Annotated in this window: 53 protein-coding genes (2 of these 53 running past the window's edge); 34 read left to right on the forward strand and 19 right to left on the reverse strand. The window is 67.8% G+C overall.

The features are described from left to right. Positions 1-168, reverse strand: the start of a protein-coding gene (locus AC3WLE_RS16860; protein WP_492318994.1) for a GGDEF domain-containing protein. Its footprint begins 1,005 nt before the window's first position; only the first 168 of its 1,173 coding nucleotides appear in the window; its start codon is at positions 166-168; its stop codon lies beyond the left edge, outside the window. Positions 169-539: 371 nt separating this feature from the next. Here AC3WLE_RS16860 and AC3WLE_RS16865 point away from each other — a divergent pair, with 371 nt between their 5' ends. Beyond that, a complete protein-coding gene (locus AC3WLE_RS16865) occupies positions 540-878 on the forward strand; it encodes an RcnB family protein (RefSeq protein ID WP_011614497.1) in 339 nt (112 codons plus the stop codon). An 85-nt stretch (positions 879-963) separates the two neighbouring features. On the opposite strand, the gene AC3WLE_RS16870 is transcribed toward AC3WLE_RS16865, so the two are convergent. Beyond that, the gene (locus AC3WLE_RS16870; protein WP_492318996.1) at positions 964-1,212 is read right to left on the reverse strand and encodes a PA2433 domain-containing protein; all 249 of its coding nucleotides are present in this window, start codon (positions 1,210-1,212) and stop codon (positions 964-966) included. A gap of 487 nt (positions 1,213-1,699) precedes the next feature. On the opposite strand from AC3WLE_RS16870, the gene AC3WLE_RS16875 reads away from it, so the two are divergent. From AC3WLE_RS16875 to AC3WLE_RS16890, 4 genes are all read left to right on the forward strand, one after another. Next, entirely contained in the window at positions 1,700-2,722 is a 1,023-nt protein-coding gene (locus tag AC3WLE_RS16875) for a collagen-like protein (protein ID WP_492355849.1), read from the forward strand. 179 nt (positions 2,723-2,901) lie between these two features. Continuing rightward, entirely contained in the window at positions 2,902-3,402 is a 501-nt protein-coding gene (locus AC3WLE_RS16880) for a potassium transporter Kef (protein WP_010814410.1), read from the forward strand. 101 nt (positions 3,403-3,503) lie between these two features. Further along, entirely contained in the window at positions 3,504-4,952 is a 1,449-nt protein-coding gene (locus tag AC3WLE_RS16885) for an HdeD family acid-resistance protein (RefSeq protein ID WP_492355848.1), read from the forward strand. Between the two features lie 45 nt (positions 4,953-4,997). Next, complete coding sequence (locus AC3WLE_RS16890; protein WP_492355847.1) at positions 4,998-5,348, forward strand: hypothetical protein; 351 nt, start codon at positions 4,998-5,000, stop codon at positions 5,346-5,348. A gap of 23 nt (positions 5,349-5,371) precedes the next feature. On the opposite strand, the gene AC3WLE_RS16895 is transcribed toward AC3WLE_RS16890, so the two are convergent. Beyond that, a complete protein-coding gene (locus tag AC3WLE_RS16895) occupies positions 5,372-6,280 on the reverse strand; it encodes a MurR/RpiR family transcriptional regulator (protein WP_492355846.1) in 909 nt (302 codons plus the stop codon). Between the two features lie 291 nt (positions 6,281-6,571). Between AC3WLE_RS16895 and AC3WLE_RS16900 the strand changes: the two genes are divergently transcribed. From AC3WLE_RS16900 to AC3WLE_RS16925, 6 genes are read left to right on the forward strand one after another with little or no spacing between them, the layout of a single operon-like run. After that, positions 6,572-7,093: a type IV pilin protein gene (locus AC3WLE_RS16900; protein WP_492319000.1), complete on the forward strand. Its 522-nt coding sequence runs from the start codon at positions 6,572-6,574 to the stop codon at positions 7,091-7,093. Between the two features lie 2 nt (positions 7,094-7,095). After that, the gene (locus AC3WLE_RS16905) at positions 7,096-7,590 is read left to right on the forward strand and encodes a GspH/FimT family pseudopilin (protein ID WP_492319001.1); all 495 of its coding nucleotides are present in this window, start codon (positions 7,096-7,098) and stop codon (positions 7,588-7,590) included. After that, entirely contained in the window at positions 7,587-8,210 is a 624-nt protein-coding gene (pilV, locus tag AC3WLE_RS16910; RefSeq protein WP_492319002.1) for a type IV pilus modification protein PilV, read from the forward strand. The genes AC3WLE_RS16905 and pilV overlap by 4 nt, the downstream gene beginning before the upstream one ends. Then, positions 8,207-9,250, forward strand: coding sequence for a PilW family protein (locus AC3WLE_RS16915; RefSeq protein WP_492319003.1), 1,044 nt, complete (start codon positions 8,207-8,209; stop codon positions 9,248-9,250). Before pilV ends, AC3WLE_RS16915 begins: the two co-directional genes overlap by 4 nt. 34 nt (positions 9,251-9,284) lie before the next feature. After that, complete coding sequence (locus AC3WLE_RS16920; protein WP_492319004.1) at positions 9,285-9,842, forward strand: pilus assembly protein; 558 nt, start codon at positions 9,285-9,287, stop codon at positions 9,840-9,842. Positions 9,843-9,882: 40 nt separating this feature from the next. After that, the gene (locus tag AC3WLE_RS16925; protein ID WP_492355845.1) at positions 9,883-13,155 is read left to right on the forward strand and encodes a pilus assembly protein; all 3,273 of its coding nucleotides are present in this window, start codon (positions 9,883-9,885) and stop codon (positions 13,153-13,155) included. 10 nt (positions 13,156-13,165) lie between these two features. Here the strand turns inward: AC3WLE_RS16925 and AC3WLE_RS16930 are convergent, their stop codons facing one another. From AC3WLE_RS16930 to AC3WLE_RS16950, 5 genes are read right to left on the reverse strand one after another with little or no spacing between them, the layout of a single operon-like run. Continuing rightward, entirely contained in the window at positions 13,166-14,656 is a 1,491-nt protein-coding gene (locus tag AC3WLE_RS16930) for an efflux transporter outer membrane subunit (RefSeq protein ID WP_492355844.1), read from the reverse strand. An 11-nt stretch (positions 14,657-14,667) separates the two neighbouring features. Further along, the gene (locus AC3WLE_RS16935) at positions 14,668-15,828 is read right to left on the reverse strand and encodes an ABC transporter permease (RefSeq protein ID WP_492355843.1); all 1,161 of its coding nucleotides are present in this window, start codon (positions 15,826-15,828) and stop codon (positions 14,668-14,670) included. Then, complete coding sequence (locus tag AC3WLE_RS16940) at positions 15,825-16,793, reverse strand: ABC transporter ATP-binding protein (RefSeq protein WP_492355842.1); 969 nt, start codon at positions 16,791-16,793, stop codon at positions 15,825-15,827. Before AC3WLE_RS16940 ends, AC3WLE_RS16935 begins: the two co-directional genes overlap by 4 nt. Further along, on the reverse strand, positions 16,790-17,770 hold the full coding sequence (locus tag AC3WLE_RS16945; RefSeq protein ID WP_492355841.1) for an HlyD family secretion protein: 981 nt from the start codon (positions 17,768-17,770) through the stop codon (positions 16,790-16,792). The genes AC3WLE_RS16940 and AC3WLE_RS16945 overlap by 4 nt, the downstream gene beginning before the upstream one ends. Next, positions 17,767-18,462: a TetR/AcrR family transcriptional regulator gene (locus AC3WLE_RS16950; RefSeq protein ID WP_492355840.1), complete on the reverse strand. Its 696-nt coding sequence runs from the start codon at positions 18,460-18,462 to the stop codon at positions 17,767-17,769. Before AC3WLE_RS16950 ends, AC3WLE_RS16945 begins: the two co-directional genes overlap by 4 nt. 183 nt (positions 18,463-18,645) lie before the next feature. Between AC3WLE_RS16950 and AC3WLE_RS16955 the strand changes: the two genes are divergently transcribed. Then, positions 18,646-20,016, forward strand: a complete 1,371-nt coding sequence (locus AC3WLE_RS16955) for a carbohydrate porin (RefSeq protein ID WP_492355839.1) — start codon at positions 18,646-18,648, stop codon at positions 20,014-20,016. 15 nt (positions 20,017-20,031) lie between these two features. Here the strand turns inward: AC3WLE_RS16955 and queF are convergent, their stop codons facing one another. Next, positions 20,032-20,865: an NADPH-dependent 7-cyano-7-deazaguanine reductase QueF gene (queF, locus tag AC3WLE_RS16960; RefSeq protein WP_010814426.1), complete on the reverse strand. Its 834-nt coding sequence runs from the start codon at positions 20,863-20,865 to the stop codon at positions 20,032-20,034. A 17-nt stretch (positions 20,866-20,882) separates the two neighbouring features. Beyond that, entirely contained in the window at positions 20,883-22,421 is a 1,539-nt protein-coding gene (gene ilvA / locus AC3WLE_RS16965; protein WP_492319012.1) for a threonine ammonia-lyase, biosynthetic, read from the reverse strand. A gap of 311 nt (positions 22,422-22,732) precedes the next feature. Here ilvA and otsB point away from each other — a divergent pair, with 311 nt between their 5' ends. Genes otsB through AC3WLE_RS16985 form a run of 4 tightly spaced genes read left to right on the forward strand, consistent with a single transcriptional unit; the run spans position 22,733 to position 27,232 of the window. Further along, a complete protein-coding gene (otsB, locus tag AC3WLE_RS16970) occupies positions 22,733-23,533 on the forward strand; it encodes a trehalose-phosphatase (protein WP_492319013.1) in 801 nt (266 codons plus the stop codon). A 13-nt stretch (positions 23,534-23,546) separates the two neighbouring features. Further along, positions 23,547-25,412, forward strand: coding sequence for a glycoside hydrolase family 15 protein (locus tag AC3WLE_RS16975; RefSeq protein WP_010814429.1), 1,866 nt, complete (start codon positions 23,547-23,549; stop codon positions 25,410-25,412). Positions 25,413-25,460: 48 nt separating this feature from the next. After that, positions 25,461-26,852: an alpha,alpha-trehalose-phosphate synthase (UDP-forming) gene (otsA, locus tag AC3WLE_RS16980; RefSeq protein WP_492319014.1), complete on the forward strand. Its 1,392-nt coding sequence runs from the start codon at positions 25,461-25,463 to the stop codon at positions 26,850-26,852. Positions 26,853-26,887: 35 nt separating this feature from the next. Further along, positions 26,888-27,232: a 4a-hydroxytetrahydrobiopterin dehydratase gene (locus AC3WLE_RS16985; RefSeq protein WP_492319015.1), complete on the forward strand. Its 345-nt coding sequence runs from the start codon at positions 26,888-26,890 to the stop codon at positions 27,230-27,232. A gap of 11 nt (positions 27,233-27,243) precedes the next feature. On the opposite strand, the gene AC3WLE_RS16990 is transcribed toward AC3WLE_RS16985, so the two are convergent. The 8 genes from AC3WLE_RS16990 to AC3WLE_RS17025 form a co-directional block, all read right to left on the reverse strand. Further along, the gene (locus AC3WLE_RS16990; protein WP_492319016.1) at positions 27,244-27,849 is read right to left on the reverse strand and encodes a nucleotidyltransferase family protein; all 606 of its coding nucleotides are present in this window, start codon (positions 27,847-27,849) and stop codon (positions 27,244-27,246) included. A gap of 19 nt (positions 27,850-27,868) precedes the next feature. Further along, positions 27,869-28,906 (reverse strand): XdhC family protein, encoded by a 1,038-nt coding sequence (locus AC3WLE_RS16995; RefSeq protein WP_492319017.1) that lies wholly within the window; start codon positions 28,904-28,906, stop codon positions 27,869-27,871. Continuing rightward, entirely contained in the window at positions 28,879-29,436 is a 558-nt protein-coding gene (locus AC3WLE_RS17000) for an SRPBCC family protein (RefSeq protein WP_492319018.1), read from the reverse strand. The genes AC3WLE_RS16995 and AC3WLE_RS17000 overlap by 28 nt, the downstream gene beginning before the upstream one ends. After that, positions 29,427-30,683 carry a vWA domain-containing protein gene (locus tag AC3WLE_RS17005; RefSeq protein WP_492355838.1) on the reverse strand — a complete coding sequence of 419 codons (1,257 nt, stop codon included), beginning with the start codon at positions 30,681-30,683 and terminating at the stop codon, positions 29,427-29,429. Before AC3WLE_RS17005 ends, AC3WLE_RS17000 begins: the two co-directional genes overlap by 10 nt. A 2-nt stretch (positions 30,684-30,685) precedes the next feature. Further along, positions 30,686-31,582: an AAA family ATPase gene (locus AC3WLE_RS17010; RefSeq protein ID WP_492355837.1), complete on the reverse strand. Its 897-nt coding sequence runs from the start codon at positions 31,580-31,582 to the stop codon at positions 30,686-30,688. Positions 31,583-31,676: 94 nt separating this feature from the next. After that, entirely contained in the window at positions 31,677-32,477 is an 801-nt protein-coding gene (locus AC3WLE_RS17015) for an FAD binding domain-containing protein (RefSeq protein WP_492319021.1), read from the reverse strand. A 27-nt stretch (positions 32,478-32,504) separates the two neighbouring features. Further along, positions 32,505-34,880 (reverse strand): xanthine dehydrogenase family protein molybdopterin-binding subunit, encoded by a 2,376-nt coding sequence (locus AC3WLE_RS17020; RefSeq protein WP_492355836.1) that lies wholly within the window; start codon positions 34,878-34,880, stop codon positions 32,505-32,507. A gap of 12 nt (positions 34,881-34,892) precedes the next feature. After that, complete coding sequence (locus tag AC3WLE_RS17025; protein ID WP_492319023.1) at positions 34,893-35,390, reverse strand: (2Fe-2S)-binding protein; 498 nt, start codon at positions 35,388-35,390, stop codon at positions 34,893-34,895. 336 nt (positions 35,391-35,726) lie between these two features. Between AC3WLE_RS17025 and AC3WLE_RS17030 the strand changes: the two genes are divergently transcribed. The 17 genes from AC3WLE_RS17030 to AC3WLE_RS17110 all read left to right on the forward strand — a co-directional run bounded on the left by AC3WLE_RS17030 (position 35,727) and on the right by AC3WLE_RS17110 (position 55,678). Continuing rightward, complete coding sequence (locus tag AC3WLE_RS17030) at positions 35,727-36,305, forward strand: YqaA family protein (protein ID WP_011614517.1); 579 nt, start codon at positions 35,727-35,729, stop codon at positions 36,303-36,305. Positions 36,306-36,485: 180 nt separating this feature from the next. After that, positions 36,486-40,460, forward strand: coding sequence for a DUF3683 domain-containing protein (locus AC3WLE_RS17035; protein ID WP_492355835.1), 3,975 nt, complete (start codon positions 36,486-36,488; stop codon positions 40,458-40,460). Between the two features lie 9 nt (positions 40,461-40,469). Continuing rightward, the gene (locus tag AC3WLE_RS17040; protein WP_492319026.1) at positions 40,470-40,907 is read left to right on the forward strand and encodes an HIT family protein; all 438 of its coding nucleotides are present in this window, start codon (positions 40,470-40,472) and stop codon (positions 40,905-40,907) included. 123 nt (positions 40,908-41,030) lie between these two features. Beyond that, positions 41,031-42,896 (forward strand): ABC transporter ATP-binding protein/permease, encoded by a 1,866-nt coding sequence (locus AC3WLE_RS17045; RefSeq protein ID WP_492319027.1) that lies wholly within the window; start codon positions 41,031-41,033, stop codon positions 42,894-42,896. Positions 42,897-42,968: 72 nt separating this feature from the next. Continuing rightward, the gene (locus tag AC3WLE_RS17050; RefSeq protein WP_010814444.1) at positions 42,969-43,391 is read left to right on the forward strand and encodes a gamma-butyrobetaine hydroxylase family protein; all 423 of its coding nucleotides are present in this window, start codon (positions 42,969-42,971) and stop codon (positions 43,389-43,391) included. Positions 43,392-43,425: 34 nt separating this feature from the next. Next, complete coding sequence (gene ubiE, locus AC3WLE_RS17055) at positions 43,426-44,157, forward strand: bifunctional demethylmenaquinone methyltransferase/2-methoxy-6-polyprenyl-1,4-benzoquinol methylase UbiE (RefSeq protein ID WP_010814445.1); 732 nt, start codon at positions 43,426-43,428, stop codon at positions 44,155-44,157. 63 nt (positions 44,158-44,220) lie between these two features. After that, positions 44,221-45,210, forward strand: a complete 990-nt coding sequence (locus tag AC3WLE_RS17060) for a Tim44 domain-containing protein (protein ID WP_492319029.1) — start codon at positions 44,221-44,223, stop codon at positions 45,208-45,210. Positions 45,211-45,339: 129 nt separating this feature from the next. Continuing rightward, positions 45,340-46,038, forward strand: a complete 699-nt coding sequence (locus tag AC3WLE_RS17065; RefSeq protein WP_492355834.1) for a ubiquinone biosynthesis accessory factor UbiJ — start codon at positions 45,340-45,342, stop codon at positions 46,036-46,038. Between the two features lie 67 nt (positions 46,039-46,105). Continuing rightward, positions 46,106-47,683, forward strand: coding sequence for a ubiquinone biosynthesis regulatory protein kinase UbiB (ubiB, locus tag AC3WLE_RS17070; protein ID WP_492319031.1), 1,578 nt, complete (start codon positions 46,106-46,108; stop codon positions 47,681-47,683). 33 nt (positions 47,684-47,716) lie between these two features. Then, complete coding sequence (locus AC3WLE_RS17075; RefSeq protein ID WP_492319032.1) at positions 47,717-48,337, forward strand: methyltransferase domain-containing protein; 621 nt, start codon at positions 47,717-47,719, stop codon at positions 48,335-48,337. 293 nt (positions 48,338-48,630) lie between these two features. Next, the gene (locus tag AC3WLE_RS17080) at positions 48,631-50,067 is read left to right on the forward strand and encodes a high affinity choline transporter 1 (protein ID WP_492319033.1); all 1,437 of its coding nucleotides are present in this window, start codon (positions 48,631-48,633) and stop codon (positions 50,065-50,067) included. A gap of 164 nt (positions 50,068-50,231) precedes the next feature. Then, positions 50,232-50,576: an FmdB family zinc ribbon protein gene (locus AC3WLE_RS17085; protein ID WP_492355833.1), complete on the forward strand. Its 345-nt coding sequence runs from the start codon at positions 50,232-50,234 to the stop codon at positions 50,574-50,576. 14 nt (positions 50,577-50,590) lie between these two features. Beyond that, complete coding sequence (locus tag AC3WLE_RS17090; protein ID WP_035822762.1) at positions 50,591-51,313, forward strand: DUF502 domain-containing protein; 723 nt, start codon at positions 50,591-50,593, stop codon at positions 51,311-51,313. A gap of 66 nt (positions 51,314-51,379) precedes the next feature. After that, positions 51,380-53,188: an aspartate--tRNA ligase gene (gene aspS, locus AC3WLE_RS17095; RefSeq protein ID WP_011614526.1), complete on the forward strand. Its 1,809-nt coding sequence runs from the start codon at positions 51,380-51,382 to the stop codon at positions 53,186-53,188. A gap of 212 nt (positions 53,189-53,400) precedes the next feature. Then, complete coding sequence (locus AC3WLE_RS17100; RefSeq protein ID WP_492297330.1) at positions 53,401-54,312, forward strand: hypothetical protein; 912 nt, start codon at positions 53,401-53,403, stop codon at positions 54,310-54,312. A gap of 98 nt (positions 54,313-54,410) precedes the next feature. Next, on the forward strand, positions 54,411-54,899 hold the full coding sequence (gene nudB / locus AC3WLE_RS17105; RefSeq protein WP_010813934.1) for a dihydroneopterin triphosphate diphosphatase: 489 nt from the start codon (positions 54,411-54,413) through the stop codon (positions 54,897-54,899). Next, complete coding sequence (locus AC3WLE_RS17110) at positions 54,896-55,678, forward strand: endonuclease/exonuclease/phosphatase family protein (RefSeq protein ID WP_492355832.1); 783 nt, start codon at positions 54,896-54,898, stop codon at positions 55,676-55,678. Before nudB ends, AC3WLE_RS17110 begins: the two co-directional genes overlap by 4 nt. A 2-nt stretch (positions 55,679-55,680) precedes the next feature. On the opposite strand, the gene mobB is transcribed toward AC3WLE_RS17110, so the two are convergent. Beyond that, positions 55,681-56,196, reverse strand: coding sequence for a molybdopterin-guanine dinucleotide biosynthesis protein B (mobB, locus tag AC3WLE_RS17115; RefSeq protein ID WP_010813932.1), 516 nt, complete (start codon positions 56,194-56,196; stop codon positions 55,681-55,683). Positions 56,197-56,288: 92 nt separating this feature from the next. On the opposite strand from mobB, the gene clsB reads away from it, so the two are divergent. Next, positions 56,289-56,527, forward strand: the start of a protein-coding gene (clsB, locus tag AC3WLE_RS17120; protein WP_492355865.1) for a cardiolipin synthase ClsB. Its footprint extends 1,105 nt past the window's final position; only the first 239 of its 1,344 coding nucleotides appear in the window; it begins with the start codon at positions 56,289-56,291; the stop codon falls past the right edge of the window.

The raw sequence follows: 56,527 nt of genomic DNA on the forward strand, positions 1-56,527 counted from the left end.
GATGATCTGCACGGTGATGGCAACCGCGTACAGCAAATAGCAGGCACCTAGCTCCAGCAGGTAGTGCCGCGTGCGCTCATGGTTCCAGGCCAGCAGGAAGCAGAGCGAAAGCAGGATGGCCATGGCGGGATTGACCAGGGCCAGGAATTGACCAGTATCGTGCAACACGGAGAGTCCCCAGTTTTTATGGTTCTCTGGCAGGGACGGGTGCCGGCGTGCGAAGCGCCGTGAACAGGGCGTAAGCCAGGGAACATCGAGGGCGGTACGCGCCCGCTGACAGACTGAGTAGCGGCCGCCCGTAACAAATTGTTTCTGTCAGGACCCATTCTAGTCACGGGTGGCGTCGGCGGCTCCCCCCCAATGGGTGCGAACCGGCAAACAATTGTGAACAATCTGTCAGGGCGCGAATGCCCCGTCGGTCATATCGAGTGCCGGCGCATGGACGGCGGATGCCGCAGTTGTCCGCATTTGTGACTAATCTGGTAGATGCTGTCCGGATCCTCCGGCAGTTCGGTTTTCCCGTACGCAAGGAGATCACGATGAAGACCAAGAAAGCGATGCCGGCACTGTTGCTGGCGGCAAGCGTGCTGGCGGCGCCGTTTGCGATGGCGCAGGGTGGTGCCAAGTCCAAGCCGATGGCAGATCCCATGGCCGCCTCCGCGCCGGCGGCGCAGAACTCGCCTTATATGCAGGTGCAGCAGTGGAAGAAGGGTGACCGGCTGCCCACCGAGTTCAGGGACCGCCAGTATGTGATCGACGACTACAAGCAATACAACCTGCCCGCGCCGCGCAAGGGCACGCGCTGGGTCGGGATTGGCGCCGAATACTACCTGGTGGCGCCCAACGGTGTGGTCCAGCAGGTCGGATCGGGGTCCTGACCCGTCCTGCAGCGGCGACGACCGCGGGAAAAATAAACAAAGCCGCCACGCCTGGGCGCGTGGCGGCTCTTCTTTGCGATGGGTCTCAGATACCCAGGATCTTTTTCGCTTCGAGCAGCGATTTCATCGATTCGTCATGCTTGCCGGCCTTGTGATAGGCCTCGCCGTCGGCGCGCAGCTTGGCAACCTTGGCGGAATTTTCCGGCGACAGCGCCGGCTTGGTCGACAGTTTGGCGTCGATCGCCTTCATCTCGTTGGGGCAGTTATGGGCCAGCGCCAGGCCGGGGGCGCCGGCCAGCAGCAGTGCCGTAAGGACAAGGACAGGTTTGCGCACGATGGCCTCCGCGAGGACGCTGTTGGGATTTCCAGCATAGTCCATCGCCGCGCCATGCTGCGCCTGGCCGTTTGCCGGTGCCGCGCATATCCCCCCACGAAGGGGTAAATGGCGATTATTCGTTTCTCCTTTGAACAGCCCGGAGCCATGCTATCCCATCCGCAAATCAACCGTTTGGGCGAGATATTGCCGGTATTTCCTGGCCGCACCGGCGCGCACGGATGCGGTTGTGTGGTGCTTGAATTCGCCCGCTCTGAATCGGGCCAGGTGCCCGCCGTGTTACCGCCAGGCGCGGCAACCCGGGTACTTTCATAATCATTATCCCGAGTCATCCGGGATTTCAAACGGGCGTTGACGCTATTAGGGCGGTGGCAGCTTTTCGCTGCTCCGGGAAACGCGCTTCATTAATGAAACAGCCCGTGCAAATGCACGATTTATCGGAATCGCCGCGATCTCTAGATTGAACTCACCCGGCACGGATCCGGGCATGCCATTCATGAGAAACCGGGGGGCTTCCATCGTGCAACACATCGACCTGAAACTCGCGGCGATCCCGCTCGCCTGCCTCGCCATCCTGCTCGCAGGATGCGGTGGCGGCGGCGGCGATTCCGCGCCAGCCAGCGCCGCGCCATCCGCCAGCGCGGCCGGCCCGGCCGGCGCGAACGGCAAGACCATCCTGTCCGGCGCCAATGCGCCCGCGGCGGACGCTGGCACGGACGGCGACTTCTACCTCAATGCCTCGACCTCGACGCTCTACGGACCCAAGGCTGACGGGGCCTGGCCTGCCGGCGTGTCGCTGGTCGGCCCGCAAGGCGTGGCCGGGGCGCCCGGCGCCGTGCTGCTGCACGGCGCGGCAGATCCCACCGCTGCCGATGGCAGCGAAGGCAGCTTCTACCTCAATACGGCCACCAATACGCTGTTCGGCCCGAAGACGGGCGAGGGCTGGCCGGCCGGGGTCTCCGTGGTTGGCCTGACTGGTCCGGTCGGGGCGCAAGGTCCGCAGGGCGAGAAGGGCGAAAAGGGCGACACCGGCGAAACTGGCGCCACCGGCCCCCAGGGCCAGCAAGGAGAGACAGGCGCCGGAGCGACGATCTACACCGCCAACTTCGCTGTGTACGACTCGCCGGATGGCAATGGCACCTATGTCATGACCGGCACCGCGCTGGACCGGCAAAGCAACGATCCGAATTTCGGCGCGGTGATGCCGGTGGGCTGCAGCGGCGGCCTGACCCTGAACGCGAGCCTGGCGGGCCCGGTGCCCGATGACGAGGTCAAGTACGCCCTGGTGGCATACCGTGTCGCCAGCGGCGCGGCGCTGGAAACGATCGCCCCGCTTGCCATCACCGACGCGTCCGCCTGCTCGCTCGGCGCCACCGTGCGGACCTGCTCGGCGCCGGCCACGACGGCGGTGGCGGCCAACGACATTGTCCAGGTGCAGGTCAGTGGCAACCGCAACTTCAAATGGGGCGGCGGGTTGTACGTCAACCTCTCCTGCAAGAGCAGCAGCTGATCCATGCGGCGGCCACCCGGCCGCCACCGACCCTCTGCCAGGGCTACGAGCACGGCCGCGCGCCAGCCGCACCCGCTCCCTGGTTTTCCTGCACGCCTTCCAGTGTTATTTTGGAGGGCGGCTTTTTTTTCCGCGTTGTTCCCGATCGTCACGGACACCGACCAGGCCTGCCGCTGCGCATGGAAACCTCCGCCGAACACTATTCGCTTGCCCTGCTGTGCGCCGCCGTCCTGACCGTGACCGTGGTCGGCATCCACTACGAGGCGCTGCGGCTGCTGTCAGCGATACACCCCCGGCGCTGGAGCGGGCGCATGAACATCGGCGTGCTGATCGTCTGCATCATCGTGGTCCATTGCCTGGAAGCGCTGGTGTTCGCGCTGGGTTTCTGGTTCGCCGACCAGGTGCTGGGCCTGGGCGGACTGACCGCGATGGGCGTTGCCGGCGTGTCCGGCGTCCACACGCAGCCAGGCGCGCTGGTCTACGCCTACTTTGCGCTGGAGACCTTCACCACGCAGAGCCTGGGCGACATCGTCCCGGTGGGCGCCAGCCGCCTGATCGCCAGCATCGAGCCGCTGGTCGGCCTGATCCTGATCGGCTGGTCCACCTCGTTCACCTATGTCATGATGCGCCGCGACTGGGAGCTCGAGCGCGACGAGGGCGGCGGGCGCCGCGCGCCCTAGCGGAATCTCCGCGCCACAGCTTGCTGTTGGCCGTATTGTCCTGTGGCCCAACCACGGGCCGCCCTCGGCGGCGGCCGGCAACGGAAGGAGGAAGACCGGACATGGCAAGACTGGTGATGATCCTGCTGGGCGTAGACTACCTGCGCACGCGCTGGCGCGGCCTGCTGCGGCTGGGCTGCCTGAGCGTGCTGCTGGGGCTGGCCATGTTTGTCGATGCGCTGGACAACGCCATCTATTTCCCGATGACGCCGTTCGCGGTGGTGTTGCTGCTGGAAGGGCTGGCAACGCTGGTGGTGGCGCGCACCGGCATCGGCGGGCAGCGCACGCTGCGGCAGGTCAAGGGCGTGTCGTTCTGCTTTGCCGCGGTGCTGATCGTGGCCGGCCATCATCACGGCAACTTCGTGCTGTCGATGATCTTCGGCACGCTGTTCCTGGCGGACGGGCTGCTGCAGGTCGTATCCGCCCGGGTGATACGGTTCCGCACCTGGCGCCTGGCGGTAGCCGTCGGCGTGTTCGAGATCGCGCTGGCCATCTTCTTCTACCAGCTGTACCCGACCCACTATGTCGGCACCGTGCCCTATTGCCTGGCCCTGGGGCTGATCTTCGGCGGCTGGAACATGCTGCTGCTGGCCTCACGCCTGCGCCGGCTGGACCGCAACCCCGGCATGGACGATGCCGACGCCGCACCGGCCGCTTCCGCCGCCGGCCCGGCAACCGATACGGCTGCTGCCGCAGATGCGCCCGACATGACCATCTGGGACGGTCCGCCCGGACCCGGCGAACACGCGCTGACCGTCCATGTCTGGACCCCGGTCGGGTCCGCCCGCGGCGAAGCGCGCCGCCAGCCGCTGGTCGACCGCTATATCGCCGCGGTGGACCGCGACGGCGTGATCTCCACCGGCCATGCCGCGCTGGAATCGCCCGAGGGCATCTATATCAGCCTGTACCCGGCCGAGGAGATCGACCGCTCGCCCGACGAATTCACCCGCATCCTGCGCGCCACCCGCGAAAACGACGTGGGCGGCAAGTTCCAGCCGGATTACCAGACCGAATCGCGCGCCTGGTGCCCGTCGACCGTGCAGGTGCGCATCCGCAACTATGACCCCGGGCGCCTGGACCGCTTCTGGAACGCCTACCGCCGGAACACCACCTACAACCTGACCCACCGCAACTGTTCCAGCACCGTCTCGCACGCGCTGGAAGCGGCGCTGGAAGGCGCGTCGGCCCGGGTCTGGCGCGAGGCCAGGGGCTGGCGGCCGCTCTGGCGCCTGCTGACCACGCCGGAATTGTGGGTGGCGGCACAGATCCGCAAGCGCGCCAAGACCATGGCCTGGACGCCTGGCCTGACGCTGGACTACGCGCGCGCGCTCAGCATGCTGGCCGATCCGCGGCCGTCCGGCTGGGCCAGCATGACCCGGCTGGCGCTGGGGCAGATGCGGCGCCGGCGCCAGGACTGGCGCGAGGCGGCGCGTACCCAGGCGGGCGCAGGTGGCATCGACGCCGCAAATGCCGGAAATGCCGGTAGTGTCAGACAGGCCGCGAACGATTAAGCTGGCAGCCTTTGCATAAATTCATCGAGCCACAGGAGAGAAGTCATGCCGAGCCAGCGAACCCTGACCCGCATTGCCGCCATCGCTGCCCTGGCGATGGCCTGCAGCGCGCATGCGCAGAGGCCGGACGGGGACAGCGCTGCCGCCGCCGCCATCAACGAAGCGGTGCAGCAGGGCACCACGCCCTACCGTCCCGACCCGGCCGCGACGCCGAGCAGCATCCAGTCGGACGAATGCCGCGCCCTGGCCGCGCAGATCGCCGAAGCGCCCAAGCGCGAATACCGTGCCACCCAGCCGGCCATCGAGACCGCGCAGGGCCGCATGATTCCGGAACTGGAGCGTGACCGGCCGAAGAAGTCGCTGCAGCAGGCGTACCGGGAGAAGTGCACGCAGTAGCGATGAGTGACTGGGGGCCACCTTCACTCGCGCCCCGCCACCACATACGCCCCGGTCCGGTGCAGCTCGCCCTCGGCCTGCTCCAGCGCACGGATCGCGCCCTTGCCCTTGCGCGCCAGCAGCTGCTCGACCAGGGCCTCGACCACGGCCACGCCGGCGGTGACTGACGGAAAGAACGACGGGCTTTCCACCGAGAACAGCAACGTGCAGTCCGCCGCCAGCGCGATCGGCGCGACCGTGCTGTCGGTCAGCGCGATCACCTTGCAGCCGCACTCGCGCGCGGCGGCGGCGACGCGGATGCTTTCCTGCGAGTAGGGGGCGAAGCTGACCACCAGCACCGCATCCCTGGGCGCCAGGCCGCGCAGCTCCATTTCCAGCGTGCCGGCATCGGCGCGGATCAGGTGCACCGTGCTGCGGAACAGCCGGTAGACATAATGGAAGGTGAACGCGATCGGAAAGCACGAGCGGAAACCCGCCACATGCACGCACGCCGCATGCGACAGCAGTTCCGCCGCTTGCTGCAGCGTCTTCTCGTTGTTGGCGGCAATCATGTCCAGGTTGTGGTGCTGCGCGTCCAGCATCTCGCCCAGCATGCGGCTGGAGCTGCTTTCACGCACCACCTTGCGCGCGCGGCGCGCGTACGGCTGGCTGCCGCCGCGCAGCGCATCGACGAACAATTCACGCAGCCCCTGCCAGCCCTCGAAGCCCAGATGCTGCGACAGCCGCACCAGGGTGGCAGGCTGCACCCCGGCACTGGCCGCGATCTTGCGCATCGACAGCACCGGCACGTCCTGCGGATGGTCGAGCAGGTAGCGCGCGCCGCCCTGGAACTGCGTGCTGAGCGTGGGGAAGTTGCTGCGCAGCAGCGCCAGCAGGGCGTCCAGGTCCTGCGGCGGCGCTTGCGGCGATGGGGTGGGGCTGTCGGGCGGCATGGGCATTCCAGATTCAGAGTTTGTAACGATTGTTGCACAGGTGCGCCCGGGCACGCATCGGGCCGGGTCGAACAGGGCGGGTCAGGGTTCCCCCTCACTGACGGATAACGTCTGCCATATGCCTTGGCTGTATGTCCTGAGCAGATCTCGTAACGCCACTGTCTGTTCGCTACAACGCCGGCCAGCCGGCATCATATTTTCCTTACCCACTTAACAGATCGTGACTTACACTCCGCGCCATAACCACCGGAATTCGGTCATCCGGAACATAATTGGTATCGGAGCGCGAGCATGGGACATAGAAGCCCGGCAGTGCGACACGGCGGGAGGGTCAACCCGTCGTTTCGGGTCATTGGGGAAGTTGGGGCAACCGGCAATCCGTGCCGGGGCTGGCGCCTGCGCGGCGCCAGGGCAGCGCATGGCTTCACGCTGATCGAGGTGATGATCACCGTGGCAGTCATTGCCATTCTTGCCGCCGTCGCCATTCCAAATTACAGCCGTCACGTCGTGCGCTCGCACCGGGCCGCAATCGAGTCCTTCATGCTGGAGGTCTCGGGCGCCCAGGAGCGCTACCTGGTCGACAACCGCGCCTACGCCGCCAATCTGGGCGCGCTGGGCATGTCGGTGCCGGCCGCGCAGGCAACGCGCTACGACGTCGCCGTGACGCCGAACGCGGCGCTGCCGCCCGGCTACAGCATCGTGGCCACGCCCAAGGGCAGCCAGCTCGCCGCCGACGCCGACTGCGGCTCGCTGACGCTGACCAGTGCCGGCGCAAAATCCGCGTCTGGTGCAGGCACCGACTGCTGGAACTGACCATGCGGCGCGCCACATTCCCGCCGTCTTTGCCCGGCCGGCCCAGCCGCCGCGGCTTCACCCTGGTCGAACTGCTGTGCGCCATGTCGGTGCTGGCGATCCTCGCGGTCGCGGCGGCGCCGTCGTTCTCGTCACTGATCGCCAACCAGCGCGTGCGCGGTGCCTCGCTTGACCTGACCTCGGCGCTGCTGCTGGCGCGCAGCGAGGCGGTCAAGCGCAATGCCACGGTCACGCTGGCAGCCACCGGTGCCGCCTGGACTGCCGGCTGGGCGGTCACCGCGGGCGCCGAGACGGTGCGCAGCTTCGGGCCCTATGGCGGCCTGACCATCACGCCCAGCGCTGCAGGGGCCCTGGTGCTTGGCAACGACGGCCGGCTCACGGGCGCGGCCATGACTTTCGAAGTGGCGCCCAACGGCGATACGGCAGCGACGTCGCGCGTCTGCGTGCAGGTCAGCGAGACTGGCCGCGTCGCCTCCGCCACGGGAGCCTGCTCATGAAGCAAAGAATTCCGCGGCCGCGGCCGCGCATGACTGGCCGCCGCACACAGGGCGGCTTCCTGCTGATCGAGGTGCTGGTGGCGGTGGTGATCCTGCTGGTCGCGCTGCTTGGCACCGCCGGGCTGGTGGCGCGCTCGGGGCAGACCGAGATGGAGTCCTACCAGCGCGTGCAGGCGCTGGCGCTGCTGCAGGACATGGTTGCGCGCCTCAACGCCAACCGCCAGGTGGCATCGTGCTATGCCAACGGCGCGACCGGCATGCAGCTGGGCAGCGCGGCCGCGCCGCCGGCGGCGTGCACGCAGGGCACCGCCGCGCAGAAGGCTACCGCCGATGCGGACCTGCAGGCCTGGAACACGGCGCTGCTGGGTAGTGCCGAGATGCGCCTGGGAGCCAGCGCCGCTGATGCCGCCCAGGCCGTCGGCGCCATGATCGGTGCGCGCGGCTGCATCGAGACCGTCGACGCCGTCAACAATATCTACCGCATCACCGTGGCCTGGCAGGGCCTGGCCACCACCGGCGCGCCCGCGCTGGGCTGCGGCAAGGGCCAGTACGGCAACGATGCCAATCGCCGCGCGGTCAGCACGCAGATCCGCATCGGCACCCTGGGAACCGTGTCATGAGCCCCCTGCGCCTGTCCGCGCGCCGCCTGCGCCGCCAGCGCGGCATCTCGCTGGTCGAGCTGATGATCGGCATCACCATCGGCCTGGTGCTGCTGACCGCGCTGGCGAGCCTGTACCTGGCCAACAGCCTGTCGCGCACCGAATTCACCAAGTCTGCCGAGCAGGTCGAGAACGGCCGCTACGCGCTGGAGCAGATCCGGCGCGAGGTGGAGCTGGCCGGGTTCTTCGGCGTCGGCAACATTGCACGCAGCACCAAGGCCGCGGATCCGGCGCTGTGCGCGACGGATTCCGCCGCCCTTGGCTTCTCGCCTACTGCCGAAACCGTGCCGGTGGCGCTGACCGGCTATGCGCCGGGCGTCGCGGCACCATGCCTGCCGGATCTGGCGCCGACTTCCGAGGTGCTGGTGATCCGGCGCGTGTCGACCACGGCGGTTGCCGCCCCGGCGCCGGGCGTGCCCTACCTGCAGGTATCGGCCTGTTCGCAGGACACGCAGACCTTTGTCTTCGATGCCAGCGGCGCGGCGGCCTTCGGGCTGCGCACCAAGGCCTGCGATCCGGCCCAGCCGGCCGAACTGCGCCGCGCCATGGTGCGCATCTTCTACCTGGCCGGCTGCGACCGCTGCAGCAACGGCGGCGACGGCATCCCCACGCTGAAGATGGCCGAACTGGTCAACGGTGCGTTCCAGTCGCGCTCGGTCGCGCAGGGGGTGCAGGACATGCATGTGCTGTACGGCGTCGACCAGGACAGCAACGGCTCGGCCGACTGCTACGTGTCCGACCCCCGCGCGAACAACAGCGCCGTCTGCACCGCCGTTCCCGGCTATGACTGGGGCGTGGTGCTCAACAACCTGGCCAATGTCACCACGGTGCGCGTGCACCTGCTGGCGCGCACGCTGAAGCCCTCGGGCGGGCATTCAGACAACCGCACCTATGACCTCGGCCGCGCGGCGGCCGCAGGCCCGTTCAATGACGGCTACAAGCGCCACGTATACGCGCAGGTGGCGCGGCTGGTCAATGTGGCCGGGCTGCGCGAGCAATAACGCCATACCGATTCAACACAGCGAAGAGCGAGCAATGATGAAGTCAACGGGCAGGCCGCTGCGCCGCAGGCAATCCGGGGTCACGCTGGTGGTGACGCTGGTGTTCATGGTGCTGTTCCTGCTGATCGCCGTGGCCATGGTCAATTCCGGGCTGGTCAACGTCAAGGTGGCTGCCAACCAGCAGCACAGCGCCGAAGCGCGCGACGTGGCGCAGCAGGCGATCGAGCAGGTGATCAGCGACGACTTCACCAAGGCGCCGGTTGCGGTGGATGTGCCGGTGGACGTGACGGGTGACGGCAAGGCGGATTACATCGCGCAGGTGGCGGCACCGACCTGCGTGACCAGCAAGCCAGTGGCCAAGGTGATCGATCCGGAAAAGCACCCGGAGGATGCCGAATGCACGCTGGGCAGCAGCACCGGCAATGGCAACCTGGTCATGGGCGCAAGCGGTGTCAGTGCGATCAGTTCGCTTTGCAACGATACGCAGTGGGATGTGGCAGCCACCGTCAATGACGTCAATACAACCGGCGCCGTCGCGACGGTGCACCAGGGCGTGGCGGTGCGCACGCTCTATGGCTCCACTTGCCCCTGAAGTCTCGGGCCAGATCCGGATCTTGAAAGGAAGAACCAGCATGTCCATGCCCGCTCGCCGGCTTCGCGCTTCCGCCGCCTGTGCCACAGCCCTGCTCGGGCTGGCTGCCGCGCCCGCGGCGATAGCCGAAGACATCGACCTGTTCACCGGCCTGCAGGCCAACTCCGGGTCGCGTCCCAACGTGCTGCTGATACTCGACAACGCATCGGCGTGGAATGCCAATGCCCAGGTCGATTGCGAAACGCAGAACGTGGTGAGCGCCAACAACGATAACACCAACGTTGGCGCCGAGCAGTGCGCGCTGTACAAGGCGGTGTCGGACCTGATCAATGATGACAAGACGAACGGCAAGATCAACCTTGGCGTGATGATGTTCGGGCAGGGCACCAATACGGGTGGCCAGTTCCGCTTCCCGAAGGTGACGCCGCCCACCGCGCCGTCCGGGCTGGTGCTGATGGAGAAAGGTGCGGGCGGACAGGACATGCTCGACTACATCAAGACCATCGACCGTACCAAGGACAGTGCCAACAACTCGCAGGTCGGTGGCGCCATGCAGGAGGCATGGGCCTTCTTCTCCGGCAAGACGGGATTGTCCGGCACCACATACAGGTCGCCGATCACCAACCCGTGCCAGAAGAACTTCATCATCTACATCGCCAACGCGCTCAACAACGGCAAGCCGCAGGACTCCGGCCAGGATGCCTACAACAAGCTCAAGGAGGCGGGCGCCACCACCGCGCAGCTCACTCCGATCCCGCTGCCCAGGGGCAACAACATCGACAACTGGGGCGATGAGTGGGCGCGCTTCCTGAACGACCTGGACCTGAACGCCGCCAACAACGCGGGCTCGACCACGGCGACGCGCCAGAACATCATTACCTACACCATCGGCGTCACTGACGGTAGCCAGCAAAGCCAGGACTACCTGCAGTTCGTCACCAGCATGGCCCAGAAGGGCGGGGGCGGCAACTTTACAGTCCGGGCCGGAGATGACGACGCGCTTTCGAAGGCGCTGAAGGACATCTTCAACGAGATGCAGGCGGTCAACAACGTGTTTGCCTCGGTCAGCCTGCCGGTCAGCGTGAACGGGCAGGGTTCGTACCTGAACCAGGTCTATATCGGCATGTTCCGCCCGGACGGCAAGGCCCGTCCGCGCTGGGTGGGCAACCTCAAACAGTACAAGCTGGGCTATGACAGCAACGGCAATCTGGTGATGCTCGACGCCGGGGTGCAAGGCGCGATCGACCAGCCCCCGAAGAATGCGGTTAGCAACGCGGGGACCGGGTTTATATCGCCCAATGCCCGCAGCTACTGGACCGAGGATCCGCCGAAGGCGGTGGGCAGCTCCAGCATCGTGACGGACTGGCCCTCGGACGGGTTCTGGAAGAATGCCTCGTCGCTGCTGCGCAATGCCAAGGATTCACCCGACGGCGAGGTCGTCGAGAAGGGCGGCGCCGGAGAAATGCTGCGCGCAGACTACCTGACCAGTCAGGCCGGGCGCCGGCTGCTGACCTGCGCCGACGCGAAATGCAGCAAGGGGACCGCGCTGGCGAATTTCGATACCGCCAACAAGGCCCTCACCGAGGGCAACGGTCCGTCGCTGCTGAAGACCACTGCCGCGGATGTGGCCAATATGATCAACTGGGTGCGCGGCAAGGACGTCTTCGCCACGCTGACCGGCACCGACCCCAAGAAAGAGGCGGAGCCCGGCCCCGGCGGCAACGTCACGGTGCGCGGCTCGATCCACGGCGACGTGCTGCATTCGCGCCCGGTGGTGGTCGACTACGGCGGCACCACTGGCGTAGTGGTCTTCTACGGTGCCAATGACGGTGTGTTCCATGCCGTCAACGGTAACCGCACTGCAGCCATTTCCACCACCGCGGGCACGGTGCGCGCGGGCGGTGAACTGTGGGGCTTCATCGCTCCCGAGTTCTACGGCAAGCTGGCGCGGATCTATAGCAACGCGCCCGAGGTGCGGCTGACGGGCAGCCCGCAGGACACCGCCGAGGTCCAGTTTGCTCCACGCGACTATTTCTTCGACGGCACCACCACGGTCTACCAGGACCTGAGCACCCCGGCCACGCCGCAGGTAAAGATCTACCTGACCGCACGGCGCGGCGGTCGCCTGATTTATGCATTGGACGTCAAGGATCCGGCAAAGCCGGAGTACCTTTGGAGCAAGACCAACGCCGACATCCCTGAACTGGGGCAGACCTGGTCGCAGCCGCGGGTGATGCGCGTGCGCGGCTACCCGACGCCTGTGCTGATCATGGGTGCGGGCTACGACCCCGACGGCGAGGATACCGACCCCGCGCTCAATGGCATCGCCACGGCGACGAACAAGCAAGGCCGCGGCGTGATCGTGCTCGACGCCGGGACGGGCAATGTGGTCTGGGCAGCCCTGGCCAATTGCGCTGGCATCAGCACGGGCACCTGCGTCACCATCAACAGCCGCGCGATTCCTTCCGACGTTGCCGTGGTGGACCGCAATGGTGATGGCTATGCCGAAAAGGCTTATGTCGGCGACGTCGGCGGCAATGTCTGGCGTATCGACTTCGGATCGACGGATACGGATACTCCGTCGACGTGGACGGTCGGCAAGCTCGCGCAATTGGGCGGCGCAGTGGACACCAACGATGCGCGCAAGTTTCTCTATCCGCCCGATGTCGTCGCCACCGGCAAGTACGACGCTGTGATGATCGCCTCGGGCGACCGCGAAAAGCCGCTGTACTCGCTGAGCCAGACCCCTGGCGCGGCGCAGAACGTGCAGAACCGCTTCTTCATGGTCAAGGACCCGAACGTCGACGGGAAGCTGCCTTCGACCTGGACGGCGGTCAAGGCGGCCGATCTTGTCGACGCGACCAACGTGGCCTACCGCGATTCGGCGGTGGCGAGCGGCTTCTACTTGTCGCTGGAATTCGGCGAGAAGGCGGTCAATGCGCCGCTGACCGTGGCGGGCTATACGTACTTCGGCACCAACACGCCTTCCAAGGTCGAGCCCGGAGCCTGCTATCCCGACCTGGGCGTTGCGCGGGGCTACGCGGTGTCATTCCTGACCGGGCTTGGCATGAACAACGGGCCGCGGTTCGTCAGGTTCGACAACGGCGGGCTGCCGCCGTCGCCGGTGTTCGGCATGGTGTCGGTCACGCAGACCGACGGATCGACCCGGCTGGTCCCGGTGCTGATCGGGGGCGGCAAGGCTGGTGCCTCGGGCGGCGACGACAAGTCATCGCTGGGCGGCCAGGAGGTGAAGCCCGCCAGCACCGGCAAGCGCAAGCGCACCTACTGGCACACGCAGAGCGACAAGACCTAGCCAGCCGCCATCACCGCGGCGCTGCCGCCACAGCGCCGCCTTCCTCCTCCCACCACCCACCCCCCAACGCCTGCAGCAGCGCCGCCGAATCCGCCAGCCGGTCGGCGCGCGCCTGCGCCAGTTCCAGCGACGCCTGGCGCGACTGCCGTTCGGCATCCAGCACCGTCAGCTGGCTGACGCCGCCGAGCCGGTACTGCTCCGACACCACCGCCAGCGTATCGCGCGCCTGCCGCGCGCTGTCGGCGCGTTCGCGCAGCGCGGCGGCATCGGTTTCGAGTGCGCGCAGCGAATCGGCCACGTTCTGCAGGCCCTGCAGCACGGCTTGCCGATACGCGGCCAGCGACTGCTCATAAGCCGCCTCCGCCGCGCGTTTGCGTGCCTGCAGCTCGCCGCCGCGGAATACGGGCTGCACCAGCCCCGCGGCCAGGCTCCATACGTTCAGGCTGCTGAACAGGTCGCGCGCCGCGGTGGCTTGCGTGCCGCCGCTGGCGCTCAGCGTGATCTGCGGATAGAGGTTGGCGGTGGCCACGCCGATATTGGCCGAGGCCTGGTGCAGCAGGGCCTCGGCCGCGCGGATATCGGGACGGCGGCGTGCCAGCGTGGCCGGCAGGCTGACCGGCAGCGTGTCGGGCAGGTGCAGGTCGTCGAGGCGGAACTCGGGCAGTGTGGCCGAGGCCGGGGTCTGGCCCGTGTACACCGCGAGCTGGTGCCGCGTGGCATCGAGCTGGCGTTGCAGGGCCGGAACCAGGGCCTGGGTTTGCGCAAGCTCCGCGCGCTGGCGCTGCACGTCGACGCGCGCGACGCCGCCCGCGCGCAGGCGTTCCTCGGTGATGCCAAGCTGGCGCTGCTGGGCCGCCGCCACGGCGGCGGTATCGGCCAGTTGCGCGCGCAGGCCGGCTTCGCGGATGGCCGCGGTGGCCACGTTGGCGGCCAGCGCCAGGCGCGCGGCTTCCAGTTCATAGCGCTGGTAGTCCACCGCTGCCTGCAGTCCTTCCAGTTCGCGCCGCTGGCCGCCGAACAGGTCGAGCACGTACGACACCTGCACCGTGGCGCCGTAAAGCGTGAACGGGCCCGGGCTGGGGATCGCGGTGATGCCCAGGGACTGGAAGTCGACCTGCTGGCGCGTGGTGTTCAGTTTTGCGTCGACGGCGGGCCAGCGCGTCGCGCCGGTGCGCGCGGCCAGGTTCTCCTGCGCCTCGCGCAGCCGGGCGCGCGCCTGCGCCAGCGTCGGGCTGGCATCCAGCGCGCCGCGGATGGTGGCGTCCAGTGCCGGGCTGCGGAACAGTGTCCACCACTGCGCGGGCACGTCGGCGCCGGCGGCCAGGGTTTGCGCGTGGGATTGCCTGCCCGCGTCCGCGGCGTCGGCCGCGACGGTTGCCACCGGCTGCGGGCCCGGCACGTAGCCGGCGTCGTCCGGCGGTGCGGGCGCGCGGAAGTCGGGGCCTACGGCGCAGCCGCACAACAGTGCCGCGGCGGCAAACAGAGGCGTGAGTCGTTGCATGGCCAACCCCTTCAGTCCAGCGTGCGGCGGTAGAAGCGCACCGCAATCGCCATCACCACCACGATGAACAGCGCCATCGGCCACACATTGGGCCATAGCTCGACCCAGCCGTTGCCCTTGAGCAGGATGCCGCGCACCATGCGGTGGAAATACGTCATCGGCAGGATGTTGCCAATGGCCTGCGCCCAGCCCGGCATGCCGGCGAACGGGAACATGAAGCCGGACAGCAGGATGTTGGGCAGGAAGTAGAAGAACGTCAGCTGCATCGCCTGCAGCTGGTTCTGCGCCAGCGACGACAGCGTGATGCCCACCGTCAGGTTGGCCGCGATAAACAGCAGCGCCGCCAGGTACACCGCCAGCACCGAGCCGACGAACGGCACGCTGAAGATCCAGCGCGCGGCCAGCAGCACGATGGTCGACTGGATCAGGCCGATGAAGATATAGGGCACGATCTTGCCGGTCATCACCTCGAGCGGCCGCACCGGCGTGGCCAGCAGGTTCTCCATGGTGCCGCGCTCGCGTTCGCGCGTCATGGCCAGGCCGGTCATCATCACCATGGTCATCGTCAGGATCACGCCCATCAGGCCGGGAATGATGTTGTATTGCGTGATGCCTTCCGGGTTGTAGAGCCGCTGCACCTGCACGTCGAAGGGCGGCTTGCCGCCGGCCAGCGGCGCCAGCGATCCGTTCAGGTCATGCGCGGCTACGCGGTAGGGCAGCTGCGGCAGCGCGGCGATGGCCTGGCCGGTGGCGGAGGGATCGGTGGCATCGGCCTCGACCAGCAGCGCGGGCCGTTCGCCGCGCAGCAGACGGCGCGTGAAGTCGGGCGGGATGGTCAGCACGAACTGCACCTCGCCCTTCATCAGCGCCTCGCGCCCGGCCTGTTCGTCCGGCAGCGTGCCGACCAGCTTGAAGTAGGTGGACTGCTCCATGCTGGCGATGAACGAGCGCGTGAATTCGCTCTGGTCGGCGGCAATCACCGCGGTCGGCAGGTGGCGCGGATCGGTGTTGATGGCAAAGCCGAACAGCAGCAGCTGCATGATGGGCAGCCCGATGATCATGCCGAAGGTGACGCGGTCGCGCCGCAGTTGCAGGAATTCCTTGAGCACGATGCTCCACCACCGTTGCAGCGAGAAGCGCTGCCGCGCGGCCGGCTTGCGGGCGGCTGTCATGGCGTGTCCTTGGCCTTGCGGGCCGCCATATTGTCCTCGGCTCCGCTCATCATGTGGATGAACACGTCTTCCAGGCTGGTCTGGGTCTGCTCGACGCGCCGGCCCGGTCCCGCCAGCCGCGCAAGCGTATCGGCCAGCGCCTGCGCATCGCGCCCGGTCACATGCAGCGCGGTGCCGAAGGCCACGGTCTGCCCCACGCCCGGCGCACCCTGCAACTGCTCGGACAGCGCGGCGAGGTCGTCGCCTTCCACGCTCCAGGTCGACAGCTTCTGGCTGGCCACCACTTCATCGGCGGTGCCCTGCGCCAGCAGCTTGCCGTAGGCGATATAGGCCAGCTTGTGGCAGCGCTCGGCCTCGTCCATGTAGTGCGTGCTGACCAGCACCGAGATGCCGCGCGCGGCCAGCTGGTGCAGCTGCTCCCAGAAGTCGCGCCGGGCCTTGGGGTCCACGCCCGCGGTGGGTTCGTCGAGCAGCAGCAGCTCGGGCTCGTGCAGCAGGCACGCCGCCAGCGCCAGCCGCTGCTTCCAGCCGCCAGACAGCGCGCCGGCCAGCTGCGCCGAGCGCGTGGCCAGGCCCAGGTCTTCCAGCGCGCGGTCGACTGCCTCGCGCCGGTTCGGCATGCCGTAGACGCGCGCGACAAAGTCCAGGTTCTCGCGGATCGACAGGTCGTCCCAGTAGGAGAACTTTTGCGTCATATAGCCGACGCGGCGCTTGATCTCGTCGGACTCGCTGCGGATGTCGTAGCCCAGGCAGGTGCCCTCGCCGGAATCGGGCGTCAGCAGCCCGCACATCATGCGGATCGAGGTGGTCTTGCCGCTGCCGTTGGGGCCGAGGAAGCCGAAGATCTCGCCGCGCGCGACCTGCATGCTGAGGTCGTTGACCACGTGCTTGTCGCCGAAGTGCTTGTTCAGGCCGCGCACGTCGATGGCGAGTTCGCTTGCGCTGCCGTTGATTGTCGTGTTCATTGCCGCACCACTTCAACGGGCTGGCCCGGCCGCAGCCTGGGCGCATCGGCCGCCGCCGGGCGCGCTTCGACCAGGAACACCAGCTTGCGCCGCGTCTCGTTGCTGTAAATCACCGGCGGCGTGTATTCGGCCTCGTTGGCGACGTAGCTGATGGTGGCCGCCACCGGCGCGGCGCAGCCGTCGCAGCGCACCTGCACCGCCTGGCCGTTGCGCAGCGCGCCCACCACGGTCTCCGGCACATAGAAGCGCACCTTGACGTTGCCCGGCGGCAGCATGCGCACCACCGGGCTGCCCGCCGGCACCCATTCGCCGAGGCGGTAGGGCGTGTCGTAGACCAGCCCCGCCTGGGTCGCGGCAACGGTCTTGCGCGACAGCTTCCACTCGGCCTGCGCCAGCGCCGCGCGCGCGGCGGCCACCTGCGCGGCCTGCGCGGCTTGCTGCGCATCCCGGCCCGGCAGCCGGGCCACGTCGATATCGCGCTGCAGTTCGCGCACACGTGCGGCGTCGCTGCTGGCTTGCGCGCGCGATTCGTCCAGCTGCGCCTGCGCGATGCCGCCGATCTCATACTGGCGCTGGTCGCGCCGCAAGGCCGCGGCACTGCGCTGCGCCTGGGCCTGTGCCTGCGCCAGCTGGGCGCGGCTGACCTCGACTTCGACCGGGCGCTTGCCGGTCTTCAGGTCTTGCAGCTGTGCCTCGGCCGCGCGCAGCTGGTCTTCGGCCTGCTGGCGCGCGGCGCGCTCGTCGTCGGATTCGAGGGCAAACAGCGCGGCGCCCTGGCCGACCTGCTGGCCGCGCTGCACCGACAGCGTGTCGAGGCGCCCGGCGAACGGCGAGGCCACGCTGACGAATTCGCCTTCGACATAGCCTTGCCAGGTGTCGGCGCGCTCACGGCTGCAAGCGGCGACCAGCAGCACCGCCGCGAGCACGGCAAGCACCGCTGCCGGCAGTTGCGGGCTGGTGGGGAGGGCGTGGTTCATGATGGCTCCGGAGAAGGCCTGGACTTGCCGGCGTCGGGCGCCGGCGCCAGCCCGTGCGTCAGCAGCGCGGATACGTGGCGCACCAGCGTGTCGGTATCGACCGCTTCGCCGCCGGGCAGCCGGCGCCAGATATGGGTGGTGGCCAGCGGCAGCAGCGTCAGGCCGATCAGCGACGGCATCACCAGCGCCGGCTCCAGTCCGCTATTGAGCTGCCCGCGCGCGATCGCGGCCGCCAGCGGCGCGCTCAGTGCACCGGCGCGCTGCAGCGCGAAGCGGTCCAGCACGCGCTCGCGCAGGGCGCCGTCGGCACTGGCGACTTCGCGGATCCACAGCCCGGGAAACCAGGGCGTGGCGGCCGCGGTGCGGATCAGCTGGCCGGCGATGCCGATCAGCATGGCCATCGGCTCGGCATCCCCGGCGGCAGCGAAGACGCTGGCCACCAGCGGCTGCAGCTTTTCCTCGACCACGGCGTCCAGCAGCAATTCGCGGTCGCTGAAGTAGTAATGGACCAGCGCCGGCGTTACGCCGGCCTGGGTGGCAATCGCCTTGACCGGGGTGCCGGCCACGCCCTGGCGCGAGAACAGGTCGGTGGCCGCATCGAGGATGCGTTCGCGCTGGCCGGGCTGGCCGGCCGCAGGACGACCGGGGCTGCGGCGGGCGGAGGGTTTCGGTTTGGCGGGCGGGCGCGGCATGGGCAAACGGATGCAAGCGGTCTCCAGTGAATATTAATTTTTGCGTTAATTAATTCAAGAGCGGTTACAACGTCGGCCTTCCGGCACATCCTTTGGCAGGTAGACATGTCATGGGCGCTTGGCTATGCTGCGGGCGCCGGAGCACGCCGTCTCGGGCACTTCCCTTGCCGATCGCCTCTGCCGATGCCGTTTCCGCCACTTGCCACCGCTCCCGTTCGTCTCCGTTTTCGTCGTGTGCTGGCCGCGCTGGCCTGTTGTGCGTGCCTGCCAGCGATGGCGCAGCAAGCGGAGCCGGTGCAAGGCCCGGCTGAAGCGGAGAGCCCGTTCGCCTTTCACGGCCAGAGCACCTACATCTGGCAGCGCAAGCCATCATTCGGCGCGGCCTACTCCGGCCCCAACAGCCTGGGTACCGAACGAGCCAAGAGCTACTCGTTCAGCGCGACGCTGGATCTGGGACTGAAGCTGTGGCAAGGCGCGGAGTTCCACTTCAACCCGGAGGCCACGCAAGGCGTGCCGTTTTCCGGCCTGCACGGCCTGGGCGGCTTGTCCAACGGTGAACTGGGCAAGGCCGCCAGCACCAATCCGGTGTTCTACCGCGCGCGCGCGTTCGTGCGGCAGACCTGGGGCCTGGGCGGCGGCAGCGAGGCACTGGAAGCGGATTTCAACCAGTTTGCGCGCACGGTCGACCGGCAGCGCGTGGTGCTGACGGCGGGCAACTTTGGCGTGCTGGATGTCTTCGACCAGAACGAGTTCGGCTCGGACCCGCGCACGCAATTCATGAATTGGTCGTTCATGACGCATGGCGCCTTCGACTATCCGGCCGATGCACGCGGCTATAGCTGGGGCCTGTCGCTGGAATACATCGGCGACGGCTGGTCGGCGCGCATCGGGCGCTTCCTGCAGCCGCTGGAATCCAACGGGCTGCGGCTCGACACCCGCATGTTCGAGCACTACGGCGACATCATCGAAGTGGAGAAGCGCTACCAGCTCGCCGGCCGGCCCGGCACCGCGCGGCTGCTGTGGTTCCGCAACAAGGCGCGCATGGGCGCGTTCAGCGATGCCATCGGCTTCGGCATGGCCAACAACACCACCCCGGACGTCGCCGACGTGCGCCGCGAGCACGCCAAGAGCGGCGTGGGCGTGACACTGCTGCAGCAGGTCACCGATTCACTGGGGATGTTCGCGCGCGCCAGCCTGTCCGACGACAAGACCGAGACCTACGCCTTCACGGAAATCGGCCGCCAGGTGTCGGCCGGCGGCGTGCTGAAGGGCGATGCGTGGGGACGGGCGCGCGATGCGCTGGGCGTGGCGGTGGCCATCAACATGCTGGGCCCAAACCACCGCAACTACCTGGCCGCGGGCGGGCAGGGCGCGTTCCTGGGCGACGGTGCGCTGCGCTACGGGCCCGAGCAGATCCTGGAGATCTACTACAGCTTCCAGCCGGTGAAGTACCTGAGCATCAGCCCCGACTTCCAGTACGTGCGCAACCCGGGCTACAACCGCGACCGCGGGCCGGTGAAGTTCTACGGGGTGCGGTTTCACGGGGAGTTCTGATCCTCCCCGCCTGCCTCACTGCCGCGCGTTGCGCTTGTTATCCGGCCACGCCGTATTGAAGTTGGTCCGGAACGGATTGATATCCAACCCGCCCCTACGCGTATAGCGCGCATACACCGCCAGCTTGACCGGCTTGCACTCGCGCATCACGTCCATGAAGATCCGCTCCACGCACTGCTCGTGGAACTCGTTGTGGTTGCGGAACGAGATCAGGTACTTGAGCAACCCTTCCTGGTTGATCGGCGCACCCACGTAGCGGATCTGCACGCTGCCCCAGTCCGGCTGGCCGGTGACCAGGCAGTTGGACTTCAGCAAATGCGACACCAGCGTTTCCTCCACCGGCGATTCTTGCTGGTCGGCAGAGAGCAGCTCGGGCGCGGGCTCATAGCGGTCCACCTCGATATCGAGCCGGTCCAGCAGCAGGCCGTCGAGCTCCCCCATCTTCTGCTTGCCCAGGTCCGCTTCAGTCACCAGCCGCACCTGCACGGTGCCGCCGGTGGCTTCGGACAGGTCGTGGTGCAGCAGCTGCTGCAGCGCCTCGGGTGAAGCAATCCTGGTCTGGTTGAACGAGTTCAGGTACAGCTTGAACGACTTGGACTCGATGATATTGGGCGTGTCCGACGGGATGATGAAGCTGGCCAGCGCCACCTGCGGCTTGCCCTTCAGGTTCAGCCACGACAGCTCGTACGCGTTCCAGATATCGACGCCGAAGAACGGCACCGGCTTGCCTTCGGGCAGGCCGATCTCGGTGCGCTTGGGCTGGCGCGGGATCGGGAACAGCAGCGAGGCGTCGTATTCGGTCTTGTAGGCCGAGGGCTTGCCCAGCGGCGAGTGTTCAGGGAGGCTCATGGGGCGCTCAGCAGGTGTCAGGACAGGAACAGCTTGTACACCGGGTTGTCGGTCTCGTCCCAGTGTACGTAACCCAGCGTCGAAAGGAAGGCGCGGAAGGCGCGCTTCTCGTTCTTCGGCACCTGGATGCCGACCAGGATGTTGGAGGTATCCGCACCCTGGTTGCGGTAGTGGAACAAGCTGATATTCCAGTTCGGGCTCATGCTGGACAGGAACCGCATCAGCGCGCCCGGCCGCTCGGGGAACTCGAAGCGGTACAGCAGCTCGTCATGCGCCAGCGCCGAGCGCCCGCCCACCATGTATCGGATATGCTGCTTGGCCAGCTCGTCGTTGGACAGGTCCAGCGTGTCGAAGCCGTGCTTGCGGAAGCTGGCCGCGATCTTGTCGTTCTCGGCGCGGCTGGCGATCTGCACGCCGACGAAGATATGCGCCATGCTGGTATCGGCGATGCGGTAGTTGAACTCGGTCACGCTGCGCGTGCCCACCAGCTCGCAGAAGCGCTTGAAGCTGCCGCGCTCCTCGGGGATGGTCACGGCGAACACGGCTTCGCGCGCCTCGCCCACCTCGGCGCGCTCGGCGACAAAGCGCAGGCGGTCGAAGTTCATGTTGGCGCCGCAGGCGATCGCCACCAGGTGCTGGCCCTTGAGCTTCTCGCGCTCGGCATAGGCCTTCAGGCCTGCCACGGCCAGCGCGCCGGCCGGCTCCAGGATGCTGCGGGTGTCCTGGAACACGTCCTTCAGGCCAGCGCAGATGGCGTCGGTATCCACCAGGATGATGTCGTCGACCAGCTCGCGCGTGATGCGAAAGGTCTCCTTGCCGACCAGCTTGACCGCGGTGCCGTCCGAGAACAGCCCCACTTCCTTCAGCTCGATGCGCTTGCCGGCGTCGACCGAGCGCTTCATCGCGTCAGAGTCCACCGTCTGCACGCCGATCACCTTGATCTCGGGGCGCACCGCCTTGATGTACGAGGCGATGCCAGAGATCAGCCCGCCGCCGCCAATGGCGACGAACACGGCATGGATCGGGCCCGGGTGCTGGCGCAGGATCTCCATGGCGATGGTGCCCTGGCCGGCGATGACCTCGGGATCGTCGAACGGATGGATGAAGGTCAGCTTGTGCTTCTTCTCCAGCTCCGCAGCGTGGTTGTAGGCGTCGCTGTAGGACTCGCCGTGCAGCACGATTTCCACCCACTGGCCGCCGCGTTCGCGCACCGCGTCGATCTTCACCTGCGGCGTGGTGACCGGCATGGCGATGATGGCCTTGCACTGCAGGCGCGCCGCGGACAGCGCCACGCCCTGCGCGTGGTTGCCGGCCGAGGCGGCGATCACGCCGCGCTTGAGCTCTTCCTGCGTCAGCGAGGCCATCTTGTTGTATGCGCCGCGCAGCTTGAAGGAGAAGACCGGCTGGGTGTCCTCGCGCTTGAACCAGACCGCATTGCCGGTGCGCGCCGACAATTGGTGCGCGTAGGTCAGTTCGGTCTCCTGCGCCACGTCGTAGACCTTGGCGGTCAGGATCTTCTTCAGGTAATCGGGTCGGGCGGCGGACGTGCGGGTCATGGTCTCGGGGCGGGCCGTGGGGCGGCGCAAAAAAAGGCGGAAATTCTGGCGGAAACCGTCAATGATAAAGGATGGCGGCGACTTCCACCCGGCCCGGGCGACGCTCCCGCCGCCCGCGGCGGGCGGCCCGGGCCGCGCGGAGGTCGCTCTTCGTGTGGATGACGGTGCACTCATGCGGGGCGCGGCGAGCCACGCGGGGCGGGGCCGCAGACGCTTGGCCCTGGACTTGCGTCGAGGCCAGGTTGCGTGCGCGCCATGTAGGACGGCGTCCGGTGGACGCCGGTCAAAACGACGTGTTACGGTGTAACGCGATGCCACAACTACCGCTAATCGAACCCAATACCGCCCTGTTTCTCGACTTCGACGGCACCCTGGCCGACCTGGCCCCGCGCCCGGAACTGGTGCAGGTCGAACCGGAACTGGTCGGCACGCTGCACACGCTATTCGAGCGTCTGGACGGCGCGCTGGCCGTCATCTCCGGGCGGCCGATCTCTGAACTCGACCACTTCCTGCAGCCCCTGCGGCTGCCGGCCGCCGGCGTGCATGGTGCTGAATTCCGCACCGACGGCGGCATGGTGTCAAAGACTTCCGCCCCCGGCCTGGAACCGCTGATCCCCCACCTGGAAGCGCTGGTGCGCGCCTATCCCGCCCTGCGGCTGGAGCGCAAGTCCGTTGCCGTCGCCATCCACTACCGCCAGGCGCCTGAACTGGCCGGCGTGGTCGATGCCGCGGTCACCGAGGTGCTGCGCCATGCCGTCGGACTGGAGGCGCTGCCCGGCAAGATGGTGGTCGAGATCAAGCCGGCCGGCGTCGACAAGGGCGACGCCATTGCCGCATTCATGAAATCCGCGCCCTTCGCCGAGCGCGTGCCGCTTTTTGCCGGCGACGACCTGACCGACGAGCCGGGCTTTGCCGCTGTGCGCAAGCTCGGCGGGCTGGGCGTGCTGGTGGGCCAGCGCGAGACCGTGGCCAGCGTCAGCGTGCCCGGACCGGCCGCGCTGCGCAGCTGGCTGCACCGCTCGGCCCGCGCGCTGGAAGGCGCCGGCGGCGAGCCGCGCGCCGTGCCGAATGAGGCCGAGCCAGGCCCGGCCCGGCGCACAACGACATCCTGAGGGAGGTATCGCTGTGACCAATCCGAGCAGCCCGAGCGAACCGGGCCAGCCGCCGACCGAAGGCGTGCACAAGACCGTGGACGGCGGCAGCCGCTTTGCCAATCCGTCGTTGTCGCTTGGCATGATCGGCAACTGCGCCATTTCTGCGCTGGTGGACTGCCGCGCGCGCATTGTCTGGTCGTGCCTGCCGCGCTTCGATGGCGATCCGGTGTTCAACGCCCTGCTGGACCCGAGCGAGAACGCCGGCCATTTCTCGATCGAGATCGAAGACTTCCAGTCGTCGCGGCAATGGTACGAGCCCAATACCGCGGTGCTGCGCACGCGGCTGACGGACATCCACGGCAACTGCCTGGAGATCACCGACTTTGCGCCGCGCTTCTTCCGGCTCGGGCGCTATTTCCGCCCGACCACGCTGGTCCGGCGCATCCGCCCGGTGCGCGGCGCGCCGCGCGTGCGCGTGGTGGTGGCGCCGCGCTTCGAGTGGGGCCGCAAGGCGCCGCAGACGACGCGCGGCAGCAGCCACGTGCGCTATATCGGCGACGACATGACCCTGCGCATGACCACCGACGCGCCGATGGCCTATGTGCTGTCGCATACGCCGTTCCTGGTCACGCGCGGGTACAACTTCATCCTCGGCCCGGACGAGACCCTCGCGCACGGCGTGGAAGAAACCGCGCGTGACTTCGAGCAGGAGACCACCGCCTACTGGCGCCTGTGGAGCCGCCGCCTGGCGGTGCCGCGCGAATGGCAGGACGCGGTGATCCGCGCGGCCATCACGCTGAAGATGTCGCTGTTCGAAGAGACCGGCGCCATCGTCGCGGCGATGACCACCAGCATCCCCGAGGCGCCGGGCAGCGGCCGCAACTGGGACTACCGCTTCTGCTGGCTGCGCGACGCCTTCTTCGTGGTGCGCGCGCTCAACAGCCTGTCCGAGGTCGGCACCATGGAGGACTACCTGCGCTGGCTGTCCAACGTGGTGATGCAGTCGCAGGACGGGCATATCCAGCCGCTGTACGGCATCGGCCTTGAGCGCGAGCTGCCTGAAAGCATGCTCGACCATCTGCCCGGCTACCGCGGCATGGGCCCGGTGCGCGTGGGCAACCAGGCGCAGGAGCACTTCCAGCACGACGTCTACGGCAACGTGGTGCTGGGCGCGGCCCAGGCCTTCCATGACCACCGGCTGCTGCACCGCGGCGGCCCCGCTGAATTCCGCCGGCTGGAAGAGGTCGGCGAACAGGCAGTGAAAGTGTTCGGCACGCCCGATGCCGGCATGTGGGAGCTGCGCACGCGGGCGCGCGTGCATACGTCGTCGGCGCTGATGAGCTGGGCCGCCTGCGACCGCCTAGCCAAGGTTGCCGACAAGCTCCAGTTGCAGGCGCGTGCCGCCTACTGGCACGACCATGCCGAGCGCATGAAGGAGCGCATCCTGGCCGAATCCTGGAGCGAGGAGCGCCAGGCCTTTGCCGAGAGCTTCGGCGGGCGCGAGCTGGATGCCAGCGTGCTGCTGATGGCCGAAGTCAATTTCATCGAGCCGCGCGATCCGCGCTTCATCGCCACCGTCAAGGCGCTGGAGGCATCGCTGTGCGACGGACCCTATATGCGCCGCTACGAGGCGCCCGACGATTTCGGCAAGCCCGAGACCGCGTTCAACATCTGCACGTTCTGGCGCATCGATGCCCTCGCGCGCATCGGCCGGCGCGAGGAAGCGCGCGAGATCTTCGAGTCGATGCTGGCCTCGCGCAATCCGCTGGGGCTGCTGTCCGAGGATACCCATCCGGTGACCGGCGAGATGTGGGGCAATTTCCCGCAGACGTATTCGATGGTCGGACTGATCAATGGCGCGATGCGGCTGTCGGCGCCGTGGGACACGGTGATCTGAACCGCCTGCGCCCACGGCAACCAGAACAGAGGACTCCAAGAACAACATATGCCAAGACTTGTAGCGGTATCCAACCGGGTCGCCGACCCCCGCAACGTGGCGGCGGGCGGCCTCGCCGTCGCGCTTTCCGAAGCCCTGCGCCAGACCGGCGGCATGTGGTTCGGCTGGAGCGGCAAGGCACTGGAAACCGCCCAGGGCGGCACGCCCGGTGAAGGCGACCTGCACCTGCAGCAGGCCGGCAACGTGACGCTGGCCACCGTCGACCTGAGCCGCGAGGACCACGACGCCTACTACCTGGGCTACAGCAACGGCGTGCTGTGGCCGGTGTTCCACTACCGGCTGGACCTGGCGGACTTCGACTCCAATTTCCTGAACGGATACCGGCGCGTGAACCAGCTGTTCGCGCGCAAGCTGGCGCCGCTGCTGCAGCCCGATGACATCATCTGGATCCATGACTACCACCTGATCCCGCTGGCGTCAGAGCTGCGCGCCATCGGCTGCGGGCAGAAGATCGGCTTTTTCCTGCATGTGCCGCTGCCGCCGCCGCTGATCCTGGCCGCCATCCCGCAGCACGAGTGGCTGATGCGCGCGCTGTTCGCCTACGACCTGCTCGGCTTCCAGAGCCATGCGGATGTCGAGCACTTCTCGCGCTATGTGCAGGCCGAAGCGCAGGCCGAGCCGATGGGCGAGCACCGCTACCGCGCCTTCCACCGCACGGTGCGGGCGCAGGCCTTTCCGATCGGTATCGACGTGGACGAGTTCATGGAGCTGGGCCGCGGCGCGGACGCGCAGGAAACCTACGAGATGATGTGCGCGCAGTACGCGCGCCGCAGGCTGCTGCTTGGCATCGACCGGCTCGACTATTCCAAGGGCCTGCCGCATCGGCTCAAGGCGTTCTACCGGTTGCTGGCCGAGTACCCGGAGAACCGCTCGAGCGCAACGCTGGTGCAGATCGCCGCGCCCTCGCGCGAGTCGGTCGATGCCTACGTTGACCTGCGCCGCGAGATGGAGCAGTTGAGCGGCTCCATCAACGGCGAGTTCGGCGAGCTGGACTGGATGCCGGTGCGCTATATCCACCGCACCACCGCGCGCAAGCGGCTGCCCGGCCTGTGCCGCGCCAGCCGCGTGGCGCTGGTGACGCCGCTGCGCGACGGCATGAACCTGGTGGCCAAGGAGTTCATCGCCGCGCAGGACCCGGAGGACCCGGGGGTGCTGGTGCTGTCGCGCTTTGCCGGCGCCGCCGAGCAACTGCGCGAGGCGCTGCTGGTCAATCCGTACGACACCCGTGCCACCGCGCAGGCGATCCAGCAGGCGCTGCACATGCCGCTGGCCGAGCGCCAGCAGCGGCACCGGAAATTGCTGGAGCGCATCCGCGCGCAGGATGTGCACTGGTGGAGCAGCGAGTTCCTGCGCGCACTGACTGAGACCGAAGGGGCCTGAGGCGCGGGCTGTTCTTCCGGTCGGGGAGCATGACCATGAGCGAAGACCTGGCAGCGCAATCGTGCACGCCTTGCCGTGGCGGGGTGCCGCCGCTGGCGCCGGCTGAAGCCGAGGCGTTATTGCAGCAGGCGCCGGGGTGGGAGCTGGTCGATAGCGCGACGCGGCTCGAACGGCGTTTCACCTTCGGCAATTTCGCGCAGGCGCTGGCGTTCGTGAACGGCGTCGGGCAACTGGCCGAGGCGCAGGGGCATCATCCCGAGATCAGCTTTGGCTGGGGGCATGCCACAGTGTCGTGGCGGACCAAGAAGATCAAGGGCTTGCACCGGAATGATTTCATCATGGCGGTGAAGACGAGCGAGTTGGCGGAGGGGATCGGGTGAGGTTGGTGGGGTCACTTCAGATCCCCGGGCGTATCAATATCCCGAAACGCCCCTTCATCCTCGGTCAGGATCCGCGTCACAGGCTTGTCCTTCAGCAACGCCCGCGCCCCCTCATCCCCATCCAGCTTCAGCAATTCCTCGCGCCAGGCCGCGCCAAAACCCACCGGATGCCCACGTTGCCCGTTGCGCCAAGGGGCGGCGATGGTGTCCGGCGTGGTGATCGTCAACGCCACCGCCCGGATCAGCTCCATCGGCAGCCAGGGCATGTCCGCCAGCGCCACCACCCAGCCGCGCGCTTCGGGCGTGGCGGCCACGGCAGCTCGCAGGGCTGCGCCCATGCCGGCCTCGGCGTCGGGCGACTCCAGCACGCGGCAGCCGCCGCGGCGCAGTTCCTCCGCCAGTGCCGGGTTGCCCGGACGAATGACGGCGATCGATTCCGGCAGCGCCGCGGCCAGCGTGCGCGCGCTGCGCCAGGCCACGGAGCGGCCGCCGGGCAGCACCTCCAGCAGCTTGTTGCGTTTGCCGGCGGCGTCGAAGCGGCGGCCGTAGCCTGCGGCCAGCAGGATGCCGGTGGGCAGGTCGGTGCGGAGCAGGGGAGCGTTGGGGGCGGCAGTCATGGCGGCACTCGCGAGGTCGTCAGGTGGGATCGGGCGCGACGTCGCAGCTGCTGCCGGTGCCGGCAGCCATCTCGCGTGCGGCCTTGGCGCCTTCCACCTGCAGGATGTCGGGCAGCGATACGTGGTTCCTGGCCGCGATCACCTCGGCCAGGATCGAGATGGCGATCTCGGGGGGCGTGCGGCTGCCGATGTAGATGCCCACGGGGCCATGCAGCCGCGCCAGCTGCAGCCCGGTCAGGTCGAATTCCTTGAGCCGTTCGCGGCGCGCCTGGTTGTTGCGGCGCGAACCCAGCGCGCCTACGTAGAAGGCCCGGGTGCGCAGCGCTTCCATCAGCGCCAGGTCGTCCAGCTTGGGGTCGTGCGTGAGCGCGATCACGGCGCAGCGCTCGTCCAGCTTCATGTCGGTGACGGTGTCGTCCGGCATGGTGCGCACCATGGTCACGCCGGGGATGTCCCAGGTCTCGGTGTATTCCTCGCGCGGGTCGCACACGGTGACCTGGAAGCCCAGGCCCACGGCGATCTGGCACAGGTACTTGGACAGCTGCCCGGCGCCGATCACCAGCATGCGGTAGCGCGGGCCGTGGATGGTCAGCAGGGTCTTGCCGTCGAACACCAGGCCGTCGGTGGCGTTGGCCGGGCCCAGCGTGGCGGTGCCGGTGGCCATGTCGAGGGTGCGCGCGACCAGGCGGCCGTTCTCAACGGCATCGAGCAGCTCGGCGATGCCGCTGGCCGGGGTCAGCGGTTCGGTCACCAGCTCGATGGTGCCGCCGCACGGCAGCCCGAAGCGGTGGGCTTCCTCGGCGCTGATGCCGTACTTGATCGCTTCCGGGTGGTCGGCGGTGATGCCCTGCCGGCGCACGCGGTCGATGATGTCGTCCTCGATGCAGCCGCCCGAGACCGAGCCCACCACCAGGCCGTCGTCGCGCACGGCCAGCATCGCGCCTTCGGGCCGGGGCGACGAGCCCCAGGTCCGCACTACCGTGACCAGCAGCACGCGATGGCCTTGCTGCTGCCACTGCACACTGTTCTTCAGGACTTCGAGATCCACGCTGTCCATGATCGTTTCCGCTTCGGTTCCTCTGTTGGTTCATTGTCGCCGGCGGCTGCGGCGGGGGCGCCCTCGGCCGCTGGCGTGTCGTCGGTGGCGTCAGGGGTGACGGCCTCGGTGAAGCGCGCAAAGAAGGTGTCTGCCATCTTGCGCGCCGCGGCGTCCACCAGCCGCGAGCCGATCTGTGCGATCTTGCCCCCCACGTGGGCGTTGACGGTGTAGGTCAGCACGGTCTCGTCACCGTCTGCTTCCAGCCGGACCCGGGCGCTGCCCTTGCCGAATCCCGCCGCGCCACCCTGGCCATCGAAACGGATGGTGTAGCTGTCGGGGGCCTGGATGTCTTCCAGTGCCATGCGGCCCTTGAAGCGCGCCTTGACCGGGCCCACCGCGGCCGTCAGGGCCAGCTGGTAGGCGTTGTCGCCGTCGGGCTCGATACTCTCACATCCCGGGATGCAGTGCTTGAGCAGCTCGGTGTCGTTGAGCGCTTCCCATGCCACCTGCTGCGGGACCGGCAGGCGCTGGCTCTGGTTCATTTCCATGGCGGGGCTTCCTTGTTGTGCCTGGCGAGGGCAGGGGTGGCGGCCCGGGGCGGGCCGCCATGGTCGGACAGCAGCGTCTCGAGCGCCAGCAGGCTGTCCAGGTTATGGGCCGGGCGCAGCGCGTCCACGTGCGGCAGGATGGCTTGCACGCCACGCGCCTGCGGGGTGAAGCCGGGGTAGCGCAGCAGCGGGTTGAGCCAGACGATGCGGTGCGCAAAGCGGCGCAGCCGTGCCATTTCGTCGCCGAGCAGGTCGATATGCTCATGGTCCAGGCCGTCGGTGACCAGCAGTACGGTGGCGCGCCCGGACAGCGTGCGCCGCGCCCAATGGCGGTTGAAGCTGGCCAGCGCCGCGCCGATGCGGGTGCCGCCGGCCCAGTCGCGCACCTGGCCGGTGATCAGCGCGACGGCCTCGTCGGGGTCGCGTTCGCGCAGCGAGCGCGTGATGTTGGTCAGCCGCGTGCCGAACAGGAATACCGACAGCCGCTCGCGCGACTGCATCAGCGCATGGCAGAAGTACAGCACCGCGCGCGAGTACTGGCTCATCGAGCCGGAGATGTCGAGCAGCAGCACCACCGGCGGCTTGCGCTCGGCGTGCTTGCGGAATTTCCAGCGCAGCCACTCGCCATGCTGGCGCACCGCCAGGCGCGCGCTGGCGCGCAGGTCGGCATGGGTGCCGCAAGTGGCGGCGCGCAGGCGGCGGGTGCGCTGCAAGGCCAGGTGGGCGCGGCGCGTGCGCACCAGGTGCTGCAGCGCGCGCCATTCCTGCGCGGTCAGGGTTTCAAAGTCGCGCTGCGCCAGGCGTTCCTGGTCGGAGAAGGTCAGCGGCACATGGATGCGCTCGGCTTCGGCCTGTGCCGGGCGTGACTGCGCTTCGGGCTGGCGCGCGGCCAGGGCATCGGCAAGGCGGTTGCTGCGTTTCGGTGGCGGCGCGCCGCTGTCGACGCGCGGCAGCAGCAGCGCCCGCAGCTTGCCTTCCCAGTCGGGATCGCGCCAGAACAGGTCGAAGGCGGCATCGAACAGCGGGCGCTGGTCGGGGCCGGACAGCACCAGCGCCGCCAGCGCGGCGCGTACCTCGTCGCGCTGGCCGATATCGACATGGCGCAGCGCCTGCAAGGCATCGACCGCATGGGCCGGCGACAGCGCGAAGCCGCCGTCGCGCAACAGCCGCATGAAGTGCGTGACGTTGCGCGCCAGCACCGGCAGGGCCGGTGCGGCGGGCCGTGCGGCGGCATGCAGCGTGGCCACGGTCAGCCTCCCGGCGTGGCACCCGCCAGCAGCTCGGCCACGGTGGGGCCGTCCACGCGCGCCAGGTCGTCCTGGTACTTGAGCAGCACGCCCAGCGTGTCGCGCACGGACTGCGGATCGAGCTCGGTCGCGCCCAGCGCGGACAGCGCGCGGCACCAGTCGATGGCCTCGGCGATGCCCGGCGCCTTGAACAGGTCGATGCCGCGCAGCCGGTGGATAAAGTCGATGGCCTGGGCCTGCAGCGCCGCGGCGGCCTCGGGGGCGCGCGCGGCCACGATCTGCAGTTCGCGGTCGCGCTCGGGGTAGCCCATCCACTGGTACAGGCAGCGGCGCTTGAGGGCGTCGTGGACTTCGCGGGTGCGGTTGGAGGTGATCACGATCAGCGGCGGACGCTCGGCGCGGATCACCCCGATTTCGGGGATCGACACCTGGAATTCGGACAGCACCTCCAGCAGGAATGCTTCGAAGGGCTCGTCGGCGCGGTCGATCTCGTCGATCAGCAGCACGCGCGGCACGTCCGGCGCGGCGGGGTCGGGCAGCAGGGATTCCAGCAGCGGGCGCTTGAGCAGGTAGTCATCGTGGTACAGCGACTGCGCCTCGGGCCGCTCGCCGCGCGCCTCGGCCAGGCGCAGCGCCATGATCTGGCGCGGGTAGTCCCATTCGTACAGCGCGCTGGCGGCGTCCAGCCCTTCATAGCATTGCAGCCGCAGCAGCCGCGTGCCGAGCACGCCCGCCATCGCATGCGCCATGGCGGTCTTGCCGACGCCGGGCTCGCCTTCCAGGAACAGCGGGCGCTGCATGCGCAGGGCGAGATAGAGCACCGTGGCGGTCTCGCGGTCGGCGAAGTATTGCTGGCGTTCCAGCTGGGCGATGGTGTCGTCGATGGAGGTGGGAAGCATGAGCAATCTTGTGTGCCGATGCGGAAATACGCCGGCGGTTTGCGCCCCTCTCCCGCCGTGCGGGAGAGGGGAGACAACATGCGGCGGCGAAGCGCTACCCCTTCGCCGCCGCCTCCACTGCCCTTGCCGCCAGCACCGGGATCAAATGCGCCCGGTACTCCGCCGACGCATGCAGGTCGGCATTCAGCGTCGACGCATCGACCTTCACCCCACGCGCCGCCTGCGCGGTGAAGCCGGCCGACAGCGCCTGCTCCAGCGGCTGGCAGCGGAACACGCTGTCGGCCGCGCCTGTTACCGCCACGCGCACCGTGTTGCCGGTGCGCGCCACCATCACGCCCACCAGCGCGAAGCGCGAGGCCGGGTTGCGGAACTTGGCGTAGGCCGCCTGCTCCGGGATCGGGAAGCGCACCGCGGTGATCAGCTCGTCCGGTTCCAGCGCGGTTTCATAGAGACCCTTGAAGAAGTCGTCGGCGGCGATGGTGCGGCGGTCGGTGACCACGGTCGCCCCCAGCCCCAGCACAGCGGCGGGATAGTCGGCGGCGGGATCGTCATTGGCGAGCGCGCCGCCGATGGTGCCCATGGCGCGCACCTGGCGGTCGCCGATGCCGCCGGCCAGTGCCGCCAGCGCCGGGATGCGCCGGCGCACCTCGGCATGCTCGGCGACGTCGGCATGGCGCGCGGCGGCGCCGACCACGATCTCATTGCCTTCGACGCGGATCTCGGCCATGCCGGGAATACGCGCCACGTCGACCAGCACGGAGGGCGCGGCCAGCCGCAGCTTCATCGCGGCCAGCAGGCTCTGGCCGCCGCCGAGGAACTTGGCGTCGGGATCGGCCTTGAGCGTGGCCACGGCCGCCTTGGCATCCGCGGCGCGTTCAAAATTGAATGCGTACATGTCGGTTTCCTTTGCGGTGTGCGTGGATCACGGCCGGGCGGCCTGGATGGCCTGCCAGACCCGGTGCGGCGTGGCGGGCATCTGGATGTCCTTCACGCCCAGCGGGCTGAGCGCATCCACCAGCGCGTTGATGAACGCCGGCGGCGAGCCGATCGCGCCGGCCTCGCCGCAGCCCTTCACGCCCAGCGGGTTGTGGGTGCAGGGCGTGCCGGTGGCGGTCTCGACGGTGAAGTCGGGCAGGTCGCCGGCGCGCGGCATGGCGTAGTCCATGTATGAGCCGGTCAGCAACTGGCCGCTGTCGTTGTCGTAGACGCACTGCTCCAGCATGGCCTGGCCCAGCCCCTGGCCGATGCCGCCATGGACCTGGCCTTCGACGATCATCGGGTTGATGATGTTGCCGAAGTCGTCCACCGCGGTGAACTTGACCACCTGCGACTCGCCGGTATCGGGATCGACCTCCACCTCGCACACATAGGCGCCGGACGGGTAGGTGAAGTTGGTGGGGTCGTAGAACGCGTTTTCGTTCAGGCCCGGCTCCAGCTTGTCGAGCGGATAGTTGTGCGGCACGTAGGCGGAAAGCGCGACTTCGCCGAAAGTCTTGGTGCGGTCGGTGCCGGCCACGCGGAACACGCCGTCGCTGAATTCGATGTCGGTGTCGGCGGCTTCCAGCAGGTGCGCGGCGATCTTCTTGGCCTTGGCCTCGATCTTGTCGAGCGCCTTGACGATGGCCGAGCCGCCCACCGCCAGCGAGCGCGAGCCATAGGTGCCCATGCCGAACGGCACCCGGCCGGTGTCGCCGTGCACGATCTCGACCTGGTCCAGCTGCAGCCCGAGCCGGTCGGCGACCACCTGCGCAAAGGTGGTCTCGTGTCCCTGGCCATGGCTGTGCGAGCCGGTGAACACGGTCACGGTGCCGGTCGGGTGCACGCGGATCTCGCCCGCTTCGAACAGCCCCGCACGCGCGCCCAGCGCGCCGGCGATGTTGGACGGCGCCAGCCCGCAGGCCTCGATGTAGCAGGAGTAGCCCAAGCCGCGCAGCTTGCCGCGCTGCTTCGCTTCATCACGCCGGGCCGGGAAGCCCTTGACGTCGGCCAGCTCCTGCGCGCGTGCCAGGCAGGGCTCGTAGTCGCCGGTGTCGTAGGTCAGGCCGACTGGCGTGGCGTGCGGGAACTGGCGGATAAAGTTCTTGCGGCGCAGCTCGGCCGGGTCGATCTTCATCTCGTGCGCGGCGGTTTCGACCAGGCGCTCGACCACATAGGTGGCCTCGGGCCGTCCGGCGCCGCGGTAGGCATCCACCGGCGCGGTGTTGGTGAACACCGCCTGCACCTCGGCGTAGATCGCGGGCGTCGCGTACTGGCCCGCCAGCAGCGTCGCATACAGGATGGTCGGCACGCAGCTGGCGAAGGTCGACAGGTAGGCGCCCATGTTGGCGGTGGTATGCACGCGCATCGCCAGGAACTCGCCGTCGGCGTCGAGCGCCAGCTCGGCCCTGGTCACATGGTCGCGCCCGTGCGCATCGGTGAGGAAGGATTCGGAACGGTCCGCGGTCCACTTGACCGGCCGCCCGATCTTCCTGGAAGCCCAGGTCAGCGCCACATCTTCCGGGTACAGGAAGATCTTGGAGCCGAAGCCGCCACCCACGTCGGGCGCGATGATGCGCAGGCGCGATTCGGGCAGCCCCAGCACGAACGCGCCCATCAGCAGCCGTTCGACGTGCGGGTTCTGGCTGGCCACGTAGACGGTGTAGCTGTCGTCGTGGCGCGTGTAGCTGGCGTTGACCGCGCGCGGCTCGATCGCGTTGGGGATCAGCCGGTTGTTGACGATGTCCAGCGTGGTCACGTGCGCGGCCTTGGCAAAGGCGGCGTCGGTGGCGGCCTTGTCGCCGTGGCCCCAGGTGTAGCAGGTGTTGGCGGGAACGTCGTCATGCACCAGGGTGGACGCCTTGGCGGCATCCGCGGCGCTGACCACGGCGGGCAGTTCTTCATAGTCGACGTCGATCTTCTCTGCCGCGTCGCGCGCCTGCTGCAGGGTCTCGGCGATGACCAGCGCGACCTGGTCGCCGACGTGGCGCACCTTGTCGTGGGCAATCACCGGGTGCGGCGGCTCCTTCATCGGCGTGCCGTCGATGCTGTGGATCAGCCAGCCGCAGGGCAGGCCGCCGACCTTGTCGGCCGCCAGCTCGTCGCCGGTCAGCACGGCGATCACGCCGGGCGCGGCCAGGGCCTCGGTCTTGTCGATCGAGCGGATGCGCGCATGCGCATGCGGCGAGCGCAGGAAGTACGCGTAGCTTTGCTGCGGCAGCACGACGTCGTCCGTGTACTGGCCGTTGCCGGTCAGGAAGCGGTAGTCTTCCTTGCGCTTGACCGGCGCGCCTACCAGGCGCTGGCTTTCGGGTGCGTTCATGGCCGGTCCCCCTTATTCAGCGCTGGCGGCGGTGCCCTGCATGGCCGCCTGGCCCTGCTGCACTGCGCGCACGATGTTGTGGTAGCCCGTGCAGCGGCACAGGTTGCCTTCCAGGTGGGCGCGGATGGTGGCGGCGTCGGCGCCCGGATGTTCCTGCACCAGCGCGGTGGCGCTCATCACCATGCCGGGCGTGCAGAAGCCGCATTGCAGGCCGTGGCATTCACGGAAGGCTTCCTGCATCGGGTGCAGGCCGTTGCCGGCCTTGTCGCCGGCGAGGCCTTCGATGGTGGTCACGGCGGCGCCGTCGGCCTGGACCGCGAGGATATTGCACGACTTGACCGCCCGGCCATCCAGGTGGACCGTGCAGGCGCCGCACTGCGCGGTGTCGCAGCCGACGTGGGTGCCGGTCAGGCGCAATTGTTCGCGCAGGAACTGGACCAGGAGGGTGTTGGGTTCTACCTGCGCGTCAACGGGCTTGCCGTTGACCGTCAGGCGGATCGGAATCGCCATGCTTGTCTCCATGTGGGGTGGACGCGCATGACCAATTGCCCGAAATCCCGAAAGAACTGCGCGGGACTGGCCACGACGCGGTACTGCCGCTTAAGACGGCTATAGGACGGCTAATTCGTGATATTGGTGCTGCCGCTACAACTGCTGTAGGTGCGCCAGCGCACGCGGCGAGCGGCTTCAATGCTGGCGCGAATGCTGCGGCCGGCGAACGATTGGCCGCAACAGGCTCTAACAGTTAATCACAAATCGTGGGGCGCTGCCATGTGGTTTGCCCGCGCCCCGTTCGGGGCACAGCAGCTAGAATGAGCCGCGCCCACTGGCACCTGCCCCCCTTACATGGAAGCTTTCTTCGACTGGCTGTTCGAAACCATTGCCCTGCCCAAGGTGGGCCTGCCCGCGATCTTTGTGGTCAGCCTGATCTCGGCCACGCTGCTGCCGCTGGGCTCGGAGCCGGCGGTGTTCGGCTACGTCAAGCTCAACCCGCAGATGTTCTGGCCGGCGATCGTGGTGGCCACTGCCGGCAACACCGTGGGCGGCGCCATCGACTGGTGGCTGGGCTATGCCGCCAAGCTGGCGCTGGTGCGCTACCACAAGCGGCGCCGAGCGCGCGAGCACGACCGTGAGCACCTGGAGCACCGCGAGCACGCGCGCAAACCGCCCAAGCCCAAGCTCGACGCGCGCTACTTCCGGTGGATGCGCCGGCTTGGGCCGCCTACGCTGCTGTTCTCGTGGTTGCCCGGCATTGGTGATCCTTTGTGCACTTTAGCCGGCTGGCTGCGCCTGTCCTTCTGGCCCAGCCTGGCCTGGATGGCGGTCGGCAAGTTCATCCGCTACCTGTTCATGACCGCCAGCCTGCTTTGGATCCCGGACAGTTTTTGGCAGAACATTGCGCAAACGTTCAAGGCCTGGTTCTGATCCGGTGCGCTGCAGGCACCACCATGGGGCGCAATTGCCAGGCCAGAAAGCCGCCTAATCCCTTGTTCCGACAAGGATTCCTCTATGTTGCGGTGCAGCGAAAGCAGGGGTTGAAGTACAATCGCCCTTTAATGAACGATTCGCGCACAGTCCCCGTGCGCAGCAGGAAGCGGTCCCCCAATGAACGCCCCACTCGTGCTCGACGCCAAGCTCGCCGCGCAGGACGCCCCGCCGCGCCTGCGTGAAATCCCCTATAACTACACGTCCTTCTCGGACCGCGAGATTGTCATCCGCCTGCTGGGCGAGGAAGCCTGGCGCATCCTGGACGAGCTGCGCAGCGAGCGCCGCACCGGACGCTCGGCCCGCATGCTGTACGAGGTGCTGGGCGATATCTGGGTGGTTCGCCGCAATCCTTACCTGCAGGACGACCTGCTGGAAAATCCCAAGCGCCGCCAGATGCTGGTCAGCGCGCTGCACCACCGCCTGAACGAGATCGAGAAGCGCCGCGCCGCCGACCGTGCCGAGCACGCCGAGCCCGCCGCCGAGGACCGCTCGCACCGCGTGGAGCAGCTGGTCGCCTTCGCCAAGCAGGCGATCGAGGATTTCAAGAACGAATTCGCCGCCGCCTACGACCTGCGCAAGCGCGCGCAGCGCGTGCTGGGCCGCGTCACGCAGAAGGACAACATCAAGTTCGACGGCCTGTCGCGCGTGTCGCACGTGACCGACGCCACCGACTGGCGCGTGGAATATCCGTTCGTGGTGCTGACCCCGGATACCGAGGAAGAGATCGCCGGCCTGGTCAAGGGCTGCTTCGAACTCGGCCTGACCATCATCCCGCGCGGAGGCGGCACCGGCTATACCGGCGGCGCCGTGCCGCTGACGCCGATGAGCGCGGTGATCAATACCGAGAAGCTGGAACAGCTCGGCCCGGTCGAGCAGACCGACCTGCCCGGTGTGTCGCATCAGGTTGCGACCATCTTCTCCGGCGCCGGCGTGGTGACGCGCCGCGTGGCCGATGCCGCCGACAAGGCCGGCCTGGTGTTCGCGGTCGACCCGACTTCGATCGATGCCTCGTGCATCGGCGGCAACGTGGCCATGAACGCCGGCGGCAAGAAGGCCGTGCTGTGGGGCACCGCGCTGGACAACCTGGCCTGGTGGCGCATGGTGGACCCGGAGGGCAACTGGCTGGAAATCACCCGGCTGGACCACAACCTGGGCAAGATCCACGACGTGCCGGTGGCCACCTTCGAACTGAAGTGGTCAGACGGCAACCGTGCGCCGGGCGAGAAGGTGCTGCGCACCGAGACGCTGGCGATCGAAGGCCGCAAGTTCCGCAAGGAAGGCCTGGGCAAGGACGTCACCGACAAGTTCCTGGCGGGCCTGCCCGGCGTGCAGAAGGAAGGCTGCGACGGCATCATCACCAGCGCGCGCTGGATCCTGCACCGCATGCCGAAGTTCATCCGCACGGTGTGCCTGGAGTTCTTCGGCCAGGCGCGCGACGCCATCCCCAGCATCGTCGAGATCAAGGACTTCCTCGACGCCGAGACCAAGAAGCCCGGCGGCGCCATCCTGGCCGGCCTGGAGCACCTGGACGAGCGCTACCTGCGCGCGGTCGGCTACGCCACCAAGAGCAAGCGCAACGCCTTCCCGAAGATGGTGCTGATCGGCGATATCGTCGGCGACGATGAAGACGCCGTGGCGCGCGCCACCTCGGAAGTGATCCGCATGGCCAACGGCAAGAGCGGCGAAGGCTTTATCGCCGTCAGCCCGGAGGCGCGCAAGAAGTTCTGGCTCGACCGTTCGCGTACCGCCGCCATCGCCAAGCACACCAACGCCTTCAAGATCAATGAAGACGTGGTGATCCCGCTGAACCGGATGGGCGAGTACACCGACGGCATCGAGCGCATCAATATCGAGCTGTCGATCAAGAGCAAGCTCAAGCTGGTCGACACGCTCGAAGCATTCTTTGCGCGCGGCAACCTGCCGCTGGGCCGCAGCGACGACGCCAACGAGATCCCCAGCGCCGAGCTGCTGGAAGACCGCGTGCAGCACGCGCTGACGCTGCTGCGCGAGGTCCGCGCGCGCTGGCGCTACCTGCAGGACCACCTGGACCTGCCGCTGGTGCAGGCCAAGGCCTCGCTGATCGGGCATGGGCTGGGGCTGCTCGGGCAGGAGTTCGAGGCGCGGCTGCAGCAGCAGCCGGACGCCAACGTGTTCCACCTGCTGCAGGACCGCACCATCCGCGTGTCGTGGAAGTCGGAGATCCGCGCCGAGCTGCGCAAGATCTTCAACGGCGGCGAGTTCAAGCCGATCCTGGACGAAGCCCAGAAGATCCACAAGCAGGTGCTGCGCGGCCGCGTCTTCGTGGCGCTGCACATGCACGCCGGCGACGGCAACGTGCACACCAATATCCCGGTCAACTCCGACGACTACGACATGCTGCAGGACGCGCACCGCGCGGTGGCCCGCATCATGGACCTGGCGCGTTCGCTGGACGGCGTGATCTCGGGCGAGCACGGCATCGGCATCACCAAGCTGGAATTCCTGACCGAGGAAGAGATCGGCGACTTCCGCGCCTACAAGCTGAAGGTCGATCCGCAAGGGCGCTTCAACAAGGGCAAGCTGCTGCCCGGCGCCGACCTGCGCAATGCCTACACGCCGTCGTTCGGCCTGATGGGGCATGAGTCGATCATCATGCAGCAGAGCGATATCGGCGCCATTGCCGAAAGCGTCAAGGACTGCCTGCGCTGCGGCAAGTGCAAGCCGGTGTGCGCCACGCACGTGCCGCGCGCCAACCTGCTGTACAGCCCGCGCAACAAGATCCTGGCGACCTCGCTGCTGGTCGAGGCCTTCCTGTACGAGGAGCAGACCCGCCGCGGCATCTCGGTCAAGCACTGGGACGAGTTCTCCGACGTGGCCGACCACTGCACGGTCTGCCACAAGTGCGTGACGCCGTGCCCGGTCAAGATCGACTTTGGCGATGTGTCGATGAACATGCGCAACCTGCTGCGCAAGATGGGGCAGAAGAAGTTCAACCCCGGCACCGCGGCGTCGATGTTCTTCCTCAACGCCACCAACCCCGAGACCATCAACCTGACCCGCAAGGTCATGATCGACTGGGGCTACAAGGCGCAGCGCCTCGGCAACGACGTGCTGAAGAAGTTCGCCAAGAAGCAGACCGCGCATCCGCCCGCGACCGTGGGCAAGGCGCCGGTGCGCGAGCAGGTGATCCACTTCATCAACAAGAAGATGCCGGGCAACCTGCCCAAGAAGACCGCGCGCGCGCTGCTCGACATCGAAGACAACGAGATCGTGCCGATCATCCGCGACCCGAAGGCGACCACGCCGGAAACGGAAGCGGTGTTCTACTTCCCGGGCTGCGGCTCGGAGCGGCTGTTCTCGCAGGTGGGCCTGGCCACGCAGGCGATGCTGTGGCACGTCGGCGTGCAGACCGTGCTGCCGCCGGGCTACCTGTGCTGCGGCTATCCGCAGCGCGGCAACGGCCAGTATGACAAGGCCGAGAAGATCGTCACCGACAACCGCGTGCTGTTCCACCGCGTGGCCAACACCCTGAACTACCTCGACATCAAGACCGTGGTGGTGAGCTGCGGCACCTGCTACGACCAGCTTGCCGGGTATGAATTCGACAAGATCTTCCCGGGCTGCCGCATCATCGACATCCACGAATACCTGCTCGAGAAGGGCGTGAAGCTGGAAGGCGTGACCGGTACCCGCTACATGTACCACGATCCCTGCCACACCCCGATCAAGACCATGGACCCGACCAAGCTGGTCAATGACCTGATGGGCGGCAACACCGGCCTTGGCAAGATCGAGAAGAACGAGCGCTGCTGCGGTGAATCGGGCACGCTGGCGGTAACGCGTCCGGATATCTCGACGCAGGTCCGCTTCCGCAAGGAAGAGGAAATGACCAAGGGCGCCGACAAGCTGCGCGCCGACGGCTTCACCGGCGACGTCAAGATCCTGACCAGCTGCCCGTCGTGCCTGCAGGGGCTGTCGCGCTACAAGGAAGATGCCACGGTGCAGGCTGACTACATCGTGATCGAGATGGCGAAGCATCTGCTCGGGGAGAACTGGATGCCTGAGTACGTCGCGAAGGCGAACGCCGGCGGTATCGAGCGGGTGCTGGTCTGAGTCTCGACGATGGCGCGCGTATCCAACTGCCCCTTGTGCGAGACCGACGGCGGCGAACTGGTCTGGATGGGCGACCGCGCCCGGCTGATCCTGGTCGAGCATGACCGTTTCCCGGGCTTCTGCCGCATCGTCTGGAACGATCACGTGGCCGAGCTGAGCGACCTGGACGATGCCGACCAGGCCTGGCTGATGCGGCTGGTCGCACGTGTCGAACGGGTGGTGCGCGAGGTCATGGCGCCGGACAAGGTCAACCTGGCGGCCTTTGGCAATATGGTGCCGCACCTGCACTGGCACATTATCCCGCGCTACCGCTGGGACACCCATTTCCCCGAGGCAATCTGGGCCGCGCCGCAGCGCGCGGCGGATGCCGTGCGCGTGCAGGAGCTGGCCAGCCGGCTGCCGGCGCTGCGTACGGCGCTTTCGCTGCTCGAAGCCGGCGACGCCTGAGGGGCGCGCGGAACCCACGCCTGGCCGTGACCGTCTGAATGCTGTTGCCGCCGTGGCCTGCCGCCACGGTATCCAGAACAACAAGCCCGGCCGGCATCCGCTGACGGGCCAAGCACTGCCGCTATGTCCTCCACTCCGACCTCAGTCACCGTACCGGGCCCTGCCGTCCCTGCCCGGGCCCTAAAGATCCAGAGCCGGCTGCGCATGGCCGCCACCTGGGCGCTGATCAAGCCTTACTGGAAATCCGAAGACCGCGTCGCCGGGCTTGGCCTGCTGGCGCTGGTGGTGGTGCTCAACCTTGGCATCGTCTATATCAACGTGCTGCTCAACGAGTGGAACCGCGTGTTCTACAACGCCCTGGAGCAGCGCGACTACGCCTCGTTCAAGGTGCTGCTGCTGCGCTTCTCGTGGATCGCGGCGTTCTTCATCGTGGCGGCGATCTCGCGCCAGTACTACACCATGATGCTGCAGATGCGCTGGCGTACCTGGATGACCGGCCGCTTCATGGGCCACTGGCTCGGGCACCAGGCCTATTACCGCATCGAGCAGACCCACACCACCGATAACCCTGACCAGCGTATCGCCGACGATTTGCGCCAGTTCACCGACGGCGCGCTGTCGTTGTCGCTCGGGCTGCTCAACTCGGTGGTGACGCTGCTGTCCTTCGTCGGCATCCTGTGGACGGTATCGGGGCCGATCAGCTTTGCGCTGGGCGGCACCGAGTGGACCATCCCCGGCTATATGGTGTGGTTCGCGGCGGGCTATGCGGTGATCGGCTCGCTGGTGGCGCACGTGGTTGGCCGCCCGCTGATCGGGCTGAACTTCCAGCAAGAGCAGTACGAGGCGGATTTCCGTTTCACGCTGGTGCGCCTGCGCGAGAACAGCGAGCCGGTGGCGCTGTACCGCGGCGAGCCCACCGAGCAGGCCGGCCTGCGCGCGCGCTTCGACCGCATCCGCGCCAACTGGAACCAGCTGATGCGCTATACGCGGCGGCTGACCTTTGTCAGCTCCGGCTATGCGCAGTTCGCCATCATCTTCCCGATCCTGGTGGCGGCGCCGCGCTACTTCGCCGGCAAGATGACGCTCGGCGGCCTGATGCAGACCAGCTCCGCCTTCGGCCAGGTACAGGGCGCGCTGTCGTGGTTTGTCGACAGCTACGCCACGCTGGTGGGCTGGAAGGCGGCCGCCAACCGCCTGATCGATTTCCAGGAAGCGATCCGCGTGGCCGAGCGCCAGGACCTGGCGCCGGGCGGCGTGCGCGATATCGAGGTGGAACATACCGGCAAGCCGCAGAATGGCATCACCATCGACGGCCTGGCGCTGGCACTGCCGGTACGCGCCGCGCGCAGCGCGGCCGTGGGCCAGCGGCCGCTGGTGGCGCCGTTCTCGCTGTCGGTCGCGCCGGGCGAGCGCTGGCTGGTCAGCGGCCCGTCCGGCTGCGGCAAGAGCGTGCTGTTCCGCGCGCTGGCGGGGATCTGGCCGTACGGCAGCGGCACCGTGACCATGCCCGACGGCGCGCGCATGCTGTTCCTGCCGCAGCGCAGCTACCTGCCGATCGGCACGCTGGCCGATGCGCTGGCTTACCCGGACGCCGGCACCGTGCATAGCGCGGAAGCGCTGCAGGCGGCGCTGCGCCAGGCGCGGCTGGCGGCGCTGGCGGACCAGCTCGACGTGTTCGACAACTGGGCGCTGCGGCTTTCGCCGGGCGAGCAGCAGCGTCTGGCCTTTGCGCGCGCGCTGCTGCAGAAGCCGGACTACCTGTTCCTGGACGAAGCCACCAGCGCGCTGGACGAGGAAACCGAAGGCGCCATGTACCGGCTGATGGTGGAGTCGCTGCCGCAGGCGGCCATCATCAGCATTGCCCACCGCAGCACCGTGGCGGCCTATCATCAACGGCGCCTGCGTTACGTGCCGCAGGACGGGGAAGCGGCCCGGGCTGCGCAAGCCGGCGAGCCTGGGGTAAGCTATCGGGTCGTATGCGATGCGTGATGCCGTGCCGTACCGGCAGCATCGCGCGGCAATCACCCCCTCAGGAGCGACCCTAACCGGGCCGCGATCATCATGGCAGGCCTGGAAAAAGACACCCCTCATCCCACCGCGCTGACCGTCCATACGCAATCCCGCGTGCTGGAGATCGGCTTCGACAACGGCCGCAGCTTCCGGCTGCCGTTCGAGCTGCTGCGCGTGTATTCGCCGTCCGCTGAAGTCCAGGGCCACGGCCCGGGGCAGGAAGTGCTGCAGACCGGCAAGCGCGAGGTGGGCGTCAACGCGGTCGAGCCGGTCGGCAACTACGCGATCCTGATCCGCTTTACCGACGGCCACGATACCGGCATCTATTCCTGGGACCTGCTGTACCGCCTCGGCGACAACCAGGATGCGCTCTGGCAGGACTACCTGCAGCGCCTGGAAGCCGCCGGCGCCGACCGCGACACCCCGATGCCCGCCGCCGGCGCTGCCGGCGGCCACGGCTGCGGCCATCACTGAGCCGCGTCGAACCGATTACCCTGGAGTCTGAAAGATGAGTGAAACCCACTTCGGGTTTGAAAAGGTCGACGAAGCGGAAAAGGCCGACAAGGTTGCCGGCGTGTTCCATTCGGTGGCGAGCAAGTACGACGTGATGAACGACCTGATGTCGGGCGGCATGCACCGGCTCTGGAAGATGTTCACCATCGCCCAGGCTGGCGTGCGCCCCGGCCACAAGGTGCTGGACATCGCCGGCGGCACCGGCGACCTGGCCAAGGCGTTCGCGAAGCAGGCCGGTCCGACCGGAGAGGTCTGGCTGACCGACATCAACGAGTCGATGCTGCGCGTGGGCCGCGACCGGCTGCTGAACAAGGGTATCGTCACCCCGGTGTGCCTGTGCGACGCCGAGCGCATCCCGTTCCCGGACAACCATTTCGACCTGGTGACCGTGGCCTTCGGCCTGCGCAACATGACGCACAAGGATGCCGCGCTGGCCGAGATGCGCCGCGTGGTCAAGCCGGGCGGCAAGGTCATGGTGCTGGAGTTCTCCAAGGTGTGGAAACCCCTGGAGAAGGCCTACGACGTCTATTCTTTCAAGGTGCTGCCGTGGCTGGGTGAGCGGGTGGCAGGGGATGCCCCCAGCTATCGCTATCTCGCGGAATCGATCAGAATGCATCCAGACCAGGCTTCACTTGTACGCTTGATGGAACATGCCGGCCTGGAAAATGTCGAATACTTCAATCTGACGGCCGGAGTGGTGGCGCTCCACGTCGGGCGCAAGTATTAAGAAGACTTGAAATCGCCATGCCTCGCCCGCATATAGGGTGAAACTGACAGGGGATAGCAGAATATGTCGTCATTTCGTGGAAAGTTCCTGGTTGGGTCGCTGATTACCGCGATTGCCTTGGGAGTGATGTTCGACGCCAATGCCAAGCGCATGGGCGGTTCGCGCAGCATCGGCAAGCAATCTGAGTCGGTCACGCAGCGCCAGCAGGCGCCGCAGCCCACTTCGCCGACCCAGCAGGCGCAGCAGCCCGCACAACAGGCGGCTCCGGCAACGGCCGGTGCAGCCGGCGCGGCCGCGGCCGCGGCGCCCAAGCGCAACTGGGGCGGCATCCTGGGCGGCATCGCCGCCGGCCTGGGTATCGGCTGGCTGCTGTCGCACTTCGGCCTGGGCGGCGCGGCGCTGAGCTTCCTGTCCAACCTGATCCTGATCGCGCTGGTGGCGTTCGCCGCGATCTGGCTGATCCGCAAGTTCCGTGGCGGCAGCAAGCGCACCCAGCAGCCGGCCTACGCCGGCGCCGGCAACGCGCCGAACCTGGGCCGCAACGCCGAGCCCATGTTCCGCGGCGAGCCGACGCCTGTGTCGTCGGGTAGCCCGGCAGGCCCGGCCGCCAATACGGTACTGCCGGCAGCATCGGCAGCCCCGGTCGCGGCCGATGCGGTGGCCCAGCAGCCGTGGGGCGTGCCGGCCGACTTCGATACCGAAGCCTTCCTGCGCAACGCCAAGGTCCACTTCGTGCGCCTGCAGGCCGCGTGGGATGCCGGCAACCTGGACGACATCCGCGAGTTCACCACGCCGGAGATGTTCGCCGAGATCAAGATGGACCTGGCCGACCGCGGCGCCGAGGTCAACAAGACCGACGTGGTCACGCTCGAAGCCCAGCTGCTCGGCATCGAGTCGGCCGCGGCCCAGCATATCGCCAGCGTGCGCTTCTCGGGCATGATCCGCGAGAAGTCCGGCGAGGCGGCCCAGCCGTTCGGCGAGGTCTGGAACCTGGCCAAGCCTGCCAGCGGCACCGGCGGCTGGCTGCTGGCCGGCATCCAGCAAGAGTCCTGATGCCGCACCCCGCGGCGGTGATGCGCCGGGGGGAGTAGCTTAGAATGGAGGCCCACGCGAAAGCGTGGGCCTTTTTTGTTTGGGACGCCCGACCTGCGGCGTCGCTGCCTGCCCGCCAACCGCGCTGTCATGAATACTCTGCCTTCCGCCCTGGCCATGCCCGCCATCTCGGCGCTGAACCACCTGCTTGAGCAGGAGCCGTGGGCCCGCAACCAGCTCACGCCGTTTGCCGGGCGCGTGATCCGCTTCGATGCGGCCGCCTTCGTGCTGTCGCTGAAGGTGACGGAGCACGGCTGCACCGAACCGGCGCCCGAGGCCGAGGCGCCCGCGGTGACGCTGCGCGTGCCGGTGCAGCAGTGGCCGCTGGTGGCCGCCGACGTGGCCGAAGGCGGCCAGGCCGCCGCCATGCGCCATGTCCGCATCGAGGGCGACGCCGAGCTGGCCAACACCGTCTCGACGCTGGCGCGCAACCTGCGCTGGGACGCCGCCGAAGACCTGTCGCGCGCGCTGCGCGGCATCCTGGGCGGGCCCGTCAGCGACAGCGTGGCGCAGCGCGTGGTCGACGGCGCGCGCCAGGTGCATGAGCAGGCCACGCGCGTGGGCCGCGCCCTGGTCGACAACGTCACCGACTACCTGCTGGACGAGCATCCGACCCTGGTGCGCCACGCCGCGCTCGATGCCTTCGGCACCGATGTGGGCCGGCTGCGCGACAGCCTGGCCCGGCTCGAGAAACGGCTGGAGCGGCTGGAGCGCGCCGGCCCGCGGCCGGCTTCCGGACAGTCGGGCCAGTCGGGCCAGTCCGGCAAGCTGCCGTCGCCGCACCGCTGAGCCGGCCGCGCCCCGATCCCATCCACCAACAACATGACTGCCTGCCCGGCCCTGTGAAGACTCCCGAATGACCCGCCTCCTGCGCCTTGGCAAGATTCTCTTCGTCATCCTCTATTACGGCCTGGACGAGCTGGTGCTCTCGGGCTTCAGCAGCCGCAGGATCCGCTTCCTGGTGCGCGTCATCACCATCGGGCGCAAGCTCGAGATGCCGCGCGGCGAGCGCCTGCGGCTGGCGCTGACGCGGCTGGGCCCGATCTTCGTCAAGTTCGGCCAGGTGCTGTCGACCCGGCGCGACCTGATGCCGGCGGACATTGCCGACGAACTGGCCAAGCTGCAGGACCAGGTGCCGCCGTTCGATTCGGTGGTGGCGGTGAAGATCATCGAGCGCGCGCTGGGGCGGCCGCTGGACCAGCTGTTCGAGACCTTCGAGCACCAGCCGGTGGCCAGCGCCTCGATTGCGCAGGTGCACTTCGCCACGCTCAAGGGTGGCCCCTGCCACGGCCGCGAGGTCGCGGTGAAGGTGCTGCGCCCGGGCATGCTGCCGGTGATCGACAGCGACCTGGCGCTGATGCGCGACATGGCGACCTGGATGGAACGCTTCTGGGCCGACGGCAAGCGCCTGAAGCCGCGCGAGGTGGTGGCCGAGTTCGACAAATACCTGCACGACGAGCTCGACCTGATGATCGAGGCGGCCAACGCCAGCCAGCTGCGCCGCAATTTTTCCGACTCCAGCCTGCTGCTGGTGCCCGAGGTGTTCTGGGACTGGTGCAGCAGCACCGTGTTCGTGATGGAGCGCATGCACGGCATCCCGATCTCGCGCACCGAGTCGCTCAAGGCCGCCGGCGTGGACATGCACCTGCTGGCGGAAGAGGGCGTCGAGATCTTCTTCACCCAGGTGTTCCGCGATGGTTTCTTCCATGCCGACATGCATCCGGGCAATATCCTGGTGTCGGTGCAGCCCGAGACCTTCGGCCGCTATATCGCGCTGGACTTCGGCATCGTCGGCGCGCTGTCCGAGTTCGACAAGAACTACCTGGTGCAGAACTTCATCGCCTTCTTCCGGCGCGACTACCACCGCGTGGCGCTGCTGCACGTGGAGTCCGGCTGGGTGCCGCCCGACACCCGCATCGAAGAGCTGGAAAGCGCCGTGCGCGCCTGCTGCGAGCCGTACTTCGACAAGCCGCTCAAGGAGATCTCGCTGGGCATGGTGCTGATGCGCCTGTTCCAGACCTCGCGCCGCTTCAATGTCGAGATCCAGCCGCAGCTGGTGCTGCTGCAGAAGACGCTGCTCAATATCGAAGGCCTGGGCCGCCAGCTCGACCCCGACCTGGACCTGTGGAAGACCGCCAAGCCTTTCCTGGAACGCTGGATGCACGAGCAGGTGGGCTGGAAGGGCGCCTGGGAGCGGGTCAAGGTGGAGGCGCCGCTGTGGGCCAAGATGCTGCCCGACTTCCCGCGCCTGGCGCACCAGTTCCTGGAGCGGCGCGCGCTGACCAGCAACGGCGAGCAGGACAAGCTGCTGGCGATGCTGGTGGTGGAGCAGCGCCGCACCAACCGGCTGCTCGGCACCGGGCTGCTGTTGCTGGGCGGCTTTGTCGCCGGCATCGTGCTGACGCATGTGCTGGGCTGGGCGGGCTACTGGTAGCGCACCCCTGGCTGATCCATATTAGAGATGACCATGAGCGACCCTGCCAAGCCCGCGCCGACCTTCGCCACCCGCAACGCCGCCGACCCGGCGTTCTGGGACGAGCGTTTCGAACAGGGCTTCACGCCCTGGGACCAGGGCGGCGTGCCCGAGGAATTCCGGCAGTTCATTGAAGGCCGCGCGCCATGTCCGACCCTGGTGCCAGGCTGTGGCAACGGCTGGGAGGCCGCGTGGCTGTTCGAGCGTGGCTGGCCGGTGACGGCAATCGACTTCTCGCCGCAGGCGGTGGCGTCGGCGCGGCGGACGCTGGGGCCGGCGGGGGTAGTGGTGCAGCAGGGCGATTTCTTTGCCTTCACGCCGCAGCCGGCGTGCGAGCTGATCTACGAACGGGCCTTCCTGTGCGCGCTGCCGCCGGCGATGCGGGCCGACTATGCCGCCCGGGTCGCGCAACTGCTGCCGCCGGGCGGCCTGCTGGCCGGCTACTTCTACCTCGGCGAAAACCGCGGCGGGCCGCCGTTCGCGATGCCGGCCGAGGCGCTGGACGCGCTGCTGGCACCGGCCTTCGAGCGACTGGAGGACCGGCCCTCGGCCGCGCCGCTGCCGGTGTTCCAGGGGCAGGAGCGCTGGCAGGTCTGGCGCCGCCGGTCCGGCTGAGGCAGCCACCGGCCAGCCCTTGTGGCGCAGGCGATGCTCCGCGTGGCGCATTTGCGCCAGCGGGGAATTTTTTTCGCCCACGCTGGTCTGCGTCGCTATAATCCGCGTTTTGATTCGGCTACGACCGCAGCCCCGGCCGCGTTTTCCGCCCAGCGCGAGAACTCCAGGCAGCTCGATATGCGGCCCCGACCGATGAATTGGACTCCGGGCAGATGCGCGCAAGCAACGTGCACTCATGCGCCGCCCGGCATTCGGTTTTTCGCCACAAGGGCACTTCTGCATAGGGCAGCGGCATGCTGATCTGGTTCGTCATCATCTACTGGGTAATCTCGGTCGGCATCGGCCTGTGGGCGGCGCTGCGCGTACGCAACACCACCGATTTCGCCGTCGCCGGGCGCAGCCTGCCGTTCCATATCGTCACCGCCACCGTCTTTGCCACCTGGTTCGGCTCAGAGACGGTGCTGGGCATCCCCGCCGTATTTCTCAAGGAAGGCCTGTCGGGCGTGGTCTCCGACCCCTTCGGCTCGTCGCTGTGCCTGATCCTGGTGGGCCTGTTCTTCGCCCGGCCGCTGTACCGGATGAACCTGCTGACCATCGGCGACTACTACCACAACCGCTATGGCCGGCTGGCCGAGGTGCTGACCACGCTGTGCATCGTGGTGTCCTACCTGGGCTGGGTGGCGGCGCAGATCAAGGCGCTCGGGCTGGTGTTCTTTACCGTCTCGGACGGCGCGCTGTCGCAGGAGGCCGGCATGATGATCGGCGCGGCCAGCGTGCTGGTCTATACGCTGTTCGGCGGCATGTGGTCGGTGGCCATCACCGACTTCATCCAGATGATCATCATCGTGATCGGCATGCTCTATATCGGCTACGAGGTCAGCGGCCAGGCCGGCGGCGTCACGGCGGTGGTGTCGCACGCGGCCGCGGCCGGCAAGTTCGAGTTCCTGCCATCGCTGGATTTCATACAGATCATCGGCTTTGCGGCGGCGCTGTTCACCATGATGCTGGGCTCGATCCCGCAGCAGGACGTGTTCCAGCGCGTGACCTCGTCGCGCACCGAGCAGATCGCCGGGCGCGCCTCGGTGCTGGGCGGCGTGCTGTACTTCTGCTTCGCCTTCATCCCGATGTTCCTGGCGTATTCGGCCACAATGATCGACCCCGGCATGGTGGCCAAGTACATCGACACCGATTCGCAGCTGATCCTGCCGAAGCTGATCCTGCAGCACGCACCGATGTTCGCCCAGGTGATGTTCTTCGGCGCGCTGCTGTCGGCGATCAAGAGTTGCGCGTCGGCCACGCTGCTGGCGCCGTCGGTGACCTTTGCCGAGAACATCCTGCGCCCGTACTTCCGCCACCTCGACGACCGGCAGTTCCTGCGCGTGATGCAGACCGTGGTGCTGGTATTCACCGCGCTGGTGACGCTGTTCGCGCTCAACTCGCACCTGTCGATCTTCCATATGGTCGAAAATGCCTATAAGGTCACCCTGGTTTCGTCGTTCGTGCCATTGGCCTTCGGCATGTTCTGGAAGCACGCCACCCGCCAGGGCGGGCTGGCGGCGATCCTGCTGGGCCTGTCTTCGTGGCTGACCTGCGAGGTGGCCTTTGCCGATGCCGTGGTGCCGCCGCAAATGGTGGGCCTGCTGTTCTCGATCAGCGGCATGGTGATCGGTTCACTGCTGCCGCAGTGGATTGCAGATCACGCGCCGGTCAAGGAAGTGCATATCGCCTGACGGCCCGGGGTCTGCCACCCCCTCATTTCCGGCGATCAGGCGGCCCCGGAACGGTTTATAATTCAAGGCTTTGCATCGTCGCACGGGAATTTCCCGCGGCCGCCATGGCCCGCGCCGATGTCCGCCTTTGTACCAATTCCGAAGTTTTCTCGCGAAATAACACCATGCCGATCTATGCCTACCGTTGCGACGCCTGCGGCCACGGGCGCGATGTGCTGCAGAAAATGAGCGATGCCCCGCTGACGGACTGCCCGTCGTGCGGCACCGCCGGCGCGTTCAAGAAACAGCTGACCGCTGCTGGTTTCCAGCTCAAGGGCTCGGGCTGGTACGTGACCGACTTCCGCGGCGGCAGCGCCGGCGCGCCGGCAGTGACCGGCGCCGCGGGTGGCGCCACTGCAGCGGCGGCCAGCACCCCGGCGGCGGCTGAATCGCCGGCCAGTCCTGCCACGTCCGCTTCGGCCACGCCCGCGGCAGCTGGCGGCTGCGGCAGCGCCTGCGCCTGCCATTGAGCCGGACCCGCCCCGTGGTTGCCAAGAAGACTTCCGCCCTGAAAACCTGGTTCCTGACCGGGCTGCTGGTGCTGGTGCCGCTGGGCATCACGCTGTGGGTGCTCAGCCTGATCATCGGCACGATGGACCAGAGCCTGGCGCTGCTGCCCGAGGCCTGGCGCCCGGACCGGCTGATGTTCGGCAAGCGCGTGACCGGCCTGGGCGCCATCCTCACGCTGCTGGTGATCCTGCTGGTCGGCCTGCTGGCGCATAACTTCATCGGCCAGCGCCTGGTGCGCTGGTGGGAAGCGCTGCTGGGCCATATCCCGGTGGTGGGCCCGATCTACACCAGCGTCAAGCAGGTCTCGGACACGCTGCTGTCGTCCTCGGGCAATGCCTTCCGCAAGGCGCTGCTGGTGCAGTACCCGCGCGAGGGCTCGTGGACTATCGCCTTCCTGACCGGGCGCCCCGGCGGCGACGTGCAGAACCACCTGCAGGGCGAATACGTCAGCGTCTACGTGCCGACCACGCCGAATCCGACCTCGGGCTTCTTCCTGATGATGCCCAAGGCCGACACCATCGAACTCGACATGACCGTCGACGCCGCGCTCAAGTACATCGTCTCGATGGGCGTGGTGGCACCGGCGGAACTGCCGCGCAAGAACGGCAGCATGTCCCGGCCGGCAGCCCCGGCCAGTCCGGCCAATCCGGCCGGCAGGGCCAGCAGCGAGGAAACGGTCGAGACGACCGATCCTTAAGCATCCAATCTGATCACGGGCCGCCCGATGTGCTTCGGGCGGCCGCGTTTTACCGGGAATCTCCTTATGTCCTCCATGCGTACTCACTACTGCGGTCTGGTGACCGAACAATTCTCGGGCCAGGAAGTGGCCCTTACCGGCTGGGTCCAGCGCCGCCGCGACCATGGCGGCGTGATCTTCATCGACCTGCGCGACCGCGAAGGCCTGGTGCAGGTGGTGTGCGACCCGGACCGCCCCGAGATGTTCAAGGCTGCCGAAGAGATCCGCAATGAGTTCTGCATCCGCGTCACCGGTAAGGTCCGTCCGCGCCCGGCCGGCACCGAGAACGCCAACCTGACCTCGGGCAAGATCGAGGTGCTGTGCCATGAGCTGACCGTGCTGAACCCGTCGGTCACGCCCCCGTTCCAGCTCGACGACGACAACCTGTCGGAAACCACGCGCCTGACGCACCGCGTGCTGGACCTGCGCCGCCCGCAGATGCAGTACAACCTGCGCCTGCGCTACAAGGTGGCGATGGAAGTGCGCAAGTTCCTCGATGCGCAGGGCTTTATCGACATCGAGACCCCGATGCTGGGCAAGAGCACGCCCGAAGGCGCGCGCGACTACCTGGTGCCGTCGCGGGTCAACCCGGGCCACTTCTTCGCGCTGCCGCAGTCGCCGCAGATCTTCAAGCAGATGCTGATGGTCTCCGGCTTTGACCGCTACTACCAGATCACCAAGTGCTTCCGCGACGAAGACCTGCGCGCCGACCGCCAGCCGGAGTTCACGCAGATCGACTGCGAGACCTCGTTCCTGACCGAGCAGGAGATCCGCGACCTGTTCGAGGACATGATGCGCACGGTGTTCAAGAACGCCATCGACGTCGACCTGGACGCCAGGTTCCCGGTGATGGAGTTCCGCGAGGCCATGGCCCGCTTCGGCTCGGACAAGCCTGACCTGCGCGTCAAGCTGGAATTCACCGAGCTGACCGAGGTGATGAAGGATGTCGACTTCAAGGTGTTCTCAAGCCCCGCCAACAGCGACAACGGCCGCGTGGTCGGCCTGCGCGTGCCGGGCGGCGGTGCGATCTCGCGCGGCGAGATCGACGCCTACACCCAGTTCGTCGGCATCTACGGCGCCAAGGGCCTGGCCTGGATCAAGGTCAACGAAGTGGCCAAGGGCCGCGACGGTCTGCAATCGCCGATCGTCAAGAACCTGCACGACGCCGCCATTGCCGAGATCCTCAAGCGCACCGGCGCCCAGGACGGCGACATCATCTTCTTCGGCGCCGACAAGGCCAAGGTGGTCAACGACTCGATCGGCGCGCTGCGCCTGAAGATCGGCCACTCTGACTTCGGCAAGGCCAACGGCCTGTTCGAAGACACCTGGAAGCCGCTGTGGGTGGTCGACTTCCCGATGTTCGAGTACGACGAGGAAGACGCGCGCTGGGTGGCCATGCACCACCCGTTCACCAGCCCCAAGGACGAGCACCTGGAATACCTGGAGACCGACCCGGGCAAGTGCCTGGCCAAGGCCTACGACATGGTGCTGAACGGCTGGGAAATGGGCGGCGGCTCGGTGCGGATCTTCCGTTCGGACATCCAGAGCAAGGTGTTCCGCGCGCTCAACATCAATGACGACGAAGCCCGCGCCAAGTTCGGCTACCTGCTGGACGCGCTGCAGTACGGCGCGCCCCCGCACGGCGGCCTGGCCTTCGGCCTGGACCGCATCGTCACGATGATGGCCGGCGCCGACTCGATCCGCGACGTGATCGCCTTCCCGAAGACCCAGCGCGCCCAGGACCTGCTGACCCAGGCTCCGAGCTCGGTCGACGAGAAGCAACTGCGCGAACTGCACATCCGCCTGCGCGCCACGGAGCCCAAGCCGACGGCCTGAGTTGCCCGGAGCCCGCAAGGAAGCCGCGCGATTGCGCGGCTTTTTTGCTTTATGCGCAACGTCGGGTCGCCTGCGCTGTGAGGCGCGCGGCGCATTGGTTTCGATTTGTTACCGGTCGGAACGAAGGGCGCCGCGGCGGGGTCTGCTCTCTTTGACACGTAATTTGCCGAGCGGCCTCGCAATGAAGGCTTCCGGCACTCGGGAGGAAATTCGTGACCCTGGATATCGACCTGATCCGCCAGTTCCTGCTGGCCCATGACCAAACCATCCTGACCTGGCTGGTGGCCGGACTGGTGATGATGCTGCTGGCACGCTTCGAGCTGCGCCGCGCCGTGCGCCGCTCGGCGCAGGCCATGTCTGAATCGGTGGCCACCACGGTGGCCGCCTGCGTGCCCGACATCGCCCATGCGGTGCAGTCGGCCGCGCCCGCCGCGGCGGCCGAGCCGGTGGAAATGCAGCGCGCCGAAGCGCTGCGCCGGCTGGCGCTGGATACCGTCGGCGTGGTCATGACGCGCGGGCGCTGGCTGGACGAGCTCGGCAACCTGCGCCTGGCTGATGACGCCTTGCTGGCCGGCCAGCGCGCCGACGGCGCCGACCCGCTGCTGGTGGTGGCGCCGCAGCCGGTGGTGCAGGCCTACCTGGATGCGCAGCGCGTGTTCGAGGACGAGGCCGCGCAGGTGCAGGCGCTGCGCCGCGACGCCCAGCGTGTGCAGGAGGCGCTGCAGGCCCTGGACGCGGAGGTTGCCCATATCGAGCAGGAAACCGGCAGCATCGTGCTGCGTTTCGAGCAGGTCAACGCGCAGGCGGCGCAGGGCATGGACGGCGGCGATTACCAGCGCTTCCTGATCCAGAAGTACAACTCGCTGGGACAGCGCGAGAAGGAAATCGCGCTGGAGCGCACGCGGCTGCAGGGCGAGGTCCGGCACCGCGCCGACGCCCTGGCCACGCACGCGCATGGCGCGTCCAAGCGCTACCGCCAGGCGCTGGCGCCGCTGATGGACCAGCTGCGTGCGGCCTGGGGCCACGGCGATTCGCCCCAGGTGTTCGACACCTGGCAGCGCACCGCCGCCGACGAGCCGTACCTGGCACCCCGTGCCACCTATGGCGCGCGCAGCGCCGCCTGAAGGCTGCCGCGGGCCGCCTCGGGCGTGCGCCGCCACGCTTTCGCGTGGCAACGTGGCGCGGCTGCGCTATCCTTGGGTTTGTCCTTTCGCCCAGACCCATGTCCTACAAGATCCCGGAATCCGTGCTGGTGGTGATTTACACGCCAGATCTTCAAGTCTTGCTGCTGGAACGCGCCGATCGCCCGGGGTTCTGGCAGTCCGTGACCGGCAGCCTCGACACCCTGGACGAACCCCTGGCCCTGACCGCCGCGCGTGAAGTGGCCGAGGAAACCGGCATCATCGCCGGCGAGCACCAGCTGACCGACTGGGCCCACACCATCCAGTACGAGATCTACCCGCAGTGGCGCCACCGCTATGCCGAAGGCGTCACGCGCAATACCGAGCACTGGTTCGGGCTGCGTGTGCAGCAGGCGCTGCCGGTGACGCTGGCGCCACGCGAACATCTGCAATACCAGTGGCTACCGTGGGAGCAGGCCGCGCAGCAATGCTTTTCCAGCAGCAATGCCGAGGCCATCCGCCAGCTCGCCTGGCGCGCGGCCGGGGCTGGCGCTGGCGAGCGGCAGGCGGTGTACGGAGCGCAGCCATGAAGCTGCGCGTGGTCACCTACAACATCCACAAGGGAGTGACCGGCATCTCGCGGCGCCCGCGCATCCAGAACGTGCGCGCCGGCCTGCATGCGATGGATGCGGACATCGTCTTCCTGCAGGAAGTGCAGGACCGCAACGACCGGCTGGTGGCCGCGGCGCTGTTTGATCCGGAGCATACGCAGCTCAACTACCTGGCCACTGACGCCTATCCGCATTCGGTCTACGGCCGCAACGCGGTCTATGACTACGGCCATCACGGCAACGCGATCCTGTCGCGCCACCCGATCCTGATGTCCGAAAACCTCGATATTTCTGACCACCGTTTCGAGCAGCGCGGGCTGCTTCATGCGGTGGCGGATGTGCACGGGGTGGAAACCCACTTGATCTGCGTGCATTTCGGCCTGTTCGCGCGCAGCCGCGTACGCCAGGCCGAGGCCCTGGTGGAGCGTGTGCGCACCGTGGTGCCGGCCGGCATGCCGCTGGTGATCGCCGGCGACTTCAACGACTGGAACCACCGGCTCGATGCGCAGATCTGCAATACGCTGGGCGCGGTCGAGGCCTCGCACGCGCGCGGCGCGCGGCTGCATACCTTCCCCAGCCATATGCCGTGGTGGCAGCTCGACCGCATCTATGTGCGCGGCTATGAGATCGAGCGCGCGCATGCGCTGACCGGCCGCGACTGGGCGCAGCGCTCGGATCACGTGCCGCTGGTGGCGGAACTGGGGCATCCGCAGGGCGCGCTGGCCATGCCCGCGGAGCCCGCCGGCAAGGCCGCCTGAACTCAGCGCGCGCTGTCCGGATAGTCGCGGATGAAGGCGAACACCGCCTGCGGGTCGTTCAGGTCCAGCACCGGCAGCGCGGTCATGGCAGCGACCGCGGCAGGGTCGTCGCTTGCCACCGCCACCACGCCCGGCACCTCGTCCCACAGCGGCGTGCGCCCCAGTGCCGGGCGATATACCTCCAGCTTGGGAAAATCACTGCGCTTGTAGCCCTCCACCAGCACCAGTTCGGTGTCGGCCGGCAGCACGGCGAGCGCATCGTCCAGTTCGGGCGAGGGCACCGCTTCCGGGTAGTGGCGCATCAGCGTCAGGTGGCGCGCGCCGACCAGCACGACATTGGCGCAGCCGGCCTCGCGCATGCGCCAGGAGTCCTTGCCGGGCGTGTCGGGGTCAAAGCCGTGATGGGTATGCTTGACGCCGGCCACGCGCAGGCCGGCGGCGACGAAACAGGGGATGAGCTGGTCCAGCAGCGTGGTCTTGCCGCTGCCGGACGATCCGGTAATGCCGAATACCTTCACAATGGGTTCCGTGGGGGCGTCAGTCGTCGATTGCCCGTCGCTGGCTGCGCGGGCAAGCATCAGTCTCGACGATAGCAGAGATGCGCCTGCCAATGTGCGCGCGGCGCCTTGCGCCCGGCAATCTGTCCGATAATCACGGCATGTCACGGATCTCCCACTCCGCTCATGCCGACACCAGCGCGCACGACTCCGCCGCGGCCGGCGACCACGCGCCGCGCCGCCACATGCTGCGCTGGACCTGGCGCCGCGGCAAGCCCACCACCGACAATGCGGTGCGGCTGCTGCACGGCGGCCAGGACTTCTTCCCCGCGCTGATCGCCGCCATCGACCA

Source organism: Cupriavidus sp. FW306-1B-F12B, from assembly GCF_058781795.1.

Excerpts from the sequence above, each read along its gene's own strand:
- ubiE (WP_010814445.1), top strand. The coding sequence starts at position 43,426 with ATGAGTGAAACCCACTTCGGGTTTGAAAAGGTCGACGAAGCGGAAAAG.
- AC3WLE_RS16945 (WP_492355841.1), bottom strand. The coding sequence starts at position 17,770 with ATGAACCACGCCCTCCCCACCAGCCCGCAACTGCCGGCAGCGGTGCTT.
- AC3WLE_RS17040 (WP_492319026.1), top strand. The coding sequence starts at position 40,470 with ATGGCGCGCGTATCCAACTGCCCCTTGTGCGAGACCGACGGCGGCGAA.
- AC3WLE_RS17020 (WP_492355836.1), bottom strand. The coding sequence starts at position 34,880 with ATGAACGCACCCGAAAGCCAGCGCCTGGTAGGCGCGCCGGTCAAGCGC.
- AC3WLE_RS17080 (WP_492319033.1), top strand. The coding sequence starts at position 48,631 with ATGCTGATCTGGTTCGTCATCATCTACTGGGTAATCTCGGTCGGCATC.
- AC3WLE_RS17035 (WP_492355835.1), top strand. The coding sequence starts at position 36,486 with ATGAACGCCCCACTCGTGCTCGACGCCAAGCTCGCCGCGCAGGACGCC.
- AC3WLE_RS16890 (WP_492355847.1), top strand. The coding sequence starts at position 4,998 with ATGCCGAGCCAGCGAACCCTGACCCGCATTGCCGCCATCGCTGCCCTG.
- AC3WLE_RS16955 (WP_492355839.1), top strand. The coding sequence starts at position 18,646 with ATGCCGTTTCCGCCACTTGCCACCGCTCCCGTTCGTCTCCGTTTTCGT.
- AC3WLE_RS17045 (WP_492319027.1), top strand. The coding sequence starts at position 41,031 with ATGTCCTCCACTCCGACCTCAGTCACCGTACCGGGCCCTGCCGTCCCT.
- AC3WLE_RS16940 (WP_492355842.1), bottom strand. The coding sequence starts at position 16,793 with ATGAACACGACAATCAACGGCAGCGCAAGCGAACTCGCCATCGACGTG.
- AC3WLE_RS16920 (WP_492319004.1), top strand. The coding sequence starts at position 9,285 with ATGATGAAGTCAACGGGCAGGCCGCTGCGCCGCAGGCAATCCGGGGTC.
- AC3WLE_RS17000 (WP_492319018.1), bottom strand. The coding sequence starts at position 29,436 with ATGGAAATGAACCAGAGCCAGCGCCTGCCGGTCCCGCAGCAGGTGGCA.
- aspS (WP_011614526.1), top strand. The coding sequence starts at position 51,380 with ATGTCCTCCATGCGTACTCACTACTGCGGTCTGGTGACCGAACAATTC.
- ilvA (WP_492319012.1), bottom strand. The coding sequence starts at position 22,421 with ATGACCCGCACGTCCGCCGCCCGACCCGATTACCTGAAGAAGATCCTG.
- AC3WLE_RS16915 (WP_492319003.1), top strand. The coding sequence starts at position 8,207 with ATGAGCCCCCTGCGCCTGTCCGCGCGCCGCCTGCGCCGCCAGCGCGGC.
- AC3WLE_RS17030 (WP_011614517.1), top strand. The coding sequence starts at position 35,727 with ATGGAAGCTTTCTTCGACTGGCTGTTCGAAACCATTGCCCTGCCCAAG.
- pilV (WP_492319002.1), top strand. The coding sequence starts at position 7,587 with ATGAAGCAAAGAATTCCGCGGCCGCGGCCGCGCATGACTGGCCGCCGC.
- AC3WLE_RS16880 (WP_010814410.1), top strand. The coding sequence starts at position 2,902 with ATGGAAACCTCCGCCGAACACTATTCGCTTGCCCTGCTGTGCGCCGCC.
- AC3WLE_RS16985 (WP_492319015.1), top strand. The coding sequence starts at position 26,888 with ATGAGCGAAGACCTGGCAGCGCAATCGTGCACGCCTTGCCGTGGCGGG.
- AC3WLE_RS16885 (WP_492355848.1), top strand. The coding sequence starts at position 3,504 with ATGGCAAGACTGGTGATGATCCTGCTGGGCGTAGACTACCTGCGCACG.
- AC3WLE_RS17060 (WP_492319029.1), top strand. The coding sequence starts at position 44,221 with ATGTCGTCATTTCGTGGAAAGTTCCTGGTTGGGTCGCTGATTACCGCG.
- AC3WLE_RS16875 (WP_492355849.1), top strand. The coding sequence starts at position 1,700 with ATGCCATTCATGAGAAACCGGGGGGCTTCCATCGTGCAACACATCGAC.
- AC3WLE_RS16905 (WP_492319001.1), top strand. The coding sequence starts at position 7,096 with ATGCGGCGCGCCACATTCCCGCCGTCTTTGCCCGGCCGGCCCAGCCGC.
- AC3WLE_RS17010 (WP_492355837.1), bottom strand. The coding sequence starts at position 31,582 with ATGCTTCCCACCTCCATCGACGACACCATCGCCCAGCTGGAACGCCAG.
- AC3WLE_RS16895 (WP_492355846.1), bottom strand. The coding sequence starts at position 6,280 with ATGCCGCCCGACAGCCCCACCCCATCGCCGCAAGCGCCGCCGCAGGAC.
- AC3WLE_RS17025 (WP_492319023.1), bottom strand. The coding sequence starts at position 35,390 with ATGGCGATTCCGATCCGCCTGACGGTCAACGGCAAGCCCGTTGACGCG.
- AC3WLE_RS16990 (WP_492319016.1), bottom strand. The coding sequence starts at position 27,849 with ATGACTGCCGCCCCCAACGCTCCCCTGCTCCGCACCGACCTGCCCACC.
- AC3WLE_RS16925 (WP_492355845.1), top strand. The coding sequence starts at position 9,883 with ATGTCCATGCCCGCTCGCCGGCTTCGCGCTTCCGCCGCCTGTGCCACA.
- otsA (WP_492319014.1), top strand. The coding sequence starts at position 25,461 with ATGCCAAGACTTGTAGCGGTATCCAACCGGGTCGCCGACCCCCGCAAC.
- nudB (WP_010813934.1), top strand. The coding sequence starts at position 54,411 with ATGTCCTACAAGATCCCGGAATCCGTGCTGGTGGTGATTTACACGCCA.
- AC3WLE_RS16930 (WP_492355844.1), bottom strand. The coding sequence starts at position 14,656 with ATGCAACGACTCACGCCTCTGTTTGCCGCCGCGGCACTGTTGTGCGGC.
- AC3WLE_RS16935 (WP_492355843.1), bottom strand. The coding sequence starts at position 15,828 with ATGACAGCCGCCCGCAAGCCGGCCGCGCGGCAGCGCTTCTCGCTGCAA.
- queF (WP_010814426.1), bottom strand. The coding sequence starts at position 20,865 with ATGAGCCTCCCTGAACACTCGCCGCTGGGCAAGCCCTCGGCCTACAAG.
- AC3WLE_RS17110 (WP_492355832.1), top strand. The coding sequence starts at position 54,896 with ATGAAGCTGCGCGTGGTCACCTACAACATCCACAAGGGAGTGACCGGC.
- ubiB (WP_492319031.1), top strand. The coding sequence starts at position 46,106 with ATGACCCGCCTCCTGCGCCTTGGCAAGATTCTCTTCGTCATCCTCTAT.
- AC3WLE_RS17065 (WP_492355834.1), top strand. The coding sequence starts at position 45,340 with ATGAATACTCTGCCTTCCGCCCTGGCCATGCCCGCCATCTCGGCGCTG.
- AC3WLE_RS17050 (WP_010814444.1), top strand. The coding sequence starts at position 42,969 with ATGGCAGGCCTGGAAAAAGACACCCCTCATCCCACCGCGCTGACCGTC.
- AC3WLE_RS16995 (WP_492319017.1), bottom strand. The coding sequence starts at position 28,906 with ATGGACAGCGTGGATCTCGAAGTCCTGAAGAACAGTGTGCAGTGGCAG.
- AC3WLE_RS16950 (WP_492355840.1), bottom strand. The coding sequence starts at position 18,462 with ATGCCGCGCCCGCCCGCCAAACCGAAACCCTCCGCCCGCCGCAGCCCC.
- AC3WLE_RS17015 (WP_492319021.1), bottom strand. The coding sequence starts at position 32,477 with ATGTACGCATTCAATTTTGAACGCGCCGCGGATGCCAAGGCGGCCGTG.
- AC3WLE_RS16900 (WP_492319000.1), top strand. The coding sequence starts at position 6,572 with ATGGGACATAGAAGCCCGGCAGTGCGACACGGCGGGAGGGTCAACCCG.
- AC3WLE_RS17085 (WP_492355833.1), top strand. The coding sequence starts at position 50,232 with ATGCCGATCTATGCCTACCGTTGCGACGCCTGCGGCCACGGGCGCGAT.
- AC3WLE_RS17075 (WP_492319032.1), top strand. The coding sequence starts at position 47,717 with ATGAGCGACCCTGCCAAGCCCGCGCCGACCTTCGCCACCCGCAACGCC.
- otsB (WP_492319013.1), top strand. The coding sequence starts at position 22,733 with ATGCCACAACTACCGCTAATCGAACCCAATACCGCCCTGTTTCTCGAC.
- AC3WLE_RS16865 (WP_011614497.1), top strand. The coding sequence starts at position 540 with ATGAAGACCAAGAAAGCGATGCCGGCACTGTTGCTGGCGGCAAGCGTG.